This window comes from Candidatus Hydrogenedentota bacterium, assembly GCA_012730045.1.
Lineage (GTDB): Bacteria > Hydrogenedentota > Hydrogenedentia > Hydrogenedentales > CAITNO01 > JAAYBR01.
The window spans coordinates 57,672-113,431 of record JAAYBR010000106.1 but is presented as its reverse complement, the minus strand read 5'-3'; the positions used below and the strand labels follow the sequence as shown (position 1 = coordinate 113,431).

Here is a 55,760-nt window from a genome sequence, read left to right as displayed (position 1 = left end):
CGCCCGCCCCCACATCCGCCGCCAACTGCGCGTATTCTTTGGCGCCCTCAACGTTCTTCTTGACCGCCGAGGGGTCGTGGAAATCATAAGTGCTGCCCAGGCCGACCAGCACGATGCCGGAGTCTTCAAACTTCTTGCGGACATCGGCGCGCTCCGTTTTGGAGAGGGACAGCTCCACGCCGTGGCTGTGCGTGGTGCGCAGTTCGACCCCCGCCAGCCCCGCCTCCTTGCACAGGGCGATCAACTGGTCGCAGGTCATCTTCTCCCCCATCTTGTAGGTGACCATGCCCACCTTGAACGGCACCTCCGCGGCGGCCGCGGCGGCAACGCGCATTCCCCGGGATGGGGCGGAAACGGTGAGGGAGGCGGCGCCGGCCGCGCCGGCGCAGAGGGCCATCCAATGGCGTCTGGAAAAGGGTTTCATGGGGGCGGCTCCTTGTCTTTGCTTGTGAACCCTGCACGAAAACGCCATTATGCGCGGACAGGCCGTTCAGTGCAAGCCGGAGTCGGGAGCCGGGGCTTGACAACGGCACCGCCGATACCTTATAATGATTACCAAGTAAGGAATTATTTGGCGGTTAGGATCGTTTCACAGGCAGACAACACATGTACCGAGAAGGAGAATCGCACATGAAGATTTACGGCGACAACAGTTTCACCATCGGGAAGACCCCCCTTGTCCGTCTGAACAACGTGACCAAGGGGATCAAGGCGGCGCATGTGCTGGCAAAGGTGGAGGGAAGAAACCCCGCCTACTCTGTGAAGTGCCGCATTGGGGCAAACATGGTCTGGGACGCCGAAAAGCGGGGCGTGCTGAAACCGGGGGGGACGATCATTGAGCCGACCTCCGGCAACACGGGGATTGCGCTGGCCTATGTGGCGGCGGCGCGGGGATACAACCTGATCCTGACCATGCCCGAGACCATGAGCCTGGAGCGCCGCGCGATGCTGAAAGCCTTCGGCGCGGAGCTGATCCTGACCCCGGGGGCTCTCGGCATGCCCGGGGCCATCGCGGAGGCGGAGCGGTTGGCGGCGGAAAACCCGGACTATTTCCTGCCCCAGCAGTTCAACAACCCGGCCAACCCCGAGATTCACCAGCTGACGACAGGTCCGGAAATCTTCGAGGACACGGACGGCAAGGTGGACGTTCTGGTGGCGGGAGTGGGCACGGGGGGGACGATCACGGGGATCAGCCGTTTTCTCAAGGGGGACAAGGGGCTCAACGTGCAGACGGTGGCCGTGGAGCCCGCCACCTCGCCCGTTTTGGCGGGGGGCGCGCCGGGCAAGCACAAGATTCAGGGCATAGGCGCCGGCTTCATCCCGAAGGTGCTCGACCTGTCGCTGCTGGACCGGATCGAGCATGTGACGGACGAGGAGGCCTTCGACACGGCGCGGCGTCTGGCGAAGGAGGAGGGCATCATCTGCGGGATCAGTTGCGGCGCGGCGGCGACGGCGGCGCTCCGGCTGGCGTTTCAGGAGGCCTACGCGGGCAAGACGATTGTCGTGATACTTCCGGACAGTGGAGAGCGGTACCTCTCCACCCCCCTGTTCCAGGCATAACCCCAACACAAGACACTTTGGAAGGAAAGACGCATGACCACGGAAAAGAAACAGAGACTGGGAACCCTCGCCCTGCACGCCGGGCAGACGCCGGACCCCGTGACGGGATCGCGGGCGGTGCCGATCTACCAGACAACCTCCTATGTGTTTCAGGACACGGCCCATGCCGCGCGCCTGTTCGGGCTGGAGGAGTTCGGCAACATCTACACGCGGCTGATGAACCCGACGACGGACGTTCTGGAGAACCGGGTGTCCGCGCTGGAGGGCGGCGTCGGCGGGCTGGCCACGGCCTCCGGGGCGTCGGCGATCATGCTGGCCACGCTGAACATCACGAGGAGCGGGCAGAACTTCGTCTCCTCCACGACGCTTTACGGCGGCACCTACAACCTGTTCGCCAACACCTACAGGGACTTGGGCATAGAGGCGCGCTTTGTGGACGGTTCCGACCCCGCCAACTTCGCCAGGGCGATAGACGACAATACGCGGTTTCTCTATCTGGAGAGCATCGGGAACCCGGCGAACGACGTGGCGGATTTCGAGGCCGTCGCCAAGGTGGCACATGACCACGGCATTCCGCTCATCGTGGACAACACGGTGGCCTCCCCCCTGCTCTTCCGCCCCTTCGACCACGGGGCGGACATCGTGGTGCACTCGGCGACCAAGGTGCTCGGCGGCCACGGCACCTCGCTGGGCGGCGTCATTGTGGACAGCGGGAAGTTCGACTGGAGCAACGGAAAGTTCCCGGAGATTGACGGGCCGAATCCGAACTACCACGGCGCGAACCTGCACGAGGCGCTGAAGCCGCTGGGCAACATCGCCTACATCATCAAGGCGCGCGTGACCCTGCTGCGCGACATGGGGCCCGCCATCTCGCCGTTCAACGCCTTCCAGATTCTCCAGGGGATCGAGACCCTGCACCTGCGGGTGCCCCGCCACAGCGAGAACGCGCTGGCGGTGGCGAAGTTTTTGGAGGCGCACCCGGCGGTGGCCTGGGTGAACTATCCCGGACTCGAGAGCCACCGGGACCACGCGCGGGCGAAAAAGTACCTACCGAAGGGCCAGGGCGCGATCCTGGGCTTCGGCATCAAGGGCGGCGCGGAGGCCGCGGTGAAGTTCATCAACAGCGTCGAGCTGGCGTCGCACCTGGCAAACGTGCTTGACGCGAAGACCCTGGTGATCCACCCCTCCACCACGACGCACTCGCAGCTCAGCCCGGAGGAGCAGGCCGCCTCGGGCGTCACGCCGGACTTCATCCGGGTTTCCGTGGGGCTGGAGGACATCGAGGACATTCTGGAGGATTTCGGCCAGGCATTGGCCGCCTCGCAGAAGTAGGTGGTATGATATGCGGGCGCGCCGCGCCGTGCGGCGCGCGCTGTTGAACCGCGGCAGTTCGCCGGGATGTCCGGAACGCCGCGGTTCTCCGTTAGACGGCCCCATGGAAGCGGTTCAGGATGCAGGATTTCGAGCGGGAAAAGAGCGTCGGCCTGGTGGAGACGCGGTTCTTCGACTATTCCCCCCCGGACGGGATTTCCCTGGACGGGGGGGCGGTCCTGGAGGCCGTCACCGTGGCCTACGAGACCTATGGAACCCTCAACGCGCGCCGGGACAACGCGGTGCTGGTGTGCCATGCCCTCTCCGGGGACGCGCACGTCGCCGGATATCATTCGCCCGACGATGACAAGCCGGGCTGGTGGGATAACATGGTGGGGCCCGGCAAGGGCATTGACACGGACAGGTATTTTGTCATCTGCTCCAACATCCTCGGGGGCTGCAAGGGGACGACCGGTCCGGAGAGCGTCAACCCCGCCACGGGGAGACCCTACGGCCTGTCCTTCCCCGTCGTCACGGTGTCCGACATGGTGCGGGTTCAGCGGGAACTGGTGCGCCACCTGGGTCTGGAGTCGCTGCTGGCCGTGGTGGGCGGTTCCCTGGGCGGGATGCAGGCCCTGGCCTGGGCCGCCGAATACCCCGAGGTGTGCCGGAGCGCGGTGCTGATTGCGACCACCCATGTGGCCGGCGCGCAGCAGATCGCGTTTGACGCGGTCGGCCGGACGGCGATCCAGGCGGACCCGGACTTTCTCGGCGGGGACTACTACGAAACCCCCGGCCCGCGCCGGGGTCTGGCCATCGCCCGCATGATGGCCCACATCACCTACCTGTCCGAGGTCTCGATGAACCAGAAGTTCGGGCGGACCTTCCGGAACGCGGAGGGGCCGGCCTTCAGCCTGGACCATGAGTTCAATGTGGAGACCTATCTCGGGTACAAGGGAAAGGCTTTCGTAAACCGGTTTGACGCCAACACCTACCTCTACACCACCCGGGCGATTGACTACTTCGACGCGTCGGAGGGGTTTCCCTCTTTGGACGCGTCCTTGGCGCGCGTGCAGGGCCGGGTGATGGTGGTGTCCTTCACCTCAGACTGGCTGTTTTCGCCGCATCAGTCCCGGGAGATGGTTTTTTCCCTGGCCAGGGCGGGCCGGGATGTCTCCTACTGCAACATCCAGAGCGACTACGGGCATGACGCCTTCCTGCTGGAGGTGGAAACCCTGTCGCGGCTGATTTCGGGGTTTCTGGACGGGGTGCAGTATCCGGACCGGGACTGCGAGACCTGCCACCGCCCCTGTTCCCAGCACCGGGAGGACCCGGTGGCGGAGACTCCGGGGGTGCGCCTGTACGACCCTCAGCACCGCGTGGACTACGACATGATCGTGGACCTGGTGGACCCGGGGAGCCGGGTGCTGGACATTGGGTGCGCGTCCGGGCAGCTGCTTTGCCAGTTGATGCGGAAGAAGCAGGTGCGGGCCTTTGGCATCGAGCTGGACGAGGAGCAGGCGGTGCGGTGCGTGGAGAGCGGCATCACGGTGATTCAGGCGGATGTTCAGAAGGACCTGTCGGGGCTTCCGGACGGGTCGTTTGACTACGTCATCCTCAGCATGACCCTCCAGGTGCTGGAGCATCCGGAGAAGGCGCTGAAGGAGCTGCTGCGCGTGGGGCGCAGGTGCATCGTCAGCTTCCCCAACTTTGGGCACTGGAGCGTCCGGCTGAAGACCTTCTTCCGGGGACAGGCCCCCGTGACGCCGCACCTGCCCTACCAGTGGTACGACACGCCGAACCGGCATGTGCTGACGATCCAAGACTTCCACGTCTTCTGCCGCGACCTGGGCATCCGCATCGAGCGCGAAATCTGCCTGAGCGGCGACGGCCCCGTCCGCATCTGGCCCAACGTGCGCGCGGACGAGGCGCTCTGCCTGCTCAGCCGGGAAAAATGACCCCTGGGCGGGCCCTGTCTATGCGGCCGGCTGGTGCTTTTTCCGGTAGACGTGCCCCGCCGCAACGAGGAGGGTGAAGGCCACCACGACGCACACGGTCCAGAAGGCCCCGGCCTTGCCGTAAATGCCCCAGAGCCCGCCGAAGAACGAGCAGAACAGGGCCACGATCATCAGGGAGTTCCACAGGACGCGCTTTGCGCCCCGCGGCATGGCGTCCTTCAGAACCGACTTCTGGTTCATGAGCATGAAGAACGAGAGGTAGGCGAGCGGGAGCAGGGTCATGCAGAACACCGAGGTGGGCGTGGCGACGGCCATCAGGGCGCCGTCCCAGGTGAGCATGACGAAGAGGGAAATGGACGTCATGGCGCCGCCCACGAACTGGGGCCATCCCTTCGCGGGCCGGTTGAGGAGTTCGCAGAAACAGAGGCTGTTGATGATCATGAGCATGGTGGCGGCGGAGAGTCCCATGCCCAGGATGCCGAGCCCGAAAACAAACCGGGCGATGGTCGTGCCGGTGAGGGGCTCCAACGACGCGGCCAGCTGCGGGGCGTCGCGGCGCACGAGCATGGCGGCCATGGTGCGCTCGGGCACGGGCAGGGCTGTGATCCTCGCCTCCAGGTCCGCCGGTGTGAGCGCGGCGAAGCTCTCCGCGCCCATCTCCGTCTTGAGCCTCTCCCCCAGCAGGCCGTTGTACCCCGTCAGCAGGCTTTGCTCCACTTTGATGGGGTTGCCCTGGGCGTCCATCCGGTCCACGAGCCCCGGCTGGGGCTTGGCGTGCAGCTGGGTGCCCGCGGCGATGACCACGCAGGAGGTGGCGATGAGGAACGGGATGAACAGGCCGGTGGACAGGTCAAAGATGGCGAGTCCGCGGAAGTCGCGGTCCCAGCCCTTGCGCATCATGGAGTAGGGGAACATGAAGGTCATGTTGATGCCGACGGCGGTGGCGAAGGCGGAGATGATGAAGTCCCGCTGGTCCCCCAGTATCTTCGCCTCCCAGAACGGCCTGAACGCGTCGGGCACCGCCGCCAGGAACGGCTGGAGTTTGGGCGCGGGCTCGAACATCATGTTGAACCGGGGGATGAACCCGCCCATGTAGTCGCGCCAGTCCGCCAGCCCGTTCTTGGTGATGACGATGACGACGCCGATGAAGCACAGGACCGTCATGCCGACCATGCACTTGATGAGGGTTTCGAAAATGACCATGCCCTTGCCGCCGGAGGAGTACAGGGTGAGGAAAAGAATGTTGATGGCCAGAATGCACAGGGCGGCCACAATCTTCCCGTTGGGCCCCAGCGGCCCCTCAATGCCCAGGATTCCCGGGAAGAGCATCTTGGTGAGGGAGGCCAGGCCGAGGGCGAACTGCGGCATGGACCAGACGAGGTTAGCCGCCATGGACGCCAGGAGCCAGCTCCAGCCGAGAACGGGGTTGATGTGGGTGTTGATCACCCGCAGGGGGCGCTCGCCGGTGGAGAGGGTCACATAGGAAATGGCGCTGAGCATGACGATGCCGAACACCATCGCCACGGGCTGCAGCCACAGGAAGATGAATCCGGTCAGGACTGCAAGGTAGAGGCTGTTGGAGAGGGTGCCGCCGCCCAGCGTGATGGCGCTCTGCAGCCACCCGGGTCCGGACAGGCGCACAAACACGCCGAACAGGGGCCACCGGCCCCGTTCGCGCGCCTCGTTGATCAGCTTGCGGTCGCGCTCGATGCGGGTGTTTACGGACAGGTTCACTTTCTGGCTCTGGTCTTCCATGGTGCTTCCGGCTCCCTAAACCCGTGTGCGGTGTTTGTGAAGGCTGACCGGCGGCCGGCGCGGCCCCCGGGTGCCTGGCTATTCCATCAATGCCTCAAGGTGCGCCTGCGCGGACGCCGCCAGGGCCTCCTCATGATAGCCGCCCTCCAGGAAGGAGACGACGTTCCCCGAAACGGCGCCGCGCGCCAGCCGGGTGATTTCCGCGAAATGGGAGGCCTCCAGCAGCTGGTTTCCCAGGGGGTCCAGCCGGTGGGCGTCAAACCCGGCGGAAAGGAGGAGGAAATCGGGGGCAAAAAGCTGCAACTGGGGGACAACCACCCCCTTGACCGTGTTGACCCACTGGTCAGGGCTGCACCCCGGCGGCATCTGGAAGTTCAGGTTGGTGTTCCCTTTGCCGCGTTCGTGGGAGAACCCGGTGCCGGGAAACTGGGGGTATTCGTGCAGGCTGATATAGAAGACGCTTTCGTCGTCGTAGAAGATGTGCTGCGTGCCGTTGCCGTGGTGGACGTCGAAGTCGAGGATCGCCACCCGTCGCGCGCCGCCGCGCTCGCGGAGCCAGCGCGCCGCCACGGCGATGTTGTTGAACACGCAGAACCCCATGGAGAAGTCGGCCTCCGCATGGTGTCCCGGCGGGCGCATGAGCACGAAGGCGTTGTCGCATCCCTTCTCCAGCACGGACTTGCAGGCGGTGATGCCCGCCCCCGCCGCCAGAAGGGAAACGTCCCACGTGCGGTCCATCATCACCGTGTCGGGATCCGGGTACTCCTCCCCCTCCAGACAGCACCGGCGCACGGTGTCCACATGATCGCGGGTATGGACTCGGAGGATATCCTCCACGGACGCGGGCTCCGGGGCGAGGGGCAGGCGGTAGAGGCCGTTCGCCTTGAGATGGTCCAGGATGGCGGTGAGGCGGGCGGACGACTCGGGATGGAACTCGCCCGTGTCGTGGGCGAGCGTTTCATCGCTGTAACATACCGCCGTGCGTGCCATGGGTGTAACTTCCGGTACGGGGCCAAAGCCCCTGCATTGTAAAGGATCGCGGGACCTTTGGCAACCATTTGCGCGGGCCTTCATTTCCGGGCAGGAAGGGAGTGGGCCGTCGTCACTGCGGGCACGAGATTGCTTCAGGCGCTGCGCGCCTTCGCAATGACGTGCATTTCCGCGGTCACTGCAATGACGAGCTTTTCGCGGTCATTGCGAGTCGGCCGCCCCGGCCGACGCGGCAATCTCTTGTCGGAACGCCTCAGGTTCTCCGCATCCCGTCTACTTCCCCTTTGCTTCCGTTCGTCTTGCCGGGAGGACCTCGGACGCCACCAGCAGGACCACCCCCGCGACAATCGCCAGGTCTGCGATGTTAAAAATGCCGGTGCGCAGGGAGAAATCCCCCGCCGAGACGCCCATGTTCATGAAGTCCACGACCCGTCCGTCCCGGAACACCCGGTCAATGAGGTTTCCCACGCCGCCAGCCAGAACCAGCGACAGGGCTGCGGGGGCGACGGTGTTGGAGAACCTGGCTATTAGCAAGAAGAACAGGACCCCCAGAAGGATGAGGGAATTGACGCCGATCATGACCCAGGCGCGCCAGAAGTCGGACAGGGTGCTGCCCAGACTGAGAAAGGCCCCCGTGTTCTCGGCGTATTGCAGACGGAAGAGGTCTCCCAGCCACGAATAGACGGGATAGCCCTCCTTCAAATAGACAATGGCCGCCCACTTGGTGGCATGGTCCAGCGCAAGGGTGGGCAGCGCGACCGTCGCCAGCAGCAGGGCTTTCTTCTTCAGGGACATCCGGCAACCTCCTGGTCGGAAGACAGAAAACGTCTGATTTCATCGGCGGGCAACGGCGCGAGGTCGTCCCGCCGGGGAAAGAACGGGATCCCCGCAGCGCGCAGGAACGCGGCCCGCTTGAGGACCGCCGCGTGGAAAAGAATGTTCAGGGCGGCTTCCGGGGCGCTGCGGGCGTCCGGGGACTCCATGAACGATCCTCGCACCCAGTCGTTGAAGGCCCCCATGGCGGGCCCGCACCAGACCTGGTAGTCCTCCGTCCGGTCCTCCACTCCGAGGGTGGCAAACTTGGAGGACATGCCGAGGTACCAGCGAAACACCAACGCCATGCGGTGCCGGGGGTTCTTCTGCGCCTTTTCGACCTGCCCGGGGTCTCGCTCGCGGAAGAAGGACTCCGTTTCCGCCCAGACGGTTTCCAGGGGCTTCCGAAACAGTACCTGCTCCAGGTGCTCCCGGTCCTTGGCTGGAAGATCCTCCAGCGAGGTGTGGGCGATGTATAGGGTGCGGAGCAGGCCGGCGCGCTCCGCGAACCGGGTGCCGCGCCTAAGCACCTGGACGCTGGCGCCGAGTTCAAACATGTCGGCGGCGGGGGCGTCGCAGACATCCGTCTGGGCGGCCCCGGCGAGCAGGCTGCGCACAGTGTCGGAGGTGCCCGACTCCCGGCACGCCTGGTTGATGGAGCCCGTGACCACATAGTCGGCCCCCATCGCAAAGGCCGCAGAGGCGGCGTGGGGGGTGGCGATGCCGCCCGCCAGCCCGACCCGCAGGGGCGGGAAGGGGGGATACCGCGCCTGCATCTCGTCGCGCAGCGCCCCCAGCGACGGGAGCAGGCAGAGGGCCGCGCGGTGGTCGGTGTGGCCGCCGGAGTCCGCCTCGGCGGAGATGTCCTGGGCCAGGGGGATTTCAGCGGCCAGGGCCGCCTCCTCTTCCGTGATTTCCCCCGCCGTCCGCAGCGCTCTCAGGGCCTTTTCCGGCGGCGGCGCAAAGAAACGCGCGGCGATTTCCGTGCGCGACAGTTTGGCGATGACGCGGTGCGGGGCCTCCACGGTGCCGTCCGGTCTACGGCGCAGCCCCTTCACCCGGTACAGGACCAGCTCGGGGCTGGGGGTGATGTACGCGGAGGCCTCCACGCACCGGACCCCCTCCTCCAGGCAAATCCGCACCACGGCGGCCTCCCACGCGCGGTTGCCCGGACTGTTCAGGAGATTGCACCCAAACGGCAGGCCCCCGAGCGAGTCGCGGAGACGCGCCAGGGCGCTGCGGATTTCCTCCGGCGGCAGACCGCCCGACCCGAAGAATCCGGTCATGCCCGCCCGGGCCATGCTTTCCACGAGGGCCACGGAGGAGATGCCCCCGGCCATGGCCCCGGCATACAGCGGGAAGGCCAGCCCATGGTCCGCGCAGAAGCCCGGATGCCCCATGGTGCGGAAGTCATGGGGGGGCAGCGTCAGCGTGCGGGGGGCGGGCAGGCCCTCCCGCTCCGAAAAGGAGACGGCGCGCCCCAGGGCGCGCAGGCTGTCCAAGATTCGGAGATGGGGGTCTGTCAAAGGGATGGCCATGCTGTGCCCTGGGAATGAGGGAAGGAACGGGTCGGACCACCCAACACCGGACCGGTGAGAGTATCCCAAACGCCGGAGGGTGCGGTCAACGTGGCCTGCGCTCGAAGACAAGGCCAGCGGGACGCTGGCGCTACGGGGAACGGAAGACAAGGCCAGCGGGACGCTGGCGCTGCGGGGGCGGGCATGCGGGGGCAATTTCGTACCGCCGCCGTCCCGGCGGCCTCGTCTTTGGGCTCACGATGGACCGGCGGCCAGGAGGGGAAGACAAGGCCAGCGGGACGCTGGCGCTACGGGGGCGGGCATGCGGGGCTGTTCCGTAGCGCCGCCGTCCCGGCGGCCTTGTCTTTGGGCACACGATGGACCGGCGGCCGGAACGAGAGACAAAGGCAATGGGGTGCCAGCGCCACGAATGCCCCGTGCGCACTGTATAGAGCAGCCTTTTTGACATGGATGCACAGGATAAACAGGATGGGGAAGGGAAGAATCCTGTGAATCCTGTGCATCCATGTTTCCTTTCCTCTTGCCGGACAAGGCCAGCGGGACGCTGGCGCTACGGAGGCGGGCAGAAGACAAGGCCAGCGGGACGCTGGCGGTACGGGGGCGGGCAGGCGGGGGCAATTCCGTACCGCCGCCGTCCCGGCGGCCTTGTCTTGGGGCACACGGTGGACCGGCGGTTGGGACGAAAGACGAGGCCAGCGGGACACTGGCGGTACGGCAGGGACAGGAGACAGGGCCTCGCTGGCCGTGCGGGGCGGGCATACATAATCTGGTTTGGGTTGTTCATCAAGCGTTGGCCCTTGCGCCGGGGTGGAAATGCGGGCCGCGCGTCCCTAAAATGGCGGCATCCCGAACGCGGGATGACAGGGACACTCCGAACAACCGTCAGGAAACATGCATGGATGCTTCGTGTCTTGAAAAGGTGGGACGCCTGATTGACAGCGTCGAGAAGGTGATGTACGGGAAGCGGGACGTGGTGGAGCTGTGCGTGGCGGGGCTGCTGGCCCGCGGGCATCTGCTCATCGAGGATGTGCCGGGCATTGGCAAGACGACGCTGGCCCAGAGCCTGGCAAAGTCCATTGACTGCTCGTTTGCCCGCATCCAGTTCACGAGCGACATGCTGCCGTCGGACATTTTGGGCGTGTCCATCCTGAACCCGAAGACGGGGGACTTCGACTACCGGCGGGGGCCGATCTTCGCGAATGTGGTGCTGGCGGACGAGATCAACCGGACGCCGCCGAAGACCCAGAGCGCCCTGCTGGAGGCGATGAGCGAGTACACGGTGTCGGTGGACGGGATTTCGCACCCCCTGCCGAAACCGTTCATGGTGGTGGCCACGCAGAACCCCATCGAGCATGAGGGCACCTATGTGCTGCCCGAGTCGCAGCTGGACCGGTTCCTGCTCCGGGTGGAGGTGGGCTATCCGCCGGAGGCGGACGAGCTGCGGATCATGCGGCGGCACGACCCCATGGAAGCCATCGCCGCCCTCTCCCCCGCCGTCACGGGCCGGGAGCTGATCGAGATGCAGCGGGTGGCCGGGTCGGTGCATGTGGACCCGGCGGTGGAGCAGTACGTCCTGGAGATTGTCCGGGGCACGCGGACGCACGAGCAGGTGCGGCTGGGGGCGTCGCCGCGCGGGTCGCAGGGCCTGCTGGAGGCCAGCCAGGCGCACGCGCTGGTCGCGGGGCGGGACTATGTGACGCCGGGCGACGTCAAGCGGATGGCGGCCCCGGTGCTCGCGCACCGGCTGCTGGTCCGGTCGCGGGGGGCCGACCTTGCCGCTTCGGCGAAGGAACGGGAGCGCATCCTGCTGGAGATTGTGCAGGGAATCAAGGTTCCGGTCTGATGGCCGCCCGGTTCGGCGAGAAGCGCCTGGGCCGGCCGACCAAGTCCGGCGTGGTCATGGCGGTCATCCTGGTGCTGGTCTTCTTCTCCGCCCTAAACACGGGGGAGAACCTGCTCTACATCGTCTTCGGCGGCCTGCTCAGCGTGATGCTGGTCTCGGAAGCCCTCGGCTGGATGAATCTCCGGGGGATCACGGTCGCCCGCGAGGCGCCGCACGCGGTGTTCCGGGGGGAGCAGGCGCTGGTGCGGGTGACGCTTTCCAACACCAAGACGCTCCTTTCCTCCGTCTCCCTGCGGCTCGGGTTGGAGGGCGTGTCCGACCGGACCTTTTCCTACGCCCTGAAGACGCCTCCCCGCGGCGCTCTGCTCCTGGACATGCGCCATGTGTTTGAGCGGCGGGGCGCCTATCCCCTCCCCCCCTGCCGCCTTTCCTCTTCCTACCCCTTCGGGTTCGTCGAGCGGCGGCGCGTGTTTCGGGACACCGAGGAGGTGCTGGTGTATCCGCGGGTCGGTTCGGTGCGCCTGTCCGCGCTGGAGCAGCTGCCGGGGGCGAGTGTGGCGCCGCGCCGCAGCATGGCGGACGGCGACGAGTATGTCTCCCTGCGGGAGTACGTTCCGGGGGACGACACCCGGCTCATCGCCTGGCGCGTGAGCGCGCGCCGGGGGGTCTGGATGGTCCGGGAGATGGGATTCGGCAACGTGCGGGCCGTCATGCTTTTTCTGGACACGGTGCCCGACGGGCTGCCGGGATTCGAGGACCGGTTTGAGGACGCTGTGGAATTGACGGCGTCCATCGCCGCCACCCTGCTCCAGCGACAGTACTCCGTGGGGCTTTTGGCCGGCAGGTACCTGGTGTCCCTGGGCGCGGGCACCTTTCAGGAGAAGAAAATTCTGGACGCGCTGGCGCGGGTGGAGGCCGGGGACGCGGCGGGGACGGCGGCGCGGGCGGAGGAGGAGGCGCGGCGGATGAAATCGGAACCGGCCAGGCTGGTGGCGGTGTCCGCCGACGCGGGGAAATGGGGGCGTCTGGCGGGTCCGGCGGGCATTCCGGTGGTGGACCCCGGAGGGCTGGCGCATGTCTGACCGGCCACGCATGATTCTCCGGATTTCCTCGGCCTGCGTGGTGCTGGCGGGCTATCTGGCGCTGGCGACGGTGCGGGAGTACGGGGCCGTGCTGCTGCTGCCGCCGGCGCTTTTCCTGCTGTGTTCCCCGTTGGGGGAGTATCTGGAACGGCGTCAGGCGTGGTTCCGCAGCCTGAAACTCGCCATCTGCATCGGGTATGGCGTTTTCATTCCCGTGTCCGTGGTGCAACTGGGCCTGATGAACGCGGTTATCTGCCTTGTGATTTTCATCCAGGGTTATCTGTTGCTCGGGGTGAAGTCCGAGAAGGTTCACCTGCAGCTCTTCCTAATGGCATTCTTCCTGCTCCTCGCCGCAGTGGTTCAGTCGCCGGAACCGGCCATCGCGCTGGTGCTTGGACTGTTCATCACAGCGTCCATCTGGGCCTTTGTCAGCCTGCGGATCCACAGCGACATGTCCGGCGCGGACCGGTTGCGGGCGGTGCGGGCGCCCGGGGGGCGGCTGCGCGGGGAGGCGCGGCCGGGGAATGTGTTTGACGCGGGACTCTTCGTCTCCGTGTGGGGGCTGGCTTTCGCGGCCATGGCGTTCACCATCGTGCTCTTCCTGGCCACGCCGCGCATTGAGGCGGGCTTCCTGGGGCGGACCGATCCCACCCGCGCAGTGACGGGGCTTTCAGAGACGGTGCGCCTGACGGGCGGGCTCAGCGTCTATGAGGACCCGAGCGCGGTCATGAACGTGGCGTTTCCCGACGAACCCGGGGGGATGTTCATCCCGGCCGACGGGATGTATTGGCGGGCGACGACGCTGTCCCGTTTTGCCGGGTCGGAATGGTCGCGGCGCGGGCTGGAAAACGCGCTGCAGCCAGGGGCGGAGAACCACACCGCCACCCGCAGCGTGGTCAACTTCAAGACGGCGGGCCGGGAGGAGGCGCGGGACGCCGTGCCCGGACGGCGCGCGGTGCGGCAGGTGATTTTCATGGACAGCGTGCCGACGGGCTCGCTGCCCTGTCTGGACCTCGTGCGGCGGGCGGCGTTGCCGCCCAGCGCGGAGCGCGCAACCCTTCAGTGGGACGCCGGGCTGGACTTCACGGTGCAGCTCAACCGCGGCACGGGGGGGAGCATCTCCTATGAGGCGTGGTCCGAGGTGGCGGAGCCGCAGGCTGCGGAAGCCCGGGCCTCTTCGGACGACTACTCCTTCGTTCCGCCCCGGGATTACGGGCTCCTGACCTACCATGAGCTGTTGCCGGAGACCGTCCAGACCGCCGGGCGCGTCGCGGGCGCGCAGGCGTCCCCTTACGCGAAGGTGCGCGCGCTGGAGGCGTGGCTGAGCGGGCCGGACTTCACCTATACCCTCGACCTGCCGCCGCTGCCGCCGGACCACGAGATTGACGCCTTCATCAACGAGGCGCGCCGGGGGCACTGCCAGCTCTTTGCCTCCGCGCTGGCGCTGATGGCCCGCAGCCAGGGCATCCCCGCGCGGGTGGTGAGCGGGTACCGGGGCGGCGAGTGGGACCCGGGAAGCCGCTCGTACACCGTTCGGGCGAGCATGTCGCACCTCTGGGTGGAGGCGCTTATTCCGGGGGCGGGCTGGGTGCGTTTCGACCCCTCCCCCGCCTCCGAGTTTTCGGCCACGGGGTTTGGCCGCCTGCGGCGGGAGTGGTCGAGCCGGGTGCTGGGGGCCAAGATGTTCTGGTACCGCAAGGTCATGGGGTTCGAGGGCACGTGGCGGCTGGACCGGCTGGCGGCCCGGTTCCGGAACCCGGGGCACGGCGCGCCGGGGGCGCGGTTCGCGCTTCCGGAGGTCTTTGTTCAGGCAGGGGGGCTCGGGGGGCTTTCCCGCGTGTCCTGGGCGGCGGGCGGCGCGGCGTTGGTTTCGGTGGCGGCGGTTCTTTTGCGTGTCCTGATGCGGGGGCGCGGGCGGGGACCGCGCCTCAGCCCGGACCAGTCGCGGGTGGCGCGGCTGCACCGGCTGCTCTGCCGGCGGCTGGAGCGGCTGGGGGTGGCCAGCGCGGGAAAGACCTGCGATGAGATCCGGGCTGCCCTGGCGACAGTGCCGGGACTTCCGGTCTCGGAGTTGGGCGCGTTCTTGGACACCTACGAGGACGTCCGTTTCGGCGGGCGACCGCTGGCGGAGGAGCAGCACCGGGGCATGTCCCGTCTGTTGGGAACACTCCCGAAACGCCGCGCAGGGCATCCTCAGACGGTGGCGCGCGCCTAGGACCGGGCGGTCTTTCGAGACAAAGGGTCACTTTCCCGCGTTGGCGAGGAACCCCACCGCGTTGATTTCCCACAGGGCTGCCGCAATGTCCTTCTTCTCGTCACCGTCCAAGTCCGCAGAGGCCAGGGCGCACGGTTTTCCGTCCTGAAAGGGGTAGATCTCCCTGGCGAACACCAGGGGGATAGTCGTGTCCGCGGAGGCGTTAAGCAGGACCGCCACCTCGCCGGAGGCGAAGCAGGCGGCGGCGAGGTCCATGCGCCCGTCGCCGTTGAAGTCGTCCACGATGACGTCGCGGATTTCCTTTTCCAGCACCCTGCGGTCGTCGCCGAGAAGGATTTCCTGGGAGGCGGCAAAGGTTCCCTTTCCATCGCCGAAGAAGAGGACGATGCTGTCCTCCGTGTAGGAATGTCCGACGGCGAGGTCGGGAATGCCGTCGCCGTTCATGTCGGCTTCCCGGATGACCGAGGGGTGCGTGCCTCTTGAGGGGAACCGGGAACTTTCACTGAATCCGCCCCTTCCGTCGCCCAGCCACACGGCGGTCTGGTCGGCGGCCTGGCAGGTCACGGCGAAGTCCAGCGTGCCGTCCCCGTTGAAGTCGGCGACGCAGAGGCTTGACGGCCCGCCGGGCACGGGAAGGAACTGGGGTTCGGCGAAGTACGTCTCCGCGTGGCCGTGCATGAGCACCACCACGTCGCTGCTCCACCCGGTGGCGAGCAGGTCGCGCAGGCCGTCGCCGTCCATGTCCTGCACATGCACGGAGGTGAGGCCGGGCTTGGTGAAAAGGGGGACGCCCTCGCCGTCCCGGTGGCGCTCATAGGGGAGGTTTTCCTCCGCAATCTTGAAGGTGACGGGCTTGAAGACCCCCTCGGGCTTGATGTTGAGGAAGACGGTGATGTCACGGTGGCGCACGGCGTGGAAACTGGCGACGATGATGTCCGGCCACTTCAGTCCGTCCACGTTGGCGAGGGCCACGGCGTAGGGGCCGAACCCGCATTTCAGCGTGGGGGTTTGGCGGGTGTACGAGAAGGGCTGGTCGGCGATGAAGACCGACAGCTCGTCGTTGGCCGGGCGCTCGTCCCGGGGGTCGGCGAGGACGCCCCGGTCGGCGGTCACAATGTCCGGAATGCCGTCGTCATTCAGGTCGCGGCATGCGATGGCGCAGGGGTTGGGGCCCGCGGCCACGGTCCGCGGCTGGGGGGAGAACTGGCGGCGCGCTTTTTCCGCGGCGCGGACGCCGGGCATGGCGCAGAGGACCCCAAGCAGGAGCGGGAGAACGGCGCGGCAGGAGCGGATATTCACGAGGCAAACCCTTTTGCGGCCAGGAGGGACGCCATGACAATGGCGGACAGGAGGCTTTCGTGCCGTGCCCGGCCCGTGCCCGCGATGTCGAAGGCGGTGCCGTGGTCCACGGAGGTGCGGACGATGGAGGTGCCCAGGGTCACGTTGACCCCCTCGTCCATGGCGACCAGCTTGAGCGGGATGTGCCCCTGGTCGTGGTACATGGCGATGACGGCGTCAAACTCTCCGTAATAGGCGCGGCGGAAGACGGTGTCCGGCGGGTGCGGCCCGGAGACGTCCACGCCGGACTCCGCCGCCTCGCGGACGGCGGGGGCGATTTCCTGGATTTCCTCGCAGCCGAAGGCGCCCGCCTCCCCCGCGTGGGGGTTCAGCGCGGCGACGGCGATGCGCGGAGCCGCCATTCCGAGGCGCTTGAGAGCCGCATCGGCGAGGAGGATGCTCTTGAGAATGCGGTCCTTCTTGACGGCCTCCACGGCGTCGCGCATGGAGAGATGGGCCGTGATGTGGATGATGCGGAGCGTGTCGGTGAACAGGCACATCCGGTAGTCGGGACTGCTGGTCATCGCCGCGATCAGGGAGGTGTGTCCCGTGTGAGGGCACCCGGCGCCCAGGATGGCCTCCTTGCTGATGGGGCAGGTCACCAAGCCCCTGACCTGGCCCGCCATGGCGGCGCGCACGGCGCCCTCAATCCAGACGACGGCCGCCGCGCCCGCGGCGGGGTCGAGGGTGCCGGGGGCGGGTGCCGGCCCCCCGTTGCCGCAGGAGAGGACGGGCACACCGCCGGTTGCGGTGAGGGCCTCCGCCACGGAGGAAACGGCCACAGCGGGCGGGCATCCGGGGGCGAAGCGGCGCGCGTCCTCCAGGGCCTGCGGCGAACCGAAGACAACGGGGACGCAGGTCTTCCACGGGACGTCCCCCGCGAGCGCCTTCGCGAGGATTTCGGGGCCGATGCCGTTGACATCGCCCATGGTGACGGCCAGGACGGGTTTCGATGTGTCTGGGAATCGCATGGCGGAAAACTCTCCTGAAATTTCCTCCCATGATACCCGCCCGCGCGGGGTGACGCCAAACAAAGCGTGACGGGAGGGGCGGCGATGCCCTACACTCGGGGTCTCACAACACGGGAGACCACGCATCATGGCACACGACGGACAGGACGCGCTACTGGCGTCCATGGCGCGGCAGGACGCGGTGAGCGCGGCGGGCTATGACTGGCCCGACATCCATGGCGTGCTGGACAAGATCGGCGAGGAGCTGGAGGAGATGCGCGCCGCGCTGCGCGCGGGGGACACGGAGCACGCGGGCCGCGAACTGGGAGACCTTCTGCTCGCGGCGGTGAACGCGGCGCGTTTCCTGCGCACAGACCCCGCGCGGCGGCTGCTGGAGGCCACGGACACGCTTGAACGAAGGGCGCGCGCGGCCCTTGAACTGCTTCGCGGGCAGGGTCTGGACCTCTCATCTTGCACGCCCTGCGAAATGGACGCCGCGTGGCGCGCGGTGAAAGTCCAAGAGGGCAAAGCATTTAAAGACGGCCCTTGACAAAGGGCGGCGGCGTGGGGCAAACTCACACTTCGCGCATGGTTGATCTGGCCCAGTGCGCGGGCGGACAGACGGTGCGGCGGGGCGCAACGAAAGACAATTCAAGCGGGGTTAGGCGGAGGCGGGGTGCGCCCTCAATTCGACTCATTGCAGGAACGTTGTCATGCACGACGCGGCGGGAGAAACGGTGGAACGCGAACAAACGCTTTGGGACCAGGCACTGGTCCATCTGCAGGGGGCCGTGGACGGCCACACCTACAAGAACTGGTTCTCACAGACGCGCTTTGGCGGCTTTGAGGACCAGGTCTTCGAGGTGTCCGTGCCGAGCCAGTTCTTTGCAAACTGGCTGCAGGAGCACCACACCGACGTGGTGCTCTCGGCGCTGAAGAAAGTGGTGCCCGAGTGCGCGCGCGTGCGGTTTTCCGTCGCCGCGAACCAGGCGTCCGCCCCGCCGGAGGAGCGCCGCGCGGCGCCGCCCGCCGGGCCCGCCAAGGCGAAGGTCGCCCGGGTTCGCCAGGCCTTCTCGGGGTTTAACCCCCGCTACACCTTCGACCGCTTCGTGATCGGCGCGGGCAACCGCTTCGCGCACGCCGCAGCGCGGGCCGTCTTCGAATCCCCCGGCAATGCGTACAACCCCCTCTTCCTTTACGGCGGCACGGGTCTTGGCAAGACGCACCTCATGCAGGCGGTGGGCCAGGGGGTGCTTGCCCGCCAGCCCGGCCTGTCCGTGGTCTTCATTTCCTCCGAGGAGTTCACGAACCAGCTCATCCAGAGCATCGCCGACAAGAACACCCAGCGCTTCCGCGCGAAGTACCGCAAGGTGGACGTCCTCCTGATTGACGACATCCAGTTCATCACGGGGAAGGAGGCGACGCAGGAGGAGTTCTTCCACACGTTCAACACCCTGTTCGACGCGCACAAGCAGATCGTCATCGCAAGCGACCGCAGCCCCAAGGAGCTGCAGGGCATCGAGGAGCGGCTGGTGTCGCGGTTTGAATGGGGCCTGGTGACGGACATCCAGCCGCCGGACCTGGAGACGCGCATCGCGATCCTCCAGAACAAGGCGCGGGACGAGGGCATCACGGTGCCCCCGGACATCCTCCGCTATGTCGCGACCTACATCACGGCCAACATCCGCGAGCTGGAGGGGGCGCTGACGACGGTGCTCGCGTACAGCCGCCTCGCCGGGGAGAAGGTCACGATGTCGCTTGCGGAGACCGTGCTCAAGGACCTCATCGGATCGGAGAAAATCCGGCCGGTGACCATCGAGCAGGTGCAGCGCGTGGTGGCGGAGCATTACGACGTGCGCATCGCCGACCTGCGCGGGCGCAGCCGCCAGCGGCAGATTTCCCAGCCGCGCCAGGTGGCCATGTACCTCTGCAAGACGCTCATTCCGAGCCTGTCGCTCAACGACATCGGCGAGTATTTCGGCGGGAAGGACCACACCACGGTTCTGTACGCGTGCGAAAAGGTGTCCAAGGCGGTGAAGACCGACCCCGTGATGCGTCAGACGATCGAGCAGCTTTCCAAGGCGGTGCGTGCCTGACAGACCGCCTCCGCTGCGGGAGGACATGCGTGAGTGACCGGGTCAAGGCGTTCTTGGAGTTCTGCACGGGGCACTTCACCCTCTGGGTCATTCTGTTCGGCCTGCTGGCATACCGCTTTCCCGGGCCGGTTCTCTCCCTCAAGGGCTATCTGGACCATTTCTTTGCCCTCACCATGTTCGGCATCGGCGCCGCGCTGCGGCCCGCCGACTTTGTGAACATTGCCCGGGCGCCCGGCGCGGTCGCCGTGGGCACCGCCGCGCAGTACACCATCATGCCCTTCTCCGCCTGGGCCATCGCCCGGGTTCTCCGCCTTCCCGACGATCTGGCCGTCGGCCTGGTTCTGACAGGGGCCGCGCCGGGCGCCATGGCAAGCAATGTGGTGAGTTTCCTGGCCAAGGCGGACACCGCGTATTCCGTGTCGCTGACGACGGCCTCCACCCTGCTCTGCCCGGTGCTGACCCCCCTGCTGGTCCTGAAACTCGCGGGGGCGGAAATGGACGTGGAGTACTGGGAGATGTTCCTGAAACTGCTGCTCACCGTCATCGGGCCGTTGCTGGCCGGGTTTGGGCTGCGGGTGCTGCTTCCCCGGCAGGTGGAGCGGGCGCAGCCCGTCTTTCCGGCGCTCTCGGCCCTGTTCATCGTGTTCATTTGCAGTCTGGTCATCGCCATGAACAGGGAGGCCCTTGCCCAGACCACGCTCCTCGTGTTGGGGGTTTGCCTGGCGCTGAACCTGTCGGGAATGTCGCTCGGCTACGGGGCGGGCCGGATGTTCCGTATGCCGGTTTCCCGGCGCCGGACGCTCAGCATTGAGGTCGGGATGCAGAACGCCGGGCTGGGGGTGGTGCTGGCCATACAGTTCTTCGGCGAGAAGGCGGCGCTCCCCTGCGCGGCCTTTGTGTTCATCTGCATCCTCACGGGAAGCGTCGCGGCCTCGTGGTGGAGCCGCCACCCCGTTCCGGCCGCAGGGGAACCGGCCCCCGAAACGGCGCCCTCCGCGCCGGGTCAGTAGCTCTCGGGCGTCAGCTCCACCTTGCCCCGGAAGACGCGGTAGATGATCACCGTGTAGGCCACAACGAGCGGCATGCCAATGAGGGCGATAACCAGCATGATGCCCAGGGTCTTGGGACTCGACGCCGCGTTGTAAATGGTCAGGGTGTATCCGGGGTCGAGGGAGGAATACACCATGTTCGGGGCCATGGCCACCGCGAACAGAAACACAAAGGCGGTGATGCAGAAGCTGTTCGCGAGGAACGCAAGACCGGTCCGGCCCGCGCGCATCAGGAGGGGAATCGCGATCATGGCGGCCAGATGCAGGACGGGCATGATCCAGGCGGCGGGGAGATACCGGAAGTTGACCGTGGCCGAGGGCACGGCGGCGACGGCATAGGCGCTGACGGCCAGATAGAGCGCGAGGAGGCAGAAATAAGCGGTCCAGGAGGCGCGCAGTATCCGGGCGTGCAGCGGCCCGCCGGTCTTCAGTGTCAGGTAAAGGCCCCCGTGGAAGGCGAAAAGCGCCACCACGAGCAGGCCCGTGAGCAGGCTGAAGGGGTTCAGGAAGTCGAAGAAGGTGCCGGTGTAGTTCCCGGCGGCGTCAATGGCGATCCCCTGCATCACATTTCCCACGGCCACGCCGAAAAGCAGGGAGGCCGTCAGGCTGGACAGGCAGAAGGCCCAGTCCCACAGGGAGCGCCACGCCGGGTGGGGCTGCTTGCTCCGGAACTCCATGGACACGGCGCGGAAGATGAGCGCGCACAGCAGGAGCATGAAGGCCGTGTAGAAGGCGGAAAAGACCGTGGCGTAGACATCGCGGAACGCGGCGAACATGGCCCCGCCAAAGGTCACCAGCCACACCTCGTTGCCGTCCCACAGGGGGCCGATGGCGTTCATGAGGATGCGGCGTTCCCGGTCGTCCCTCGCGACGAAGGGGTGCAGGATGCCCACCCCCAGGTCAAAGCCGTCCAAGACGGCGTATCCTGTCAGCAGGACGCCCAGGAGGAGGAACCATATCTCGTTCAGGTAGGTCATGGCCGCGTTTCCCGTGTTGTGCGCCGCGAGGCGGGGCGGTTACTGTTTGTGCACGGAGCCCATGGAAGGTCCGGAGGGGTCGGCCCGGTTTTCGGCGACGGCCAGGAACCCCGTGTTCATGCCGTCCGCGGGCTCCCCTTCCCCGCCGGGGTCGGGCCCCTTTTGAATCTTGCTGTTCAGGACGAAGATCCACACCAGGAAGAGCATGAGGTAGACAAACCCAAACATGAGGATGGACCCGAGAATCTGCCCCCCGCTGACGTTCTTGGAGACGCCGTCGGAGGTGCGCAGCAGGCCCTGGACCACCCAGGGCTGCCGCCCGATCTCGGCCGCCATCCATCCGGCGTGGTTGGAAATGTACGGGGTGACCACGGCAAACACAAAGGTCCAGAGCAGCCAGCGCTGCTCGAAGAGGCGCTTGCGCCACAGCAGAAACAGAGCCAGGGAGCTGACGCCGATCTGGAACATGCCCATGGCCACCATGAGGTGGTAGGTCTGGAAGGTCATGCCCAGGGGCGGCCAGTCGTTCTCGTCCTCCGACAGGTCGAGCAGCCCGGGAACCGGCTTGGTGAGACTCTCATGAATGAGAAAACTCAGCATGCCGGGAACCGCCATCCCCCCGCGCACCGTGCGGGCGTCCTTGTCGGGAAATCCAAACAAATAGAGGGGGGCGCCGCCGCCGTCGGACTTGAAGTGCCCCTCGAAGGCCGCCATCTTGACCGGCTGGGTCTCCGCGACCTTCTTGGCCTGGAGGTGCCCGGAAAAGAGGATGCCCCACGAGGACAGAAAGGCCACCACGAGCGCGATGGTGAACGAGCGTTTCGCGAAGTCGAGATGCCGGTTCTTCAGGATGTAGAAGGCCGAGACGCTCATCACAAAGAAGGCGCCCAAAATGAGGGCCCCGATGACGGTGTGATTCAGGCGGTGCATGGCCGACGGGTTGAAGACCATCTCCCAGAAACCGGTGATCTCGGCGCGCCGCGCGGCGCCCTCCCCGACCACGTGGAATCCGGCGGGGGTCTGCTGCCAGGAGTTGGCGACAACAATCCAGACGGCGGACAGGGTCGAGCCCAGGGCCACCAGCCAGGTACTCAGGAGATGAACCCGCTTGGAGACGCGGTCCCAGCCGAAGACCAGCACGGCCAGAAACCCGGATTCCAGGAAGAAGGCGAAGATGCCCTCGGCCGCCAGGGCCGAGCCGAAGACGTCGCCGACGAAGCGCGAGTAGTCGGCCCAGTTGGTCCCGAACTGGAACTCCATGACGATGCCCGTGGCCACGCCCACGGCGAATGTGACGGCGAACAGCTTGGTCCAGAACCGGGCCATGTTCTCGTAGACCTTGACACCGGTGAAACAGTAGCGCGTCTCCATGATGACCATGAGCCAGGCCAGCCCGATGGTCAGGGGCGGGAAGAGGTAGTGAAAGCCGATGGTGAAACCGAATTGAATGCGTGCAAGCAGAACCGCGTCGAGTTCCATCGGGTGTTCCTTATGCTGGGTGGCGTGATTCCATAGTCATCAGGAGACGTTTTCAAAGGGGGCGACGGACACATCCCACCCTTATAACGCCCTGCGGCCGCAGATTATTCGATCCGTCACCGGGTGCGGAGAAGGCGGCGGCGCGGCCCCTTTCCGAATGCAGGCCGCGCCTGCCCGGGTGTGTCTGAGTTTGCCCGCCGCTGTCAGCATGCCCGCCCTGTGGTCGAAAGCGGTCCCCGCCGGCGGTTTGGGCCGGCCGCGAAAACTTGACTCGCCTTGGAGGGGATTGGGTACTATTAGGGCGTCGGTGCCCGGGCGCCGGCGGGCGTTTCCGGTGAAGACGGCGGATCCGCGCCGCAGCCGGAAAGACGCCGGACAGTTCCAGAGGGAAGGAGCCCCATCCGTGACCATTACAAAGCGGGAGTTGGTGATGCTTGTCGCCAGCAAGACGGGGATGACACAGAGCGACGTGTTTCGCATTGTGGAGTCCGCCTTTGACACCCTGACGCAGACCCTGGTGCGCGGTGGCCGGTGGGAACTACGCGATTTTGGCGTGTTTGAGGTGAAGCGCCGGGCGGCGCGCGTGGGGAGGAATCCGAGGACGGGGGAACAGGTGCCCGTCTCGCGGAGGACGGTGGTTTCGTTCAAGCCGGGGAAGATGATGAAGGAGAAGGTCGCGGCGGGGGCGCGCGGCGCAGAGGGTGACACGCAGACAACCTGACGCCCCGCCGGGGCGTCCGCCAACGGGGCGGGAACTTCCCACATGACCACCTCCATCAGCCCCCCCCCCACGGTGTTGGCCGTGGACACCAGCACCGGATGGTGCGCCGTCGGCGTGTGCCGGGCCGGGGGTCCCCCCTCCTCCCCTTCCGTCCGCATCTGCTCCGAGGTGGTGGTGGACGGCAAGCGGCTGCACGCGGAGCGGCTCTTCTCCCTCATTGACCATGTGCTCTCCGATTCCGGGGTGAGTCTGGAGCGGCTTTCCCTTCTGGCGGTGGCGACGGGGCCGGGCTCCTTCACCGGCCTGCGTATCGGGGCCTCCGCCATGCAGGGGCTCGCCCTGGCGCGCGGTCTTCCCCTGGTGGGTGTGCCCACGCTGGATGCGCTGGCGCATGCCGCGCCTCCGGTGGACGGGCTGGTCGTCCCCCTGCTCGATGCGCGCATGGGGGAGGTCTTTGGCGCGTTCTACCTCGTGACTCCGGACGGGCTGGAGAAGGTCGGCGGGGACCGGGTCGCGCCGGTTGCAGGTCTCCTGGGGGATATGCCGGGAACCGGGGGAACGGTCGTCTTTGTCGGCGACGGCGCCGACCGGTACAGCGCGGAGATTCAGGCTGCGCTTCCAGACGCCCGCATCGTGCCCCCGCCGGGAAACACGCCCCGGGCGGCCTTTGTGGCGCTGGAGGGCGTGCGCCGTCAGGCGGCGGGCGCGCCGACCGATCCGGCGCTGGCGGTTCCGGTGTATCTTCGCAAGGCCCAGGCGGAGCGTCCGGGCGGGGGGAGGGGCTGACATGGCTTCCGCACCCCTGCGGTTTGAGGCTTTCAGCGCCGCGCATCTTCCGGCGGTGCTGCTGCTGGAGAGCCAGGCCTATCCGGATCCCTGGACGCACGGGATGTACCGGCACGAGCTGGAGACGTCCTGCTCCCATTTGCATGTGGGGCTGCTGGGGGATGACGTGGTCGCCTATGCGGGCTTCTGGCTGGTGCTGGACGAGGCGCACATCACCCGGGTGACGGTGGCCGAGGAACACCGGCAGTGCGGCTATGGGCGGCAGGTGATGGAATACCTGCTCGCGCGCGCGTTTGCCCTCGGCGCCGCGCTGGCGCGGCTGGAGGTGCGCGATGGAAACACGGCCGCCATCCGCCTGTACGAGCGGATGGGCTTCGTGCCGGAGGGGCGGCGGCCGGGATACTACCAGCGCACGGGGGAGGACGCCGTGCTGATGATCAAGCGCTTTTAGGGGCGCGGCGGCTCAGGAGTGGCGGGGAAAATCGTGCTCCCCGAAGACTTCCGCGGAGAACCGGTAAAGGCGGCAGTCCGGGTTTTCCCAGGCACGGAAAGGCAGGCCCGCCTTTCGGCAGAGCCCCTCCAGGAAGGCGTTCAGGTTCCAGCCCTGCTCCACCGGCACCTGGGGAAGCAGCACGCCCCCGCGCCCGCTTGGCTGGTGCGTGAGGTACAGCCCGTCCCTGCCCACAACGATCTCATCCAGGCTTGCCACGGGAAGGAACGGGGTGCCGGGAACCTCGCCCGGCGCCAGGGCGGAAATCTCCACCGAGAGGGCGTCCAGTTCCCCCGAAGTCACGGCGGAAAACCGGGGGTCGTGGCAGGCTGCGTGGACGGCATGGTCCCGCACGGTCTCCGCGAGGGAGGCCCGGGCCTCCAGGGTGCCGATGCAGCCCCGCAGTCCGCCCCCGGCGTCATGCAGGGTGACAAAGGCGCACCGGTGCGCCGCGAGCGACTCCGTCAGGGGGTAGTCCTTCAGGGAGAGCGCCCGCCCGCTGAGAAAGGCGGCAATGGCGTCGCGCGCGATGCGGAGCAGCGCGCGCTTTTCCTCCTGCGTCAGGGGGGGCGCGCCGGTCATGGGGTTTCCTTTTTCGGCTGCTTCGCCGTTTTCGCCTTTTCCCCGGGCGCGGCTTCGGGTGTGGGCGGCGCGGGGGGCGTCCCTGCCGGAATACCGGGCATGGGCAGGGGCCTCACCTTGTCGGGCTGCGGCGCGGCCGCAGGCCGGGCCGGGTCGTGGAAGGTGAACGCGGAGAAACTGACGGACCGGTTCATGTCGCCGGTGAGGGCGCAGGACACCTCATAGGCGAGGATACGGGCCTGTGTGCCCGGAGGCAGCAGGCGCAGAAGGACATGAATGCAGTTTTCCCCGTCAATAACGTTTTCAGTGTCCTCCATGTAGCGCTGGAAGGCGGCCGCGTCGAGGGAGAGCAGGCACTCAAAGGCCTGGCGGTCCAGACGCTCGATGTTCTTCTGGATGTTCTCGTTGAACGGGCGGTTGCTGAAGTCGTTGCCGAAATGCGTGAAACTGCTGCTGACCACCAGCAGGGTCCGGTCGTCCAGCAGCGGGCGGATGGTCTTCGCCACGCTGTCCGCGGCGGCGGGGTTGAATTTTCCGCTGGGGGTGGTGAGACTTCCGATGACAACGGGGACGAGCTTGAATTCCAGCAGGCGCTCCTGAAGGTAGGGCAGGAGGGTCTCAATGCCGTGCTCCCACTCATGCACCCGGCCGCGCTTGCTTCCCTTCTCGCTGTAATTCAGGGCCTGGACGGAGAACAGGGGGGAAAAGACGAGCCGTCTGACGGCCTCCTGGTCGAGCGCCACGGGGCCCAGCGGGGTGAGAAAGGCGTCCACCTCGGGAAGGGAGCACCCCTCAATGTCCGCAGTGTGCGCGCTGGTGAGAATGATGACCCGTTCATACTGTCCCGGCTTCAGGCTCTTGAAGGCATGGGCGGACACTTTGCCCGCAAGACCGTAGGGGGCCGGAGATGCAATGCAGGCAGCCAGGAACGAAGTGACTTCGGGGGCGTCTGCGGCGTCATAGAAGGACCGCAGGGTTTTGAGCAGGGTGTCCGGATCGGCGGGATAGTGGGATTCCGCGACTGCCGGCAGGCGCGGGACGATGCGGCGTTGCGCGTCCGCGCGGGGGGCTGCGGCGCAGAAACACGCCAGAATCACGGCCAGACAAAGGGCAGGTTTTCGCATGGCGCCTCGCCGGCGGGGAGTGCATGTCCGCACGGCGGCTCTATTGTGTCACATTCGGCGCGGGGGGATGCAACCGTCCGGAACGGTCAGGGCTGCTCCGTGCGTTTCTTGCGGAGGTGGGCGCGGAGCTGCTCGACCCGTTTGATGGCCTGGTCATGCTGGGGGTCCCGGGCAAGCACCATCTCCATGTACTGGAGGGCGCGCTCATAGCTGTGCTTGCGGATGTTGCAGATGCCCACGTTGAAGAGGGTTGCCGTCATCTTTCGGCTCAGGCGCTTGGAGGCTTTGTCGGTCTTCTCCACTTCCCGGTATTTCCGGAGGGCCTTCTGGTAGTTTCCCTTCCCGAAATAGAAGTCCCCCTCAAGTTCGGTCTGGGTTTCATCGCTCAGCTGAACCTTGTCGTGCAGAAAACTCTCGAACTCTTTGTGCAGACGCTGTTTGTACTCTTCGGGGGTCATGCCGGAGAGGATCGCGGTTCTTTCGACCAGCACGCTGAGGTTGTTGCCGTTCGGATCGTCCGGGATGAAGAGGAATCGGGGCTCCTGCATGTACTTGGGGGAAGTGACAAAGCCCGAGACGATCTCACCGTCAAAAAACTCCAGCACGACGGGGAGGGCGTTCTCGGGGATTTCCTGGAGGAACTGCTCGGGATTGAAGCGGCCGTCAAAGCTCTTGACATAGAAGACCCCCTTCAGCTCGCCAAAGGGGACGTGGACGGACTTCTCAATGGACTGGTTGTTTTCGTCCACGAGTTCCAGGTTGAATCCATCCGCGACCTTGTTGAGTGCCAGACAGAAGCCGCGGGCGGTGCGCCCGTTCTTCAGGTGCACCACCAGCCGCTGACGTGTGCGCTTTTCCGCTCCGTCTGTCTTTCCAGTCTTCGAGTCAGGCACCATGACCGATCATCCCATGCTGTTTGTCCATGCTTGGCCGCGGGGAAATTATATCGCATTATGCGGAGAATGGCAACTATTCTTAGATGGCGCCGCCCTGGAAGCCGGACAGAGGCTTTGCAATGGTCCGGCATCTCCTGCTATACTCACCGCGCTGTGCCCTCCGGGGGTTGCCGTTGGTCTTTTTTGTGCTTCCGGAGGCGTTTGCCGTTGGCCGACTTGGCGCTTTTCGCGTGGGGAGGTCTTTGCGGCGGGCGGGACGGACGACGGCAAGCGGCCAGTCATGCAACCCTGCCGACACGGATGGGGCGTAGCCAAATTGGTAAGGCACCAGATTTTGGTTCTGGCTATTGTTGGTTCGAGTCCAGCCGCCCCAGCCAGTCAGACAAAGTGAGACCGTCCCGGGGCGGTTTCTGATGCGGGCAACCAGGAGCGGAAGGCCTTTATCGTGGACGGTTCCGTGGAAATGAAGATTTTTTCCGGCAATGGGTCTCAGGCGCTGACGCGGGGAATCTGCGAGCATTTGGGCGTGCGTCAAGGCGAGGCGGTGGTCAGCGGATTCAGTGACGGGGAAATCCGGGTTCAGATTCAGGAGCATATCCGGGGGCGGGACGTCTTCCTGGTGAACAGCACCTCGCCGCCGGTGAACCAGCACCTGATGGAGCTTCTGATCCTGATTGACGCCGTCAAACGGGCCTCGGCGGAGCGCATCACGGCGGTGATCCCCTATTTTGGGTATGCCCGGCAGGACCGCAAGGACAAGGCGAGGGTTCCCATCACGGCCAAGCTGGTGGCGAACCTGATCACGGCTGCGGGGGCGGACCGGGTGCTCACGGTGGACCTGCACAGCGGGCAGATTCAGGGTTTTTTTGACATCCCGCTCGACCATCTGGCGGCGGACATCGTTTTCTGCGAGTGCCTCTGGAAGGAGAAGCTGCAGGAGAACATGATTGTGATCTCCCCGGACATGGGGAGCGTGCGCCGGGCGCGTGAGTTTGCGAACCGCCTGGCGATTCCCCTGGCGATTGTGGACAAGCGGCGCCCGCGGGAGAACGAGTCGGAGGTGATGAACGTCATCGGGTCGGTCGAGGGCAAGCACGCGCTGATTCTGGACGACATGATTGACACGGGCGGCACGCTGGTCAAGGCGGCGCGCGCCATCAAAGAGCATGGCGCGCTGAGCGTGCGGGCCTGCGCGACACACCCGGTCTTCAGCGGCCCGGCGCTGGACAACATAGAGAATTCGGTCATCGAGGAGCTCCTGGTGTGCGACTCGGTGCCCCTTTGCGCGCGTGCGGCGGCGAATCCCCGGTTCCGGGTGCTTTCGCTGGCCCCCCTGATCGGGGAAGCCATCCGCCGCATCCACCGCAACGAGTCCGTGAGCAGTTTGTTTCAGGTCTGAAAACGAGAAAATGTTCTGGGAGAATTGAACAATGGAACTGAAGACGTTGAGTGTCAGCAGCCGCGCCACCGGAACGAAGGGCATGGCCCACGCGGTCCGGCGCACGGGCAGGGTTCCCGGCGTGCTTTACGGCGGCGGGGAAGAGGCGATGTCGCTGGAGATTGACGGCAAGGAGTTTGACCGGCTGCTCCATTCGGCGGCGGGCACGCACCCGATTGTGAGCCTGGTCTGCGAGGACCAGCCCGCGATGAACACCGCGGCCATCGTCAAGTCGGTGCAGCGCCATCCGCTCAAGTACAACCCCACGCATGTGGACCTCGTGCGCATCCGCATGGACGAGACCATCCGCACCATGGTTCCCGTCGAGCTGACGGGGCGCTGCAAGGGGGTCGCCGAGGGCGGCCTGCTGGAGCACCAAGTGCGCGAGGTTGAGGTCGAGTGCCTGGCGACGCAGGTGCCCGAGAAGTTCATCCTGGACACCACGGACCTCAACATCGGCGACGCATACCACGTTTCGATGCTTTCCATTCCGGAGGGGGTCACCCTGCTGACGGATTCAGAGCTTCCCGTCGCGTCTGTGCACATGCCGCGTGTCAGCGCGTCCGAGGCTGCGGCTGCGGCGGCTGCCGAGGCCGAGCCGGTGGCGGCGGCGGCGGCAGAGCCCAAGGAACAGGCGGAGGAGGGGAAGTAGTCCCCTCCCCTTCCGACGAGCGGCCTGAACAGCCCCCGAGGTGAATGGTTTGTGCGGTTCCAGACTGGTGGTAGGATTGGGAAACCCCGGCGCCCAGTACCGGGACACCCGCCACAATCTGGGCTTTTGCGTGGCGGACCGGGCTGCGGCCGGGTGTTCCGCGTCTTTTGACCGGGAAAAGCACGACGGGCTGTGGGCCGAGGGCATGCACGCCGGCCGGCGGGTTTACCTGCTTAAGCCGCTGACGTTCATGAACCTCAGCGGCGGCAGCGTTGCGAAGGCGGCCAGGAGCAAAGGCGTCGCGGCCGAGGACATTCTTGTCATTGCCGACGATGTGAACCTTCCCCTGGGATCGGTGCGTTTTCGGGCCGGCGGCGGCGCCGGCGGGCACAACGGCCTCAAGTCCGTGATCGAGCGGCTTGGCACCAACGCCTTTCACAGGGTAAGATTGGGGGTTGGCGGCGGTGAGACGCCGGGTGGCGAGCTGACCGGTCATGTGCTGGGCAGGTTTCGCCCGGAAGAGCGGGCCGCCGTGGACGCCATGCTGGACGACGCGGCTGCGGCGGTGCTGCTGTGGGTGGAGCAAGGCATAGAGGCGGCCATGAGCCGGCACAACCGGCGCCCGGGCGCCGAGGAAGGATGATGTCATGCCGATGAACAAGAAGCACACGATCTGCGTGCTGGTGGACAACCAGTTTGGCGTTCTCGCGCGCGTGTCGGGGATGTTCAGCGCGCGCGGCTACAACATCATCAGCCTGTGCGTGGGCGAGACGGAGAACCCGTCCGTCTCCCGGATGACCGTCACCGTCCGCGGGGACGACACGGTGCTGGCGCAGATCATGCAGCAGCTTAACAAGCTGGTGGACGTGGTGGCGGTGGAGGACCTGACGAACACCTCCTTTGTGGAGCGGGAGCTGGTCATGGTGAAGGTGGGCGCGGGCGCGAAGAGGCGCGGCGAGATCATCGAACTGGCCAGCATTTTCCGCGCGAAGATTGTGGACCTCGACCAGAAGACGATGACGGTGGAGGTCACGGGGGCGCAGGGCAAGGTCAACGCCTGCATCGAAATGCTGCGCCCCTACGGGATCGAGGAGCTGGTCCGGACCGGCACGGTCGCCCTGGCCCGCTCATCGCGGGGCGGCGGCGCGGCCTCCGGGGAGGAGTGAGGGTGGTTTCTTCCTGTGAAATGCGGCGGACGGCGCGCGGCCGGGCCCCCAGGGCTTCGGAACACCGCACGGACAGTGTCGTGCGGCCCGAAGAAGGGACGCGGGACGCCGTGTACTCGCAGCACGCGGGCGCACACAGGGCGCGGTCATCACGGCCGCGCCTTTTTCTTTTAATGACACAACGGGCGGCGGCCCCCGGAGGGATTGGACAGTGAGAGCGTTGTTGGAACTGCAGCAGCTTGACCTGAAGATTGAGGCGTTCCGCGCCCGGGAGAAGGAGATTCCCCGGCAGAAGGAGGCCTACAACATCCAGCGGGTCCGGCTGACGGAGGAGCTGAAGGAGAGCGAGAACCGGGTCAAGACGTTCAAGACCGAGCAGAAGGAGTGCGAGGTTGACATTGACCAGAAGAACGCGCAGATCGCAAAGCTCGAGACGCAGCTTCTCCAGGTGAAGAAAAACGAGGAGTACCGCGCCCTCCTGCACGAGATCGAGCTGCAGCGCAAGCAAATCGCCCTCAGGGAGGAGCGCATCCTGGGGATCATGCTCGAGATTGACGACGCGCAGATGCGGTTCCATGAGGACAAGAAGCGGATCGAGGGGGAGGTGCGCAAACTGGACGAGGAATGCGCGCGCATTGACGACGAGCTTGCGGTGGCCGTGGAGGAGCGCAAGGAGCTTGAGAGCCGGCGCGGGCCCCTGGCCGATGCGGTCTCCCCTTCCCTGCTCAAGCGGTATGAGCGGATCCGGACCGTGCGAAAACCCGCCGCGGTTCCCCTCAACGACGAGTCCTGCGGCGGCTGTTTCATGACCGTGCGCGCGCAGATTGTGAACGAGATCATGGGGGAGAAGGAGTACCACGCCTGCCAGCACTGCGGACGGCTCCTGTATTTCCCGGGGAACATTGCGGAGCCCCGGCAGGCGGAGTGAACGCTCGGCCGGCCCTCCCGGGGCGGTTCCGGGGGCCGGGGGACAGGGTGCGCCATGCGGCATATGGACTTGGTTTCCGACGGGACCCCCTGGCGGGACTATCTTTCCGACCTCATCCTGCACGGCGTCAAGCTGGGCCTGGACAACATTCGGGCGCTTCTTGACGGCGCCGGCAATCCGGAAGGGGCCTGCCCCTCCGTTCATCTGGCGGGGACCAACGGCAAGGGAAGCACGGCCGCGTTTCTGGACACCATCCTCCGTCGGGCGGGTTTTCGTGTGGGGAAGTTCACCAGCCCGCACCTCCTGGACATCCGGGAGCGTTTCCAGATCAACGGCGTTCCCATTTCCGAAGAGTGTCTTCGGGACCAGGTCTTCCGGTTCAGGGAGGTTGCCTCGGGGATGCCCTCCCCCCCGACGTTCTTCGAGCTGAACACCGCCATCGCCTTCGGGTGGTTTCGCGATGAGCGTGTGGATGCGGCGGTGGTGGAGACGGGCATGGGCGGGCGCCACGACGCCACCAATGTGCTGCGGCCTGAACTGTGCGGCATCACAAACATCGCACTGGACCACACGCGTTATCTCGGTGACACGCTGGAGGCAATCGCCTTCGAGAAGGCGGGCATTCTCAAGCCCGGCGTGCCCTGCGTCACGGGCCTCCTGCCCGGGGGGCCCGCGGCGGTGGTCCGGGAGAGGGCGCGCGAGGTCGGGGCACCGCTGCTCATGGCGGGACAGGACTACGCGTTTTCCGTTTCTGGGACACCCATGGCCCCCCGGTTAACCCTCCGCCACGGGGCGCTTGAACTGGAAGAGGTTCCCCTGGGCCTTTCGGGGGCGCACCAGGCGGGCAACGCCGCCATCGCCGCGCTGGCCGCCGCCCTCCTCCCCCCTCCCCTCGGGCCCGTTTCCGGCGCCAACATCGCCCGGGGACTGGCTGAAACGCGGTGGCCCGGGAGGATGGAGAAGGTGCTGGATGCGCCGCCGGTGTTTCTGGACGTGGCGCACAACCCGGACGGCATGGAGACTCTGGCGGCGTCCTTCCCGCGGGCGGTGGTGGTCTTTGCCGTCTCCTCGGACAAAGAGGCCGCGAAGATGCTCGAAATCATCCGCCCGGCGGCGTTTCCCCTCATCCTGACCGCCTACACGGGCGCGCGGTCCCTTTCCGTCGAGGAACTGTCCGGCTTGGCGGGCGGAACGCCGCACATTTCGTGCCCCGGCCTGTCCGAGGCGCTCGAGGCGGGCATGGCGCGCGCCACCGATGAGACGCCTCTTCTGGTGTGCGGGTCCATCTATGCGGCGGGGGAGGCCCGCCGGATTCTGGTCTCGCGGCATGGCGCCGCCGCGCCGGTGTTCTGACGGCGGGCCTACTCCTCGTTCTTGGACCAGATTTCCTTCAGGACCGCCGTTCCCTTGTTCACGAGTTCCCCGCACGACCGGGCCACGGAGGTGCCGTAGCCCCTGCGCAGTCGCAGTCGCAACTGGGTCAGGTTTTTGGCCAGGGGCTCCACCTTGACGCCGAGTTCGTGGGCGCTGTCCTTCTTTCCCGCGCCGTACAGGGCGCTGAGCGCCTCATCGCATCCGCAGACGATGGAGCTTGCCTTGATGAGCATGCTGCGCGCCTCTGTGAGCGTGGGCGTGGTGTAGATAAGGTTTGTCAGCCGGTCCCGCGCCGCATGCACATGCAGGAGCGCCTCCAGGGGCGCACCCGGCGGGGCGTCGAGGATGGTGGTCTCAATGTCCGCCACGTCCAGGCGGTACTTCCGCGCGAGGTCGATGTCCACCATCACCTGGCGCCGGTCCTCCTCCAGAATGCGCTCCGCGATGATGTCGCGCCAGCGGGAGCAGCCCTCCGGATCCCCCACCAAGAGAAGCTGTCCCTGCCCCGGGAACATCTCGAGATGCCGGGTTTTCTCCGCGGGCGCCCAGATGCGGCTGCGGACAAAGGCGGTGACGTCGTATATTTCCATGCCGTTTGGAAGGAAAGAGGGAAACTCCAGATTGACCGAAACGGACTGGTCGGCGTCGTTGCTGACCAGATAACACAGGTGGAAGTCCGGGGAGCGCATCCACAGCACTTGGACGAGGGGCATGTCCGCGGGGACCCTGGACCGGGGGTTTGCCCGGGAGGAAAGCCCGAGTTTGAAGGGGGGCTCGCCGTCGTTGGGGACGGAGTTGAGAAACAGGGGCGCCATGGCGGAGAAACGCTCCACCCGGTTTCCCAGTTCGGCCCACAGGTCGCTGAAGGTGAGGAAGGGGCCGGTGAGCGAGCGCTCGCAGTGGCCTCCGTCCCAGAGGGGGCTGTTGTGGTAGGCGTAGGTGAAGAAACCCCGCGCCCCGCTGGCCAGGGCCTGGTTGATCATCAGGCGCATTTCGGGCCCGGAGCTCCATTCCGGGGCGCCGCTCGCGTCCACAAAAGCGGGCGCCGTGACCCAGAGGGCCCTGCCCTCCCCGACGGCAAGATGGGCGCGCACGGCACCTCCAATCTTCCAGGGACAGTAGGACTTGAAGAAATGGAACCAGTCCACGTCCATGCAGGAGGAGAAGGCGGGCAGGGTTCCGGGGTGCCGGAAAGGCGTGGTCAGGGGATGGGTGGTGTCGGCGTTCCGGAACGCGTTGCAGAACCTCCGCCACTGGTCCACGTCGCTCTCGTCGGGGGCCTCACTGATCCCCCAGGCAAGCACGTCCCGGGAGGAGGCAAAGTCCTTGACCAGCGTGTCCGCCAGACGTTTCCAGAGACGCTCCGGCGAGCTGAGGGGCATTCCGAAGAGGGGAACGACCTTGATGTTGAGGCTTTGCGCGAGGCTCTCCAGCTCTTTGCCGTAGCCGCGCCCGAGGGCCTCCGCCTTTTCCACCACAACACAGTTGTGGTGATGGCGGGCGATGTCCTCCAGTGCGAGGCGCCAGTAGTCGGCGAAGGGGATCTCCATGAGGTCGGCCAGCTTGCGCGCCGTGGCCGCGTTTAGAAAGACCCCGAAAGGAAAGAAATCGGCCGGGGCGGCCACGCCGGGCGGGGCTTTTCGCCGCGCTTCGGCGGTGCATGAGGATTTCCAGGCCTCTTTCTCCGCAGGCGTCATGGCGCGGAAGCGCAGGGACTCTATTTCGATGGATTCCTCGGTGCGCTTGTGCGCGTAGAGACGGACCGCGACCCCGGTGACGCTGTCGGGAAAACCGCGGTGATGCAGGAGCACCGCGGCGGTGGTCCAGTCCGAGGCATGGTCGAGCCGGTGGACGCACTCGCCGCCGCTGTAGAAACAGACCAGTTCGGCGTGCGCCCGGGAGCTGAGGAACTTGTAGGTGATTTCGAGGATCGGGAACCGGCCGGTGCTGAGCGGGAAAGGGCGCTGCTCCCCGGCATCCAGGGAACTCAGGGGTGCCCAGAAGCCCGGCTTCTCCTCGTCAAGATTGTCAATCCGTCGTATTCCCGTGAAGTCGCCGGAAAGCACGAGGCCGCGCGCCCCCAACTCCTTGAGGGCGGACACATCCCGCCACGCCTTCTCCGCCGGATCATCCGAAAGCGGCCATTCGGCCAGCGCTTTTGCGCCAATGGTTACGCAGGCGACCTCCTCACTCGAAGGAGGGTCTTGGGACAACCGTAGTCTCTTCAAGCACCCGAGGTATTTGCAGCGCATCCGCGATGTCCTCCAGGTTGCGCGGCTTCTCCGTTTTTTCGACGAGAAGTCCCGCGGAATAACAGCGGTTTTCGGGAAGATCCGGCGGCGTTTCCCCCTTGGACAACGCGGAAAGGGCCCCGTACAGCTTCTTGGACAGGTCCGGAAGATCGGGCCGGACCACCGCAAACACACCGCCGGTGGCCAGACCGTCCCGGCCTTCCGGGGTGTTTCCGTAGGCGATGACGCTCACCATGCGCTCGCGTTTTTCAGCGCGCACCGCGCCGAGAAGCACGCCGGCGTGGTAGGGCATGGTTCCAAAGTACCCTCCGACCTCGGGGTGCTTCTTGAGGGCTTCCACGGCGCGCGCGCCCGCGATGCCCCTGTCCCCCTTGTCTTCGATGACCTCAAGGATGAAGTACTGGCCTTTCTCCAGGGATGCCTTGAGCCCCTCCAGCCGGGCCGTCTCCGCTGCGGAGGCCTCTCCGGAAGTGAAGAGGAGCACCCGGATCATCGGCGGCAGGGCTTCCTTCGTCACCTCTCCCATAAGGCGGCCCGCCTCCCGGTGGTCGGTCCCGATGAAACAGGCGCGGCCGGAGTCGGGGGCGTCCCGCTCCAGAAGGATGAGGGGCAGTTTCGCGGCCAGAGCCTTCAGTTGTCCGGCCTGCGCCTGCGGGTCAATGGGGCACACCGCAAGGGCCTTGACACCGTCCTGCACCATCTTCTCCGCAATGGCGTTCTGCTGTTCAATGGTGGCGGGTGAGGGCATGCGAAAATCGAGCACCGCCCCCCCTTCCGTCGCGGCCTCGCCGCAGAGCGCGCGGACATTGTTCCAAGTGTCGGTGATTCCGTCCGTCAGCACGCCGACGCGGGTTTCCTGCCCAACGGCCGGGAGGGCCATGAGGCCGCCGGCCAAGATCAGCGCAGTCATCATATGTCGCATGTTCCGGTCTCCCGTGGTTTCCATGCCGCGCGGGGGGCGGCGGTGTTGTCCTGTGAAAAACTATGCGGACGGCGCCGCGGCGCGCGCGCCTATCCAGCCGGTCACCTCGCGCAGAAAGGCTTCTTGATCCAGGTCGTTCCAGAGCTCATGATACCCGCCGGGGAAGAGCCGGAGGGTTTTGTCGGGGGATCCCAGGTCCTTAAAAAGGCGCACGCCGCCGGCGCAGGGCACCACCCGGTCCGCCTCTCCGTGCAGAACCAGCGCGGGCAGGGTGATCGCCCCGTAGTTCTTCTCCGCCGTCTGGATGGTTTCGTGGAACTGCGCCCCTGTTTTTGCGGCCACGCGGCCGTGAAACGCGAGGGGGTCGGCATCCGCGGCGGACACCACTCCGGCGACGCGGGAAAGCCCCCGATTGTCCACCCCGCCCACCGGAAGGCCCGGAAGCACCGCGGACAGCACAGAGGCAAGTTTCAGGAGAATCTTTGGCACGTTGTCGGGAAAGCCCAGGAAGGGGCTGCTGAAGACGAGTCCGGCGGCGTCAACGGTGCGGGTCTGCGCGTAGCGCGTGAGGACCATTCCCCCCATGCTGTGCCCCATGAGGAAGAGCGGCGCATCCGCGAGGTCTGTTGCCGACCACTTGAGAAAAGCGTCCAAGTCTTCCAGCAAATCTTCAAACCGCGAGATATAAGCCCGGCGTCCGGGGGATTTTCCGTGCCCCCGCTGGTCATAGGTGTGCACGGCGACACCGGCCGTGTTGAGGTGCGCGGCAACATGCGCATAGCGGCTGCTGTGGTCGCCAAAGCCGTGGAGAAGCACCAGGCGCGCGCGAATCGTGGAGTCTGGAAGCCATTGCTGCGCGTAAAGTTCCAACCCGTTCCCGGTCTTGAAGGCGTTTTCGCTGTGCATGGGACGAGTACTCCGTTTACACCCCGGTGATCATACCAGAAACACGTCCTTTCATGGCATGTGCGGGACGGTGGCGGGATGCCCGGGCCCCCGAATGTTTGCTATCATAATCCCGGGGAGGGAAAACGCTTCTTTTTTTCGGAGACACGGCATCATGCGGGTTCCCCTGTTGGATTTAAAGGCGCAGTACGCGGAAATCCGCGAAGAGGTCGAGGCGGCCGTGCGGGAGGTGCTGGAATCGCAGCTCTTCCGCGGCGGGCCGCAGGTGGACTCCTTCGAGGCGGAGATGGCCGCGTACACGGGATGCGGGCACGCCACGGGCGTGGCCTCGGGCACGGACGCCCTGTATCTCCTCTTCCGCGCCCTCGAGCTGAAGCCGGGGGAGGAGGTGATCACAACGCCGTTCACCTTTTTCGCCACGGCGGCGGCCATTGTGAACGCCGGCGGGGTTCCGGTGTTTGCCGATGTGCGCCCCGACACCCTGACGCTGGACCCCGCCGCCGTGGAGGCGCTCATCACCCCGCGCACGCGGGCCATCGTTCCCGTGCATCTTTTCGGGCACTGCGCGGACATGGACGCCCTGCTGGACCTGGGCAGGCGGCATGGCATTCCCGTCATTGAGGACGCCGCGCAGGCGCTGGGCGCCTCGCACAGCGGGCGCAGGGTGGGATCCCTCGGCTGGGCCGCCGCGGTGAGTTTCTACCCGACGAAGAACCTGGGGGCTGCCGGCGAGGGCGGCATGGTGCTCACGAACGACCCCGCCTTGGACGACAAGATACGGCTGCTGCGCTGCCACGGCGCGCGCGCGGCGTATGTGCATGAGATGGTGGGGGTCAACAGCCATCTTCCGGCCGTGCAGGCCGCCGTTTTGCGGGTGAAACTGCGCCATCTGGACCGGTGGAACGATGCGCGCCGCGACCATGCGCGGCGGTACACGGAGGCCCTGGAAGGCACGGATTCGATAGTTCTTCCCGTCGAGCTTCCCGGGTGCCGGCACATTTACCACCAGTATGTCGTGCGCATCCCCCGCCGGGATGCGGCCAAGGCGCTGTTTCATTCGGAGAGGGTCGGCTGCGGGGTGTTCTACCCCGTTCCCCTTCACCGGCAGGCGTGTTTTGCCGCGCACACAGAAGGCGTCTCCTGTCCGGTGGCGGAGAAAGCCTGCGGCGAGGTGCTCGCCCTGCCCGTCTATCCCGAACTCACGGACGCGCAGATTGACACCGTGGCGGCGCTGCTCAGGAGGCATGTGGGCGCGGCGGACTGAGGGCGGTCAGGGTTCGGGAAGGATTTCGCAGGCCCCCGCAGTGGAGCGGTTGACCACCACTGCCGCCTCGAGTTCGGCCGGGGTCAGGGGCGTCTCCCGGCCTCCCCTCTCCCGGTAGGCGCCGGAGGCGAGGCGGTTTCTGAGCGCGTCGGCGATACGGCCATGGTCTTCCCGCCGGCAGAGGACCAGCACCGCGCCGGCAATGCCCGCGCCGGTGAGACAGGCACCCAGGGCGCCCGCCTCCAAAGCCCCGTCCACCAGAAAGTCCAGCACCCGGCTGCTCGCGCCGTAGGCCCCCGGGCAGTCCGCCAGAGGCGCGTTGGCCCCGGCCATGCGGGCGAGGGCGGCGTTGGACAGGTCGCAGGTGCGGGGGTGTCCCAGAGCATCGCAGACGCGGTCGCCGTCATGCCCGATGGACATCAGGCGTCCCGCCCCCGCCGCGTCGTCCCGTCGCAGAAACTCCGGAAAGGTGCGTGCCCTTTCGGACTCCGCAAGCCCGAAGGCCAGGGGGCCGCGCAGGCGGATATGTGTCGGGCGCAGGGCCGGATCAACGGCCCCGAAATACTTCTCGTAGGTCTCCCCCATGGCGGGGGGGGCATAGCGGTCCGCCAGCGCGTCCAGCGAAATGTCCTCGGGCACCGCCGCGAGGAGCGCATAGAGTCCGGAGACACCGCCGAAGGCGTCCGGGGTGATGCGGGGGAGCCGGTCCATGGTCTGGACCCGTTCCGGCGCGACGCCCACCTCCAGCATCGCGCGGCGCAGGACGTGCATCGCCATCGAGTAGGCAAAACGGTTGCGCGTGTAGTCCACCAGTTGGGCCCCGCTCAGGGCGCGGCGGGTATGCGAGTTCACCACCAGCACCTCCCACCCCTCCGGCCAGTCGTGGTGGACGGCATCCTCCAGACAGAAATCCTCGGCAAACAAAGCGGCGTTTAGCAGGCGCCCCCTCTGCCCGAGAATCATGGCCCCCTGGTCGCTCATGCCGACCCGCGCGCCGGCAAACCACTCCGCGTCCTGTTCCGCGCGGATCAACGCCTCCGGGGGTGAGGGCAAACCGTTCAGCGCATGCATGGCGAGGAGGACGGAGACGCACAGGGCGGCGGAGGAACTCAGCGCGGCGCCCCGTGGGAGGTCGCTGCCCACGGCGGCCAGCAGGCCCCGGGCGGATTCCGCAGGCAGCTCGCGGACCGTCCTCAGGCAGGCGCCCTCCAAATAGTTCGCCCAGTCCCCCCCCCGCGATGTCCTGCGCTCCCGGACCCGGGCGGTGACCCGGGGTGTTCCGATATACGTGTCCCATGGAATGCCGGAGAGGTCGCGCAGGCCGTCGGCAAGCTCAAACCGGGCCTCCCCATAGGCGGGCTCAAGGTTGACGAAATGGCACCGGGAACTTCCCGACGCGGCGGCGGCCACCACGGTCTCGCGGTGGTGCGTCATGAGGTTCAGACGGCCGCCGTGGGTGTCCACGTGCATGCCCCGGAGATTGATGCGGCCCGGCGAACGGAAGATGCGCAGGGGCTGGTCTCCATGTGTTTCCAGGAAACGGCGCACCACGGCGGCGACCAGGGCAGTCCGTTCCTCCAGCAGCCGTCCGCCGCCGTAGACGGCCGTCATGTTGCGGCGGAGGGATCCCGGAGCGTCCAGCATGCGGAGCCAAGCCCCGGCGGTGGGGGGAGAGAAGGCCTCCTCCATCAGGCGAAGCGCCTGTCGCCAAACAGCGGGCACTCAGGAAGGCGCCGCTTACTGGTCGTAGGAGGTGCGCACATTGTACTTCCTTGAGAGTTCCCGGAGCTGGTTCAGGAGTTCGGGGGTCTCCCCCTTTTCCGACATCTCGCTGATCAGGGCGTAGGACTTGGCAAAGGCCCACTTGCCCGGAATGGAGGCCCCGCCCTTCCCCGCCTTGTCCAGTTCGGCGCGGAAGACCACCTCCTTCTTCCGGTCTCCAGCCCATCCGGTCATGCGCATGACGAACTGCCGGTCCTTGGCCGGGTCGAAACGCCCGTACAGGGTGACGCCGCTATGGGTGAAGAAGTCCGGGATTTGGGCGGGGTAAACCCCCTGCTCGTCAATCCGGCTGAAGTTGACCTGGATGCCCGTGAGCACGGGGTCGCTGATTTCCTGGAAAAACGCCGCGAGTTCGGGCGGGGCCTTCTCAATGTCAGGGGTGATCCGCGCATGGCCATTGTTCCGGTAGGCCAGAAACTCCATGGTGTAGCGGTTCACGGTGTTGCCGACGCCGAAGGCATAGATGCTGTTTCGCTGGGCGTTTTCCCGGCTGAGGCCGTTGATGATCTCGCGGCTGTTCTGGACCCCCGTGGTGGGGCGGAAGTCGGACGAGATGAGGATCATGCCGGGAATTCCCGGACGGGGCGCCTCGACCACCACGGGGTTGAGTGCCTTGTACACGTCCGTCTGGCTTTTCGACTCCAGCCCCCTGAGGAGGGCCGTGGCGGCCGTCTTGTTGGCCTCGGTGGCGGGAACCCGCTGCGGCTGGAAGGGCGACGGGTTGTCACGGAAGATCACGAGGTTGAAGTAGTCCTCGGGGCGCAGCTGCATGATCACCTGCGCAAGTCCCCGGGAGACGAGGTCCAGCTTCCGCTGCATGACGCTCTGGGAGGCGTCCACGACGAAGGTGATGTCCTTTGGGATGACTTCGACCGTCTGGCCCTGCCTGGGGGAGACGACCAGCTCAAAGAAGCCGAGGGGCTCGCCGGGCTGCGTGTAGGTGTTCACCTGGATGTCGAGCATGTCGTCCAGGAAAACGTAGTCGCTCTCCGCCTTGGCCTCCCGGACCTCGTGCTCGATGGGAAGGTCGGCCAGGGGGGCCTCGATGGCCTTCTGCACGGGTTCGGGGACGGGCGCGGGGGGGGTGACCGGAGCAATGGGGTCCGGGCCGGACAGCGCGGCCCCGGGCGCGGGGGCCAGGCCAATTCCCTGGGGAACAGGCTCCAAGGGGATGTCCCCGGGCGCGAAGCCCTCACTGCGCAGGGCAGGAAAGACGCCCGGCTCCAGGATGCGGTCCGGACTCGGCCGCACGAGCTTTCGGGGCACCTCCACCTCGCTGCGTGCGCTGTCCCGGTCTATTTCGATGATCTTGGCGTCGGCCCGCTCCAGGGATGCGGGGTCGAAATTGAGTTCATGCTCCCGCGCGATGGGTTCCCCCGCCACCCGGCCGACGAGGTCCGGGATTTCTGCCGGGGCCGCATTCTGTCCAGGGGGGGCGTCCAGGGGCGCCTCGCCGGGCTGGGAAAGCAGCTCCCCGATGCTCCCCGGCCGTGAGGGGGCCGCCACGGGATCCTCCTCGGGGGGCGGGGTGACGGACGGGACGTCGTCAGTCAGGGAGATGTGTACCATGTTCATGGCCACGGCGGCCGAACGGTTGGCTTCCATGAGGGTCACGTAGGGTGCGACCAGCAGCATCGCGGTGTAGATGACCGCGCTGACCAGAAAGGAGACCCCCATCATGGTGCGCCGGCTGGTCATGCGCCGGGCTCCTTCGCGGGGGCGGCGGGCGTTTCCGCCTGCCGGAGGCGGTCCACGGCCTCCCGGGCCTTCGGCGCGGGCTCTGATTCGGGGTAGTCCTTCAGCAGTTCGTCATAGGCGCCGAGCGCCTGCGCGGCGAGGCCGGCCTGCTCATAGCACTGTCCGGCGCGCGCGAGGGCCTGGGGCGAAAGCGTCTCGTGGAGGAAGAGAATGGCGACGCGCATGAAGTTGCGGGCGGCGCGCTCATGCTCGCCCCGGGCCTCAAAGAGTTCGCCCAGACGGAACCGGGCCTGCGCCGCCACCTCGCCGGTGTTCGCGGAGGAGGCCTCCTCGTAGAGCGCCAGCGCCTTGTCCACCTCCCCCGCCTGCTCGTGGAGTCGGGCCATGCGGTATTTGGCCTCCACCGCCTTGGCACCCGTGGGGTTGGCCTCCACGGTCGCCTGGTATCGGGCAAGGGCGTCCGCGGCGTCTCCGGCCTTCTCCGCGCACTCCGCGGTGGTGAACCGGACCTTGTCGGCGTAGGGGTATTCCGGAAGGGCCTTGAGAAGCCCGTCCAGCACGGCGATGGCTTCGGCCCATTTCGCCGCATCGTAGAACCACTGGCCGCACCAGGTGTACACCTCCTCGGGGAGGGCCGTCTGGGGGAACTCCCGTACCAGCCGCAGGAACTGGTCCGCGGCCATCTCGTAATCCTTGCGCTCGTACCGGGCCAGGGCAAGTCCCCTGAGCGCCAGGGCGGAGAGGTCGGGGCCGGGGGATTTGTCCAGCGACGCCTGATAGGATTCGATGGCCTTCAGCGCGTCCTTCTGTTCCCGGAGCTGGAACTCGCCGAGGTGAAAGAGGGCCTGCGCCGCGTAACGCGAGGCGGGAAACTTTTCGAGCAGGGCCTGGTACTGTTCCGCGGCCTTTGCGCGCTCCTTCATGTTGTGGTAGGTGATGGCGAGGCGGTAGCGGGCGTTTTCCTCGGCTTCGGGGGTCGCGGGGGCGGCCAGCAGGGCGGTGTACTTCTCAACGGCCTTCGCGAAGTCCTGGGAGTTGAACTGCGCGTCGCCCGCCCGGAGAATTGCCTCCGCCGCCAGGGGGTTGTCCGGGTAGCGGCGGACGAACTCCTCAAAGGTCTTGGCGGCGTCGTCGCGCATGCCCAGTTGGAGGGTGCACTCGCCGGACTTGTAGAGGGCCTCGGCGGCGAACTCGCTGTCCGGGAACTTCTCCGCAACGAGACGGAACTCCTGCCGGGCGTCCTCGTTGTTGCCTTCGGCGTTAAGCAGCAGCCCGAGCAGGAAACCGACCTCGCCGGCGGCCGGCGACTCCTTGTCCACCTGGAGGTAGGCGAGGGCGGCGGCCTTTGCGCCCGCCGGGTCGCCTTTCAGGTGCAGCGCCCAGGGGACTTTCGCCTTTGCCTGGGCGGCGAAGGGGGAGTCGGGGTGCTTCTCGGGAAGGGCCCGGTAAATCTCCAGGGCCCGGTCGAACTCCTTCTGCTGCTGCAGGCAGTTGGCAAGAAGATACTGCATGCCGGGGACCAGCGCGGGGTCCGCGTTGGCTGCCAGGAATTTTTCTGCGGCGGCGCCGGCTTCGGGGTATTTCCGGGCGTGGTAGAGGGACCAGGCGTAGCCGTAGTCGGCCCGCCGGGCATAGTCGGAGTCCGGGAACTCGGCTTTAAGCTGCTCGTAGGCCCCCACGGCGGCGCTGAACCAGCCGATCTTGTCGTAAATCTCGGCGGTGCGGAAGCGGCTCTCCATGCGGAGGGCGGCGTCGGCCTTGGTGTTTTCGGCGACATGCGAGAAGGTGATGGCAGCGTCCTCGTGGAGGTTCCGGGCCATCTGCACGAAGGCGAGCTGGTACTGGGCGTAGGGGGTGAGGGCGTGATCCGGCAGCGCGGAAACGAGGGCCTCAAACGACTTGGCCGCCTCCTCCTGTTTGTCCAGGGAGGCCTGGGCGCGTCCGAGATAGTAGAGCGCGCGCCCGCGGACCTCGGCGGACTGCTCCTCGCCGCAGAGCGGGGCGAGCACGTCCACCGCTTCGGCGTTCTTTTTGGCGGACACCAGCGACTCGCCCAGGCCGAGGCGGGCGCGCATCCGCAGCGCGGGGTCCTGGGTCAGTTCGGCGGCCTTTACAAAGGCCGCGGCGGCCTTGTCTGCGGCGCCGGAAGCCTGGGCGCACTGTCCGAGCCGGAACCAGGCGTTGGGGGCTTCGGGGCCGGAGGGGTTTGCCTGAAGAAAGACGTCATACTCCTCCGCCGCCTCCTCGAAGAACCCCCGGCTGAAGAGGCCGTTTGCAAAGTCGAGTTGGTCCCCCCCCGATCCGGCCTCCTGGGCGGGGCAGGCGGCCGGCGCGAGGCAGCACAGCATCAGCGCGGTCAGGCACTTGCGCATGGTGGTTCCGTTCGTCAAGACGCCGGGGCCGTCCTGTCATCGTTTTTGGTGGTCGCAAAGGCGATATTCTGTATGTCCGCCTTGCGGCAGCAGTCCAGTATCTGCATGGCCTTTCCCAGTTGGGCGTTGGTGTCGCCCCGGATGATCACCGCGCCGCCGGGAAAATACTTGGCGACCCGAAGGAGCACCTCCTGGAGCTCGGGCACCTCCATCTTCCGCTCATTCACAATGATCGCGCCGTCCTCCCGGAGATTGATGAATATCTCCCCCTGGGTGCGCTCGTTCTGCTTTGCGGTGTCGGCGGTGGGCAGGACAATGTCCACCTCGCTCTCGAGGTTGGCGTAGACGCTGGTGACCATGAAGAAGATGAGGGTGAGGAAGACGATGTCAATGAGCGGAGCCATCTGGATGCTCTCCGTCTCCTCCTGAAGCTGGCGTCCCACTCCGATCCTCATGGCTGCTCCTTCTCAGCGATCAGCTCGACGAACTCGCTGGCCTGGGCCTCCACCTCGGCGATGATCCGGATGACGCGGCCGCGCAGGAAATAGTAGACCGCCATCGCGGGGATGGCCACAATGAGGCCGCCCGCCGTGGTGATCATGGCCTGGGAGACGCTGTAGGCCATGGTCAGCCCCTTCACTTGGGCGGTGTCGAGGGCGATGGAGCTGAAGGCCTGCATCATGCCCCACACCGTGCCGAGGAGCCCGAGCAGGGGCGCGATCATGGCGATATTGTTGAGATACGACACCTTCTGCCAGAGGGCCGTGGCGCCGCGGTCCCCCTCGCTCTCCATGGCCTCCTGGATCACATAGCGGTCATGGCCGGCCATCTTGAGCCCCGCCCGGATCACGAGCGAGATCATCTCATCCCGCTCCTGGCACATCTGGTAGGCGCCGCGGAGGTCACCCGCCTTGATCTGCGCCTGGGCGCGCTTCACCAGTGTGGGCGGCACCTCGCGCTTCGGTGTCACGGTGAGCAGGAGATAGACCGTCAGCAGGAGGCCCAGAAAGCCCATCGCCATGGTGATCCACAGGATCATCCCGCCCTGCTGGATCATGGTCATCAACGTCAGTTGGTTGGCGACCTGCGGCGGGGAGATGCCGGGCGCGGGGGCCGCGTCTCCGGCCGGCGCCGCGGCGGCCTCGGGGGAGACGGGCGCTGGGGCGTCCTGCGCGGGGGCCGCGGCCTGCGCGAAGAGCGCCAGCGCCACAAGGACTCCGTAGACAATCCAGGGGTGTTTCATCCTTCATCTTCCTCGTGGTTGGGCATCGGACGGACCGGCGGCTGGACGGCCGAACTCCACCTTATACTTTAGGCATATTATGCCGTTCGGCGCGGAAAGGTTTCAATTTGCGCGCGCCGGTGGACCGGCCTGCAATCCAGCCCGTAGACGGGTTGATTCATGCGTCCGCCTTTTGTTAGAATAACGCTCCCTTTGGCGGAATAACCCTGAAAAAACGACGGAGTTCAAAATAATGGCGAATATCAAGTCCCAGGAAAAGCGCAATCGGACCAACGAGCTTGCCCGTCAGCGCAACATGGCGGTCCGGTCCAAGATGAAGACCTTCGTGAAGGCGGCGGAGCAGGCCATTGTTGGTGGCGGCGACGACACTGCCGTTGTGGTGACGAAGGCCATCTCTGAGATAGACCGCGCCGCGGCGAAGGGCGTGATCCACAAGAACAGCGCCGCCCGCAAGAAGGCCAGCCTCCAGTTGCAGCTCTCCAAGAAGAGCGCCTCCTAGGCTCCAGTCCTCCGGAATCTTTTAGCCGCCGCAGGGTTTACCCCCCTGCGGCGTCTTCTTTTTCCAACAAGGACAGCAGTTCCTCGGGGGACGGCAGTTTTCCGTCCCACACCGCCACCGCCTTTCCTCCGCACACGAGAGAAAGCCGGAAGGAGTCCTCCCCTCTCAGGCTGAAGTAGACTAACGGACGGCCGATCAGGGAATGCAGGGGGAACATCGGCTGGGTGTCGTTTCGGAACCGCTCCATTTCGCCGGGTTCCTCCTCGAAACAGAGGGCGACGACCGGCGGCATGCCGGGGAGGAACATTAGTTCATTGATTTCGGGCACTTTGGCCATGCACTCCTCGCAGGTCATGCTCATGATGGGAACCAGATAAGTGCCCTGACCAAGGTCATACACGCCCTCCGGCGTCTCAATATGGAACGCGCTGAACGGCCCTTTCGCCTCCCCTCCCCCGTCGGTTGCGAGGTCAAGACGATCCACGGTGGCCCAGGCGTAGGCCGTGGCCAGCACACTGACTGCCAGGGCACACACGAAACGCGGCCACATCCCCGGGCCCCAAAGGGGTGGACGGCGGAGAGCGCTGCCGGGTCCGGACAGCATCCACCCGGAGTAGGCGCCCAGAAGGAGCAGGATGGCGTTCTTGATGAGGGAAACCTGGGGGGACATGGCGATGAGGGGGAAACAGCCGCAGTCCTCCAGTCCGTGGGCGGCCCAGGCATACACGATGAGGACGGAGAAGAAAAGGAGCATGCCATGGTAGACGGCATAGGTCAGGCCCCGCAGGCGCAGGCCGAACATTAGGGCCATGCCCAGGGAGAACTCCGCAAACACAGTGATGCAGCCGAAAACGGGGAGCAGTTGGCGGTCTTCAATGACATGGTAGGCGGACATTTGCACGGAAAAGGCGTTGATGTCCGCCATCTTCGGGAGGGCACCCAGAAGATAGAAGACCCCCACAAGAACTTCGATGATTCTTGCGATCTTGACACTGAGCTGCATTAACCTGCCTGCCTTTGCCGTTGAACGCCGCCGTTTTTTCCTGGGGAACACCTCCGAAGGGGGTTTATTCTTTCTTTCGCGTTCCAAGGGGGGTGCCGTCAAGGAACCGGGCCAATAAACCAACGGCTGCCAGAATGAACCCGATGACCACGCAGGCGACACCGCCGAAATAGGCGCCCACGGCCCATTGCGTCCGCCCTAGCAATCCGTTGATCAACACGAAAAAGAACCCCATGAGTCCAAGAATGAGGCCTGTGATGGCGGGGTCGGCGCCGTGGGCCCGGCGGCCGTGCACGGGGATATTTCTTGACGACTGGGATTCCTCCACCAGTTTTAGCATTTCCGGGTTCTGTTCAGCCCGTTCCAGGATGGTCATACGTACCCGATGCTCAATCCAGGTGCGCAGCAGGGAGCGGAAAACGACGTAAAGCAACGCCACAATGGCGAGAATCATCGGAATGGTCATCAGGGAAACGCGCATAAGCGGAGCCTCTTGAGGCCAAGTATACCCACCCCCGGGCCGGTGAGACAACAAGTCCTTGGGCCGCGTTCGGTGAAACTTGGGGGATTCCAGCGGGTCTAACTGGACAGGAAACGGAAGCCATGCTCTACAAGAGCGCAGTGACAGCAGGATTGATCGCCCTGGCGATCCAGATATTTGCCGTGGGGATACTCGCCCCCCGGCTGCCGCGCGAGGTGTGCCCGCCAGGCTTCCAGAAATTCGAGACCTTTTCCCTGCCCGCCACCAAGGCGCTTCACTTGATGAACGCCGACGGAACGGTGCGGGTCTCGGTGGGCGAGGGCGCCACCATTGAGGTGACGGCGGACGCGCGGGCCTACACGCCCGCTTCGGACCAGAACGCCATGGCGGCCCAGTATTTGGAGAGCCTGTTCAAGGTGGAGCAGACGGAGGAGTCTGTGACCCTGACCACCGAGCCCCTGCAGCGCCCGGACGAGCTGGATGTCCGGGTGGACTATGTGGTCATGGTTCCCCGGGGGACGGACCTTGCGCTTACCGTGGAGAACGGGAATGTGTGGGTTGCCGGGGGATGCAACGGGGTCTACGTGGAGGGGAACAACTCGGATGTCGAGGTCCAGCAGGCGTCCGGGCCGGTGTCGGTGAAGACCACCAACGGCCGCATCCGGGTGCTTGATTCGGCGGGCGAGACGACCCTGGAGACGGTGAACGGCAACATCCACGCGGGGATGCGGGGGGGGACGCTCCAGGCGTCCACGATCACCGGGGCGATCATCACCCGGATTCTGGCCCCGGAGGTCGCCTCGTGCGACTTGACCTCGCTGAACGGAGGGATTACACTGGTCATGTCGGAAGGCTGCTCGGCCGAAGTGAGCGCCGCCACGAACCGGGGCACCGTGCGTCTTGACGCGGGGTTGTCGGTTTCGGCGGGCATACTCAAGCGGAGAACCGTGTTGGGTGTCATAGGAGACGGCGCGACGAAGCTTTCCATGAACTCCATGAACGGAGACATCGTTCTGCAAAGGAGCACGACATGACCATGGAGGCGGTACGGACCTATCCGCTGGCCTCGGAACTCGGCGCGGACGCCGGGCCGGACGACTGGCAGCTTGTCAGCCTGTCGCGGGCCGGGGACACCGCGGCCTTTTCCGAGCTGGTCCGCAGGCACCAGCATGTGGTGTTCAATGTGGCGCAGCGCTACATGCGCGACATGGGCCTGGCGGAGGACATGGCGCAGGAGGCTTTCCTGAAGGCCTTCCGCCTGCTGCGCGGGTTCCGGGGCGAGTGCAGTTTCCGGTCGTGGATGTACCGGGTCACCTCAAGCGTGTGCCTCACGGAACTTAACCGGCGGCGCCGCCGGGGCGAGGTGGAGTTCGAGCCGCACCACGACGTGCATGCCGAGGGCCCCGCGCCCACGGACACGGATTTCGCGGAGCAGATCCGGGCGTGCATTCCGCGCCTTCCGGAGCGCTACGCCACCATCATCACGCTGTACTATCTGCAAGGGGTGAGTTACGAGGACATTGCCCAGGCGCTTGAAATCCCCATGGGCACGCTCAAAACATGGATGTTCCGGGCGCGGCGGCAGCTCAGGCGCATCGTGGAAAAGGAGCTCGGCGGGCATGGATGGTTCTAGGATGGACAGACTGGACGCGTTGATGGACGCGGCCCTGCGGCCGGGTCCGGAGTTGCAGGCGCCGCCCACCCTGGTGACGGGGGTGACCGAGCGGCTTCAGGTGGCCGCCCTGCGCGAACGGGAGAAGCGGCGTTTCCGCATGTCGCTGCTCACGCTGCTGCTGGCCCTGAGTTCCTCGCTGATCGCGGCGGGGGGCTATCTCTGGTTCACGAAACTCGATGTGATCGCCCGGGCCGGCGTTTCCGGCGGCAAGGGCCACTACGACTACTACGCGACCGCCCTGGGCCTTTCCCTCGGCGACTACACGGGGGCGTACACGCTGGTTCTGAGCCTGCTACTCCTTGCTGCGACCATCGCGTTGGGCGTCCGCCCCCTGCGCCGTTACCTGAACTACCGCTGATTTCGCGCTGTTTCATTTTCGCGCCGTCTGCCTGTCGTCCTTCACCGGGTAGACGGCGTTGTCATGTTTTGGCGCGCCTGCCGGTATTTGTGCGAGAATAGCGGCGTTCCGCCGAGGAGAACAGGAAGAGCCATGAGCCGGGGAAGACGCAGCAACGCCACCGTGTCCACTGTGCAGATCATCGCCGCGGCCATGATCGTTCTTGTGGTGCTTGTTGTGGGCGCCTTTCTTTTCGCGCCGGAGCGCACCCCCCCTCCCCCCGTGTCCGCCATTTCCTACCAGGAACTTCCGAAAGGCCCGCAGAATGAGAGGGAGAACACCTCCCCCGCCATGGGCGAGGTGCCCCGGGCCACGCGGCCCAAGCCGCCACCGGCCGCGGCGGACGCCGCACCCGCCGGAGAAGACGACGCGGGTTTGGTGGACGAGGCGGCCGGGTTTGTCATCCGCGGGGTGGTGACTGCGGCCTCCGACGGGTCCCCGCTGGCTGGCGCCCAAGTGTCGGCGCGCCAGGGCACCTTCCGGGGGGCCAACCGGTCCGCCTTCTCCAATTCCGGATACCAGGCGGAGACCGGGGCCGACGGAACCTATATGCTGGAGGTGTTTGAGGAGGACGTCTACACCGTGGCGGTGACCATGCCCGGATTCGTTGCCGAGACTCAGGAGACGCCGCGCCTCAGCCCCGACCAACCGGAGACGGAGCTCACCTTTAAGATGGACACCGGGGCCACGATCTCCGGCCGGGTCACCGAAGCCGGCGGCTCCACGGCCGCGGTGGGCGTCCGCGTGATTGTCCAGGGGCGGCGGGATGTGGCGGCGGTGACGGACGACCGCGGCGACTATGAGCTCCAGGGGGTGGAGACGGGCGACATCCCCGTGACCCTGGACCTGCGCAACACGCCCTACACGGCGGGGAAGGCGCTTCCGTTCAAGAAAGTGCGCGTGACAGCGCCCAACGCGGTGGTGGCCAACGTGAACTTCGAGGTGGAGGCCGCCGGGATTGTGTGGGGGCATGTGCAGACGCACAAGGGGGATCCCATCGCGAAGGCCGACGTGGTGCTGTGCACCTCCGACAGCCCCCTCGCCCAGGCGATCAACGCCATGGCGCGCCAGGCGCCCCCGATGACCGCCACCAGCGACGAGGAGGGCTACTATGAGCTCCGGGGGGTGCCCCTGAACGAGCCGTGGCGCCTCTACTCCACCGTCTCCTCCCATGCGCCGCAGATGGCGGACCCGTTTCTGCTGACCTCCGCCAAGCGCACGGTCCGGGTGGACATTTTCATGTTCGCCGGCACGAACATCACGGGGGTCGTGGAGAGCACGCGCGGCGGCGGGGTGGGCGGCGCGCAGATCACCTGCATCCCGGCGTACTCCAAGCTGCTGACGCCGATGGACTCCCCGCAGGCCTTCCGCAACACCACGGCGGACGCCGACGGCCGCTTCACGATTGCGGAACTGCCGCCGGGCGAGTACCAGCTCATGGCGCAGGCGAAGAGTTTCAAGATTCCGATCCAGGGGTATCCCATTTACCCGGACGGGTACAACGACCTGACCAATGTGCGTTTGCAGCTCTCTCCGGTGGACGAGGGGAATTTCTCCGTCTTTGGCGTGGTGAGCGACGCGACGGGGATGGGGGTGGACGGGGCGGAGGTGCGGCTGGAGGGGATGGGGCTGGCCGATGTCTCCACCATCTCCCGTACGGAGTCCACCGCCGGCGGGGGCAAGTTCACCTTTGACGGGGTGAGCCAGGGCGCCTACACGATGGAGGTCAACAAGGACGGCTACACCCCCGTGACCGTGCGCCGGGTTCGCCTGAACGAGGAAATCCGCGTCGTGATGACGCAGTCCGCGCTGGTGCGCGGAATTGTCAAGGCGAAAGACACGGGCCGGGCCCCGGCCATGTACCAGGTTTCGGCCCAGCCCCTTTCGGCGGACGGCAGCGGGCGCATGGACATGATGGGCATGCTCGGGGGGGCAACGAACAGCGTGAGCTTTGACAACCCCGACGGCACGTTTGAGCTGCGGCTGGACGCCGGGGCGCACCGGCTGGAGGCGAAGGCCGAGGGCTACGCCCCCGCGCGCGAGGAGATCACCCTGGAGGCGGGCGAGGTGCTGGAGGGGGTTGTGCTGGAACTGGATGATTCCGGCGGACGTGTGTCCGGAACCGTGGTCGCCGGGGACAACGGCAACGTGCAGGGCGCCGAAGTGGTTCTGGTGGAGGCCGCGTCGGCGGCGGAGGCCATGATCCTGTCTTCCAATGTGCCCCAGGACCGGACGCGCCAGGTGGGCCAGGACGGGGCCTTCGCCTTTGAAAACCTCCCTGCGGGCCTCTATTTCGTCCTCGCGCGGCATCCCCGCTACGCCACCGCCACCGAGGGGCCCGTGGAGCTTTCCCAGGGCGGCCGCCAGGAGAACATCCGGCTGCGCCTCGGGTACGGCGGCGCGGTGGAGGGCTATGTCTTCACCGAGGGCCGCGCCACGCCCGGCGCGGTCGTCATGGTGGTGGGCGGGGGGGACACCAAGACGACCACCACGGACGAGCAGGGCTATTACCACATGGACGGGCTCTCCACGGGCGTGTACCAGGCGATGGTCACCGAGCTGAGCAGCGGCGACATTTCGAGCGTCTACGGCGCGCGCGGGCTCCAGGTCACGATCGAGGAGGGGCGCACCGCGCGGTGCGACTTCGGCGGGCGCTCCGGCGCGCGCATCGAGGGGCAGTGTTTCCCCGGTCCCGCGAACATGCTTGGCGGGCGCGTGGTGCTCCAGATGCCGGGGATGATCCCCGGGCCTCTGGGCGGAACGGCCGATTTGTCGCAGCTGACGGGCCAAAGCACGGGCATCAACCCCCTGGGCACGTTCCTGCTGGAGGACGTTCCGCCGGGCGAATGGCAACTCAATGTATACTACTTCGAGCTGGGCGGAAGGAACCCGCTGCAGGTGCGCTTCGTGCACACCGAGGTGGTTTCCGTCGGAAGCGAGGAGGTGATCCCGCTGACGCTCAATGTGTCGAACTACTGACGAAAGACGCGTATGGCGCTCATAGAAATTGACGGCCTCGCCGTGTCCTACGGGCGGGAGCCCGCGCTCAACGGCGTGTCCCTGCGGATTGACGAGGGGGCGCTGGGCCTCCTCGGGCCCAACGGCGCGGGGAAGAGCACGCTGATCAAGACCATCCTGGGTTTCCTGCGCCCCGCGTCGGGCAGCGTGAAGGTCTTCGATCTTCCCCTTCCCAAGAGCGCGCTGCTGGTGCGCCAGCGGGTCGGCTACATGCCCGAGCGCGAGTCCACGAGCCCGAAGATCAGCGCTGTCTCCTTCCTGACCTACTGCGGGCGGCTGTTCGGCATGTCCATGGTGGACGCAATGGAGCGCACCCACGAGGTGCTCAATTATGTGGGCCTCGGCGAGAGCCGCTACCGGAACATGGAGACCTACTCCACCGGGATGCTCCAGCGGGTGAAGCTGGCCCAGGCGCTCATCCACGACCCGAAGCTGCTGTTCCTCGACGAGCCGACGAACGGGCTGGACCCCGACGGCCGCGTCGAGATGCTGGAGCTGATCCGCGAGATCGCGTCGCAGCGGGGCGTCACGGTGATCCTCTCCTCCCACCTGCTCCCCGACGTCCAGCATGTCTGCGACCGGGTCGCCATGCTGGCCAAGGGGCGCATTCTGAGCGAGGGGAGCATCGAGGCGCTCACGGGCATGCTGGAGCGGCAGTACGAGGTGCGCGTGCGGGACAACGACGCGGCCTACGCGGCGCTCCTGGAGCAGGCCGGCTGCGCCCAGCACCGCATGGCGCCTTCGGACACGCTGCTTGTGCGCGCGCCCGCGGAAATGAGGGAGGACGCGTTTTTCGAGCTGGCGCGGGCGGCGGGCACGCAGGTCCGCCATTTCCGCCCCGCCCGGCGGTCCCTTGAAACCGCGTTCATGGAAGCCCTGGGGAAGGAAACGTCCGATGCCGGTGTATGAGCACACCTACCGCAACTACGAGGGCGTTTTCCGCCACCGGTTCCGCTGGTGGATTGTTGTCGAGCAGGAGTTCCGCGTGCTGGCGCGCCTGCGCATCTTCAAGTTTCTCGTTCTCCTCGCGAGCATCCAGGTGCTGCTGCGGCTGGTGCAGATCGTCGCCTACGACACCATTGTGCAGGACCCCAACCACCCCATGGCCGCCGTGCTGAGCCGCCTGGAGGGGATCACCGTCAAGTCCAGCACCTTCTTCGACTTCATCAATTTTCAGACGCCGGTGATGTTCATCATCCTGCTCTACGCGGGGGCGGGGATGATCTGCAACGATTTCCGGAACAACCTCATGGAAATCTACTTTTCCAAGCCCCTGCGCTGGCACGATTACCTGCTGGGCAAGGCGGCCACGCTCATCCTGCTGGGGCTTTCGGTCACGGCGCTGCCCGCGCTGTTTCTCATCGCCGAGCATGTCATCCTCCTGCCGAGCTGGGAACTGGTCCGCCAGGCGGTGGACATGGCCTCCGCCTCTCTCCTCTTCTCGCTCGTGCTGGTGGTTCCCACGGCGCTGGCTGTGCTGGCCTGCTCCAGCCTCCTGCCGGGCCAAAACTACGCCGCCATCACGCTGTTCATGCTGATCATCGCCAATTCCAGCATGGCCGGGCTTCTTTCGCAGTCGCTGCGCGCCCGCAGTTATCTGGGCCTGTCTTATCCTCTCGCGGTCATGCGTCTCGGCCAGGACCTTTTTGGCATCCGCCCCGCCATTTTCGACATGGCCTGGCACTGGCCCTTTTCGCTGCTTGCAGCGACCGCGTTCATTTGCCTGTTGATCGTGGCGCGCCGCGTCCGCCGCGCGGAGATCCCCGCATGAGCGCCGTGGTGGAGGTGAAATCCCTTTCCAAGTGGTTCGGCGAGGTCATCGCGCTGAACAATTTGGACCTGGAGATCGGCCGGGGCGTCACGGGGCTGCTCGGCCCGAACGGGGCGGGCAAGAGCACGCTGATCAAGGTGATTCTCGGCCTGCACGCGCCCAGCCGGGGCAGCGTGCGGGTGCTGGGCGGGCCGCCGCGAAACAATGCCGCCGTGCTGCGCCGCATCGGGTACTGTCCGGAGACGGACAACTTCTACGCGAATACCTCCGGGTTTGAGTTCGTGTACTGGATGAACCGGTACTGGGGCATGAACAACCGGGACGCCGCCCGAGCGGCCGAGGAGGCCTGCGACCTGGTCCACATGACGGAGCGCATGCACGACCCGGTGGAGGAGTACAGCAAGGGGATGCGCCAGCGGATCAAGCTGGCGCAGGCGCTGGCGGCGCGCCCGGACTTCCTGCTGCTCGACGAGCCAATGAACGGCCTGGACCCCCAGGGCCGCGACGAGATGTACGCCCTGATCCAGCGGCTGGCGGAGCACGGCACGCCGGTGGTCGTGTCGAGCCACGTGCTGTACGAGATCGAGCGGATCACGGACGACGTGGTGCTGCTCTACGGTGGGTCGCTGATCGCCCAGGGCCGGGTGCGCGACATCCGCGCGCTCATCGACAGCCAGCCGCACACGATCCACGTGTCCAGCGGCGCCGCGCGCTCGCTGGCGGCGCGCGTCGCCGGGGAGGGCCACATCCTCTCGCTGGAGCTGCGGGACGACGGGCTGGTGCTGCGCACCAGCGACCCGAACCGCTGCTATGACCTGCTGAACGGCCTTGCGCTCGGGGAGGATCCGCTGGTTCGGACCATTGAGTGCGCGGACGACAGCCTTCAGGCCGTGTTTGACTACCTAACCAAGAAGTAGGCGGAGAACGATGGAGCACACACCCGGAGCATTGGCCGCCTTTCTCGGGGCGAAGCCGGCGGCGCGGGGCTACGCGAACGCCGTGCGCGGGAGCGCGGGCCACGCGGCGTCGCTCATCCTGCGGCAGAAGCGCCTCGCCCTGGTGGCGCTGGTGGCGTTTCTGCCCGTCCTGATCCCGCTGGCGATGGCGTTCCTCTCGCGCACGCAGTTTGTGGACGGGGGCAACGTGGTCTTCGTGCGCCTTGTCGAGCAGCTCTACATCAGCGTGCTGGCGCCGCTGCTCGCGCTGTTCTTTGCGGGGATGCTGGTCGCCGAGGACGTGGAGATGCAGACCATGCCCTACATCCTGACGCGGCCGATCCCGCGCTCCGGCTGGGTGGTCGGGCGCTTCATCGCGTACCTGTGCGTGTCCGTCGCGATCCTGTCCGTGTCCATCACGCTCACCTATC

General features: G+C 66.3%; 50 protein-coding genes, 1 tRNA gene and 1 pseudogene (2 of these 52 cut by a window edge). 30 read left to right on the top strand and 22 right to left on the bottom strand.

Annotated features, from left to right (window positions below; translation table 11 throughout):
* Positions 1-424, bottom strand: the beginning of a protein-coding gene (locus tag GXY15_11670; protein NLV41869.1) for a sugar phosphate isomerase/epimerase. The gene continues 479 nt to the left of window position 1, outside the view; the window shows 424 of its 903 coding nt (coding positions 1-424); the start codon lies at positions 422-424; the stop codon falls past the left edge of the window.
* Between the two features lie 206 nt (positions 425-630).
* Between GXY15_11670 and cysK the strand changes: the two genes are divergently transcribed.
* The 4 genes and pseudogenes from cysK (at position 631) to metW (ending at position 4,829) form a co-directional block, all read left to right on the top strand.
* Positions 631-1,560: a cysteine synthase A gene (cysK, locus tag GXY15_11665; protein NLV41868.1), complete on the top strand. Its 930-nt coding sequence runs from the start codon at positions 631-633 to the stop codon at positions 1,558-1,560.
* 33 nt (positions 1,561-1,593) lie between these two features.
* Positions 1,594-2,892, top strand: a complete 1,299-nt coding sequence (locus GXY15_11660; protein ID NLV41867.1) for an O-acetylhomoserine aminocarboxypropyltransferase/cysteine synthase — start codon at positions 1,594-1,596, stop codon at positions 2,890-2,892.
* A 119-nt stretch (positions 2,893-3,011) separates the two neighbouring features.
* A pseudogene (locus tag GXY15_11655) lies at positions 3,012-4,148 on the top strand (homoserine O-acetyltransferase).
* Between the two features lie 114 nt (positions 4,149-4,262).
* Complete coding sequence (gene metW, locus GXY15_11650; GenBank protein ID NLV41866.1) at positions 4,263-4,829, top strand: methionine biosynthesis protein MetW; 567 nt, start codon at positions 4,263-4,265, stop codon at positions 4,827-4,829.
* A gap of 18 nt (positions 4,830-4,847) precedes the next feature.
* On the opposite strand, the gene GXY15_11645 is transcribed toward metW, so the two are convergent.
* From GXY15_11645 to GXY15_11630, 4 genes are all read right to left on the bottom strand, one after another.
* Complete coding sequence (locus GXY15_11645; protein ID NLV41865.1) at positions 4,848-6,584, bottom strand: hypothetical protein; 1,737 nt, start codon at positions 6,582-6,584, stop codon at positions 4,848-4,850.
* A 78-nt stretch (positions 6,585-6,662) separates the two neighbouring features.
* Positions 6,663-7,574, bottom strand: coding sequence for a histone deacetylase (locus GXY15_11640; protein NLV41864.1), 912 nt, complete (start codon positions 7,572-7,574; stop codon positions 6,663-6,665).
* Between the two features lie 273 nt (positions 7,575-7,847).
* Positions 7,848-8,369: a signal peptidase II gene (lspA, locus tag GXY15_11635; GenBank protein NLV41863.1), complete on the bottom strand. Its 522-nt coding sequence runs from the start codon at positions 8,367-8,369 to the stop codon at positions 7,848-7,850.
* Positions 8,360-9,925: a PfaD family polyunsaturated fatty acid/polyketide biosynthesis protein gene (locus GXY15_11630; GenBank protein NLV41862.1), complete on the bottom strand. Its 1,566-nt coding sequence runs from the start codon at positions 9,923-9,925 to the stop codon at positions 8,360-8,362. Before GXY15_11630 ends, lspA begins: the two co-directional genes overlap by 10 nt.
* A gap of 895 nt (positions 9,926-10,820) precedes the next feature.
* Between GXY15_11630 and GXY15_11625 the strand changes: the two genes are divergently transcribed.
* Genes GXY15_11625 through GXY15_11615 form a run of 3 tightly spaced genes read left to right on the top strand, consistent with a single transcriptional unit; the run spans position 10,821 to position 15,065 of the window.
* The gene (locus GXY15_11625; GenBank protein ID NLV41861.1) at positions 10,821-11,768 is read left to right on the top strand and encodes a MoxR family ATPase; all 948 of its coding nucleotides are present in this window, start codon (positions 10,821-10,823) and stop codon (positions 11,766-11,768) included.
* Positions 11,768-12,850 (top strand): DUF58 domain-containing protein, encoded by a 1,083-nt coding sequence (locus GXY15_11620; GenBank protein ID NLV41860.1) that lies wholly within the window; start codon positions 11,768-11,770, stop codon positions 12,848-12,850. Before GXY15_11625 ends, GXY15_11620 begins: the two co-directional genes overlap by 1 nt.
* Positions 12,843-15,065: a DUF3488 domain-containing transglutaminase family protein gene (locus tag GXY15_11615; GenBank protein ID NLV41859.1), complete on the top strand. Its 2,223-nt coding sequence runs from the start codon at positions 12,843-12,845 to the stop codon at positions 15,063-15,065. Before GXY15_11620 ends, GXY15_11615 begins: the two co-directional genes overlap by 8 nt.
* Before the next feature lie 27 nt (positions 15,066-15,092).
* Here GXY15_11615 and GXY15_11610 read toward each other — a convergent pair whose 3' ends face one another.
* Both GXY15_11610 and pdxA read right to left on the bottom strand, forming a co-directional pair.
* Positions 15,093-16,364, bottom strand: coding sequence for a VCBS repeat-containing protein (locus GXY15_11610; GenBank protein NLV41858.1), 1,272 nt, complete (start codon positions 16,362-16,364; stop codon positions 15,093-15,095).
* On the bottom strand, positions 16,361-17,374 hold the full coding sequence (pdxA, locus tag GXY15_11605) for a 4-hydroxythreonine-4-phosphate dehydrogenase PdxA (GenBank protein ID NLV41857.1): 1,014 nt from the start codon (positions 17,372-17,374) through the stop codon (positions 16,361-16,363). Before pdxA ends, GXY15_11610 begins: the two co-directional genes overlap by 4 nt.
* Before the next feature lie 127 nt (positions 17,375-17,501).
* Here pdxA and GXY15_11600 point away from each other — a divergent pair, with 127 nt between their 5' ends.
* From GXY15_11600 to GXY15_11590, 3 genes are all read left to right on the top strand, one after another.
* Positions 17,502-17,903 (top strand): hypothetical protein, encoded by a 402-nt coding sequence (locus tag GXY15_11600; protein ID NLV41856.1) that lies wholly within the window; start codon positions 17,502-17,504, stop codon positions 17,901-17,903.
* 163 nt (positions 17,904-18,066) lie between these two features.
* A complete protein-coding gene (dnaA, locus tag GXY15_11595; GenBank protein NLV41855.1) occupies positions 18,067-19,449 on the top strand; it encodes a chromosomal replication initiator protein DnaA in 1,383 nt (460 codons plus the stop codon).
* Positions 19,450-19,478: 29 nt separating this feature from the next.
* A complete protein-coding gene (locus GXY15_11590; protein ID NLV41854.1) occupies positions 19,479-20,459 on the top strand; it encodes a bile acid:sodium symporter family protein in 981 nt (326 codons plus the stop codon).
* On the opposite strand, the gene cydB is transcribed toward GXY15_11590, so the two are convergent.
* A complete protein-coding gene (gene cydB / locus GXY15_11585; protein ID NLV41853.1) occupies positions 20,453-21,475 on the bottom strand; it encodes a cytochrome d ubiquinol oxidase subunit II in 1,023 nt (340 codons plus the stop codon). The two genes, GXY15_11590 and cydB, sit on opposite strands and share 7 nt — an antisense overlap.
* A 39-nt stretch (positions 21,476-21,514) precedes the next feature.
* Positions 21,515-22,954 carry a cytochrome ubiquinol oxidase subunit I gene (locus GXY15_11580; GenBank protein NLV41852.1) on the bottom strand — a complete coding sequence of 480 codons (1,440 nt, stop codon included), beginning with the start codon at positions 22,952-22,954 and terminating at the stop codon, positions 21,515-21,517.
* Between the two features lie 208 nt (positions 22,955-23,162).
* On the opposite strand from GXY15_11580, the gene GXY15_11575 reads away from it, so the two are divergent.
* The 3 genes from GXY15_11575 to rimI are packed head-to-tail and all read left to right on the top strand — an operon-like array spanning position 23,163 to position 24,912.
* A complete protein-coding gene (locus GXY15_11575; protein ID NLV41851.1) occupies positions 23,163-23,675 on the top strand; it encodes an HU family DNA-binding protein in 513 nt (170 codons plus the stop codon).
* A gap of 42 nt (positions 23,676-23,717) precedes the next feature.
* Complete coding sequence (gene tsaB, locus GXY15_11570) at positions 23,718-24,461, top strand: tRNA (adenosine(37)-N6)-threonylcarbamoyltransferase complex dimerization subunit type 1 TsaB (protein ID NLV41850.1); 744 nt, start codon at positions 23,718-23,720, stop codon at positions 24,459-24,461.
* Position 24,462: 1 nt separating this feature from the next.
* Positions 24,463-24,912, top strand: a complete 450-nt coding sequence (gene rimI / locus GXY15_11565; GenBank protein ID NLV41849.1) for a ribosomal protein S18-alanine N-acetyltransferase — start codon at positions 24,463-24,465, stop codon at positions 24,910-24,912.
* Between the two features lie 12 nt (positions 24,913-24,924).
* On the opposite strand, the gene amrA is transcribed toward rimI, so the two are convergent.
* The 3 genes from amrA to GXY15_11550 all read right to left on the bottom strand — a co-directional run bounded on the left by amrA (position 24,925) and on the right by GXY15_11550 (position 27,553).
* A complete protein-coding gene (gene amrA / locus GXY15_11560) occupies positions 24,925-25,533 on the bottom strand; it encodes an AmmeMemoRadiSam system protein A (GenBank protein NLV41848.1) in 609 nt (202 codons plus the stop codon).
* Positions 25,530-26,657, bottom strand: a complete 1,128-nt coding sequence (gene amrB / locus GXY15_11555) for an AmmeMemoRadiSam system protein B (protein NLV41847.1) — start codon at positions 26,655-26,657, stop codon at positions 25,530-25,532. The genes amrA and amrB overlap by 4 nt, the downstream gene beginning before the upstream one ends.
* 86 nt (positions 26,658-26,743) lie before the next feature.
* On the bottom strand, positions 26,744-27,553 hold the full coding sequence (locus GXY15_11550) for a hypothetical protein (GenBank protein ID NLV41846.1): 810 nt from the start codon (positions 27,551-27,553) through the stop codon (positions 26,744-26,746).
* 301 nt (positions 27,554-27,854) lie between these two features.
* On the opposite strand from GXY15_11550, the gene GXY15_11545 reads away from it, so the two are divergent.
* The 7 genes from GXY15_11545 to GXY15_11515 all read left to right on the top strand — a co-directional run bounded on the left by GXY15_11545 (position 27,855) and on the right by GXY15_11515 (position 33,090).
* Positions 27,855-27,930 (top strand) — tRNA-Gln (locus GXY15_11545).
* Positions 27,931-28,016: 86 nt separating this feature from the next.
* The gene (locus GXY15_11540) at positions 28,017-28,952 is read left to right on the top strand and encodes a ribose-phosphate pyrophosphokinase (GenBank protein NLV41845.1); all 936 of its coding nucleotides are present in this window, start codon (positions 28,017-28,019) and stop codon (positions 28,950-28,952) included.
* A 31-nt stretch (positions 28,953-28,983) separates the two neighbouring features.
* Entirely contained in the window at positions 28,984-29,643 is a 660-nt protein-coding gene (locus GXY15_11535) for a 50S ribosomal protein L25 (protein NLV41844.1), read from the top strand.
* A 49-nt stretch (positions 29,644-29,692) separates the two neighbouring features.
* On the top strand, positions 29,693-30,286 hold the full coding sequence (locus GXY15_11530) for an aminoacyl-tRNA hydrolase (GenBank protein NLV41843.1): 594 nt from the start codon (positions 29,693-29,695) through the stop codon (positions 30,284-30,286).
* A gap of 10 nt (positions 30,287-30,296) precedes the next feature.
* Complete coding sequence (ilvN, locus tag GXY15_11525; GenBank protein NLV41842.1) at positions 30,297-30,809, top strand: acetolactate synthase small subunit; 513 nt, start codon at positions 30,297-30,299, stop codon at positions 30,807-30,809.
* 211 nt (positions 30,810-31,020) lie between these two features.
* On the top strand, positions 31,021-31,737 hold the full coding sequence (locus tag GXY15_11520; protein NLV41841.1) for a hypothetical protein: 717 nt from the start codon (positions 31,021-31,023) through the stop codon (positions 31,735-31,737).
* A gap of 54 nt (positions 31,738-31,791) precedes the next feature.
* A complete protein-coding gene (locus tag GXY15_11515) occupies positions 31,792-33,090 on the top strand; it encodes a bifunctional folylpolyglutamate synthase/dihydrofolate synthase (protein ID NLV41840.1) in 1,299 nt (432 codons plus the stop codon).
* An 8-nt stretch (positions 33,091-33,098) separates the two neighbouring features.
* On the opposite strand, the gene GXY15_11510 is transcribed toward GXY15_11515, so the two are convergent.
* From GXY15_11510 to GXY15_11500, 3 genes are read right to left on the bottom strand one after another with little or no spacing between them, the layout of a single operon-like run.
* Complete coding sequence (locus GXY15_11510; GenBank protein ID NLV41839.1) at positions 33,099-35,324, bottom strand: hypothetical protein; 2,226 nt, start codon at positions 35,322-35,324, stop codon at positions 33,099-33,101.
* On the bottom strand, positions 35,299-36,285 hold the full coding sequence (locus GXY15_11505; GenBank protein NLV41838.1) for a substrate-binding domain-containing protein: 987 nt from the start codon (positions 36,283-36,285) through the stop codon (positions 35,299-35,301). Before GXY15_11505 ends, GXY15_11510 begins: the two co-directional genes overlap by 26 nt.
* Before the next feature lie 60 nt (positions 36,286-36,345).
* Positions 36,346-37,191, bottom strand: a complete 846-nt coding sequence (locus tag GXY15_11500; protein ID NLV41837.1) for an alpha/beta hydrolase — start codon at positions 37,189-37,191, stop codon at positions 36,346-36,348.
* 154 nt (positions 37,192-37,345) lie between these two features.
* Between GXY15_11500 and GXY15_11495 the strand changes: the two genes are divergently transcribed.
* Positions 37,346-38,455, top strand: coding sequence for a DegT/DnrJ/EryC1/StrS family aminotransferase (locus GXY15_11495; GenBank protein ID NLV41836.1), 1,110 nt, complete (start codon positions 37,346-37,348; stop codon positions 38,453-38,455).
* Between the two features lie 6 nt (positions 38,456-38,461).
* Here GXY15_11495 and GXY15_11490 read toward each other — a convergent pair whose 3' ends face one another.
* The 5 genes from GXY15_11490 to GXY15_11470 form a co-directional block, all read right to left on the bottom strand.
* Positions 38,462-40,099, bottom strand: a complete 1,638-nt coding sequence (locus tag GXY15_11490; GenBank protein NLV41835.1) for a hypothetical protein — start codon at positions 40,097-40,099, stop codon at positions 38,462-38,464.
* A 93-nt stretch (positions 40,100-40,192) separates the two neighbouring features.
* Positions 40,193-41,935: a VWA domain-containing protein gene (locus GXY15_11485; protein NLV41834.1), complete on the bottom strand. Its 1,743-nt coding sequence runs from the start codon at positions 41,933-41,935 to the stop codon at positions 40,193-40,195.
* On the bottom strand, positions 41,932-44,325 hold the full coding sequence (locus GXY15_11480) for a tetratricopeptide repeat protein (protein ID NLV41833.1): 2,394 nt from the start codon (positions 44,323-44,325) through the stop codon (positions 41,932-41,934). The genes GXY15_11485 and GXY15_11480 overlap by 4 nt, the downstream gene beginning before the upstream one ends.
* The gene (locus GXY15_11475; protein ID NLV41832.1) at positions 44,322-44,762 is read right to left on the bottom strand and encodes a biopolymer transporter ExbD; all 441 of its coding nucleotides are present in this window, start codon (positions 44,760-44,762) and stop codon (positions 44,322-44,324) included. The genes GXY15_11480 and GXY15_11475 overlap by 4 nt, the downstream gene beginning before the upstream one ends.
* Positions 44,759-45,550, bottom strand: coding sequence for a MotA/TolQ/ExbB proton channel family protein (locus GXY15_11470; GenBank protein NLV41831.1), 792 nt, complete (start codon positions 45,548-45,550; stop codon positions 44,759-44,761). Before GXY15_11470 ends, GXY15_11475 begins: the two co-directional genes overlap by 4 nt.
* Positions 45,551-45,782: 232 nt before the next feature.
* Here GXY15_11470 and rpsT point away from each other — a divergent pair, with 232 nt between their 5' ends.
* Positions 45,783-46,049 carry a 30S ribosomal protein S20 gene (gene rpsT / locus GXY15_11465; GenBank protein ID NLV41830.1) on the top strand — a complete coding sequence of 89 codons (267 nt, stop codon included), beginning with the start codon at positions 45,783-45,785 and terminating at the stop codon, positions 46,047-46,049.
* Between the two features lie 37 nt (positions 46,050-46,086).
* Here rpsT and GXY15_11460 read toward each other — a convergent pair whose 3' ends face one another.
* The gene (locus tag GXY15_11460) at positions 46,087-47,052 is read right to left on the bottom strand and encodes a hypothetical protein (GenBank protein NLV41829.1); all 966 of its coding nucleotides are present in this window, start codon (positions 47,050-47,052) and stop codon (positions 46,087-46,089) included.
* 64 nt (positions 47,053-47,116) lie between these two features.
* Positions 47,117-47,533 carry a hypothetical protein gene (locus GXY15_11455; GenBank protein ID NLV41828.1) on the bottom strand — a complete coding sequence of 139 codons (417 nt, stop codon included), beginning with the start codon at positions 47,531-47,533 and terminating at the stop codon, positions 47,117-47,119.
* 122 nt (positions 47,534-47,655) lie between these two features.
* On the opposite strand from GXY15_11455, the gene GXY15_11450 reads away from it, so the two are divergent.
* The 8 genes from GXY15_11450 to GXY15_11415 all read left to right on the top strand — a co-directional run.
* Entirely contained in the window at positions 47,656-48,567 is a 912-nt protein-coding gene (locus GXY15_11450) for a DUF4097 family beta strand repeat protein (GenBank protein NLV41827.1), read from the top strand.
* On the top strand, positions 48,564-49,166 hold the full coding sequence (locus tag GXY15_11445) for an RNA polymerase sigma factor (GenBank protein NLV41826.1): 603 nt from the start codon (positions 48,564-48,566) through the stop codon (positions 49,164-49,166). The genes GXY15_11450 and GXY15_11445 overlap by 4 nt, the downstream gene beginning before the upstream one ends.
* Before the next feature lies 1 nt (position 49,167).
* Positions 49,168-49,566, top strand: coding sequence for a hypothetical protein (locus GXY15_11440; GenBank protein NLV41825.1), 399 nt, complete (start codon positions 49,168-49,170; stop codon positions 49,564-49,566).
* Positions 49,567-49,698: 132 nt separating this feature from the next.
* Complete coding sequence (locus tag GXY15_11435) at positions 49,699-52,584, top strand: carboxypeptidase regulatory-like domain-containing protein (protein ID NLV41824.1); 2,886 nt, start codon at positions 49,699-49,701, stop codon at positions 52,582-52,584.
* 12 nt (positions 52,585-52,596) lie between these two features.
* Complete coding sequence (locus GXY15_11430) at positions 52,597-53,532, top strand: ABC transporter ATP-binding protein (GenBank protein ID NLV41823.1); 936 nt, start codon at positions 52,597-52,599, stop codon at positions 53,530-53,532.
* On the top strand, positions 53,519-54,394 hold the full coding sequence (locus GXY15_11425) for a hypothetical protein (protein ID NLV41822.1): 876 nt from the start codon (positions 53,519-53,521) through the stop codon (positions 54,392-54,394). Before GXY15_11430 ends, GXY15_11425 begins: the two co-directional genes overlap by 14 nt.
* Positions 54,391-55,311, top strand: coding sequence for an ABC transporter ATP-binding protein (locus GXY15_11420; protein NLV41821.1), 921 nt, complete (start codon positions 54,391-54,393; stop codon positions 55,309-55,311). Before GXY15_11425 ends, GXY15_11420 begins: the two co-directional genes overlap by 4 nt.
* A 10-nt stretch (positions 55,312-55,321) precedes the next feature.
* Positions 55,322-55,760: the start of an ABC transporter permease subunit gene (locus tag GXY15_11415; GenBank protein ID NLV41820.1), read on the top strand. It continues 440 nt past the right edge of the window; 439 of the gene's 879 nt are visible here — the first part of the coding sequence; it begins with the start codon at positions 55,322-55,324; its stop codon lies off the right edge, out of view.

What these genes read in the sequence shown, in the direction of transcription:
- GXY15_11540 (NLV41845.1), top strand. Translation starts at nt 28,017, where the DNA reads ATGAAGATTTTTTCCGGCAATGGGTCTCAGGCGCTGACGCGGGGAATC.
- GXY15_11660 (NLV41867.1), top strand. Translation starts at nt 1,594, where the DNA reads ATGACCACGGAAAAGAAACAGAGACTGGGAACCCTCGCCCTGCACGCC.
- GXY15_11645 (NLV41865.1), bottom strand. Translation starts at nt 6,584, where the DNA reads ATGGAAGACCAGAGCCAGAAAGTGAACCTGTCCGTAAACACCCGCATC.
- ilvN (NLV41842.1), top strand. Translation starts at nt 30,297, where the DNA reads ATGAACAAGAAGCACACGATCTGCGTGCTGGTGGACAACCAGTTTGGC.
- GXY15_11455 (NLV41828.1), bottom strand. Translation starts at nt 47,533, where the DNA reads ATGCGCGTTTCCCTGATGACCATTCCGATGATTCTCGCCATTGTGGCG.
- GXY15_11615 (NLV41859.1), top strand. Translation starts at nt 12,843, where the DNA reads ATGTCTGACCGGCCACGCATGATTCTCCGGATTTCCTCGGCCTGCGTG.
- GXY15_11625 (NLV41861.1), top strand. Translation starts at nt 10,821, where the DNA reads ATGGATGCTTCGTGTCTTGAAAAGGTGGGACGCCTGATTGACAGCGTC.
- dnaA (NLV41855.1), top strand. Translation starts at nt 18,067, where the DNA reads ATGCACGACGCGGCGGGAGAAACGGTGGAACGCGAACAAACGCTTTGG.
- GXY15_11445 (NLV41826.1), top strand. Translation starts at nt 48,564, where the DNA reads ATGACCATGGAGGCGGTACGGACCTATCCGCTGGCCTCGGAACTCGGC.
- GXY15_11620 (NLV41860.1), top strand. Translation starts at nt 11,768, where the DNA reads ATGGCCGCCCGGTTCGGCGAGAAGCGCCTGGGCCGGCCGACCAAGTCC.
- GXY15_11490 (NLV41835.1), bottom strand. Translation starts at nt 40,099, where the DNA reads ATGCTGGACGCTCCGGGATCCCTCCGCCGCAACATGACGGCCGTCTAC.
- lspA (NLV41863.1), bottom strand. Translation starts at nt 8,369, where the DNA reads ATGTCCCTGAAGAAGAAAGCCCTGCTGCTGGCGACGGTCGCGCTGCCC.
- GXY15_11575 (NLV41851.1), top strand. Translation starts at nt 23,163, where the DNA reads ATGCCCGCCCTGTGGTCGAAAGCGGTCCCCGCCGGCGGTTTGGGCCGG.
- GXY15_11505 (NLV41838.1), bottom strand. Translation starts at nt 36,285, where the DNA reads ATGCGACATATGATGACTGCGCTGATCTTGGCCGGCGGCCTCATGGCC.
- GXY15_11600 (NLV41856.1), top strand. Translation starts at nt 17,502, where the DNA reads ATGGCACACGACGGACAGGACGCGCTACTGGCGTCCATGGCGCGGCAG.
- GXY15_11475 (NLV41832.1), bottom strand. Translation starts at nt 44,762, where the DNA reads ATGAGGATCGGAGTGGGACGCCAGCTTCAGGAGGAGACGGAGAGCATC.
- rimI (NLV41849.1), top strand. Translation starts at nt 24,463, where the DNA reads ATGGCTTCCGCACCCCTGCGGTTTGAGGCTTTCAGCGCCGCGCATCTT.
- pdxA (NLV41857.1), bottom strand. Translation starts at nt 17,374, where the DNA reads ATGCGATTCCCAGACACATCGAAACCCGTCCTGGCCGTCACCATGGGC.
- GXY15_11550 (NLV41846.1), bottom strand. Translation starts at nt 27,553, where the DNA reads ATGGTGCCTGACTCGAAGACTGGAAAGACAGACGGAGCGGAAAAGCGC.
- GXY15_11420 (NLV41821.1), top strand. Translation starts at nt 54,391, where the DNA reads ATGAGCGCCGTGGTGGAGGTGAAATCCCTTTCCAAGTGGTTCGGCGAG.
- tsaB (NLV41850.1), top strand. Translation starts at nt 23,718, where the DNA reads ATGACCACCTCCATCAGCCCCCCCCCCACGGTGTTGGCCGTGGACACC.
- cydB (NLV41853.1), bottom strand. Translation starts at nt 21,475, where the DNA reads ATGACCTACCTGAACGAGATATGGTTCCTCCTCCTGGGCGTCCTGCTG.
- GXY15_11495 (NLV41836.1), top strand. Translation starts at nt 37,346, where the DNA reads ATGCGGGTTCCCCTGTTGGATTTAAAGGCGCAGTACGCGGAAATCCGC.
- GXY15_11440 (NLV41825.1), top strand. Translation starts at nt 49,168, where the DNA reads ATGGACAGACTGGACGCGTTGATGGACGCGGCCCTGCGGCCGGGTCCG.
- GXY15_11535 (NLV41844.1), top strand. Translation starts at nt 28,984, where the DNA reads ATGGAACTGAAGACGTTGAGTGTCAGCAGCCGCGCCACCGGAACGAAG.
- amrB (NLV41847.1), bottom strand. Translation starts at nt 26,657, where the DNA reads ATGCGAAAACCTGCCCTTTGTCTGGCCGTGATTCTGGCGTGTTTCTGC.
- GXY15_11485 (NLV41834.1), bottom strand. Translation starts at nt 41,935, where the DNA reads ATGACCAGCCGGCGCACCATGATGGGGGTCTCCTTTCTGGTCAGCGCG.
- GXY15_11630 (NLV41862.1), bottom strand. Translation starts at nt 9,925, where the DNA reads ATGGCCATCCCTTTGACAGACCCCCATCTCCGAATCTTGGACAGCCTG.
- GXY15_11470 (NLV41831.1), bottom strand. Translation starts at nt 45,550, where the DNA reads ATGAAACACCCCTGGATTGTCTACGGAGTCCTTGTGGCGCTGGCGCTC.
- GXY15_11580 (NLV41852.1), bottom strand. Translation starts at nt 22,954, where the DNA reads ATGGAACTCGACGCGGTTCTGCTTGCACGCATTCAATTCGGTTTCACC.
- GXY15_11425 (NLV41822.1), top strand. Translation starts at nt 53,519, where the DNA reads ATGCCGGTGTATGAGCACACCTACCGCAACTACGAGGGCGTTTTCCGC.
- GXY15_11500 (NLV41837.1), bottom strand. Translation starts at nt 37,191, where the DNA reads ATGCACAGCGAAAACGCCTTCAAGACCGGGAACGGGTTGGAACTTTAC.
- GXY15_11435 (NLV41824.1), top strand. Translation starts at nt 49,699, where the DNA reads ATGAGCCGGGGAAGACGCAGCAACGCCACCGTGTCCACTGTGCAGATC.
- cysK (NLV41868.1), top strand. Translation starts at nt 631, where the DNA reads ATGAAGATTTACGGCGACAACAGTTTCACCATCGGGAAGACCCCCCTT.
- metW (NLV41866.1), top strand. Translation starts at nt 4,263, where the DNA reads ATGATCGTGGACCTGGTGGACCCGGGGAGCCGGGTGCTGGACATTGGG.
- GXY15_11460 (NLV41829.1), bottom strand. Translation starts at nt 47,052, where the DNA reads ATGCAGCTCAGTGTCAAGATCGCAAGAATCATCGAAGTTCTTGTGGGG.
- GXY15_11515 (NLV41840.1), top strand. Translation starts at nt 31,792, where the DNA reads ATGCGGCATATGGACTTGGTTTCCGACGGGACCCCCTGGCGGGACTAT.
- GXY15_11450 (NLV41827.1), top strand. Translation starts at nt 47,656, where the DNA reads ATGCTCTACAAGAGCGCAGTGACAGCAGGATTGATCGCCCTGGCGATC.
- amrA (NLV41848.1), bottom strand. Translation starts at nt 25,533, where the DNA reads ATGACCGGCGCGCCCCCCCTGACGCAGGAGGAAAAGCGCGCGCTGCTC.
- rpsT (NLV41830.1), top strand. Translation starts at nt 45,783, where the DNA reads ATGGCGAATATCAAGTCCCAGGAAAAGCGCAATCGGACCAACGAGCTT.
- GXY15_11430 (NLV41823.1), top strand. Translation starts at nt 52,597, where the DNA reads ATGGCGCTCATAGAAATTGACGGCCTCGCCGTGTCCTACGGGCGGGAG.
- GXY15_11640 (NLV41864.1), bottom strand. Translation starts at nt 7,574, where the DNA reads ATGGCACGCACGGCGGTATGTTACAGCGATGAAACGCTCGCCCACGAC.